The sequence below is a fragment of the Mycoplasma sp. ATU-Cv-508 genome (genome assembly GCF_004011945.1).
GTDB lineage: Bacteria > Bacillota_I > Bacilli_A > Mycoplasmatales > Metamycoplasmataceae > RYZV01.
On record NZ_RYZU01000001.1, the window covers coordinates 57672 to 115342 of the forward strand.

Sequence of the window (57671 nt, forward strand, 5' to 3'; positions counted from 1 at the left end):
GTGCATTCAAGTTTTTGAAACCGCGAATCTCAACTCCGCTCTTGAGCTGTTCAACGGCTTGATCATTAACATGCTCTACGCTGACAGTCAGAGCGCCTTGTAAATCATCATAATCGTCAACTTTGAACAGGTACTGGTCATTAAAAATATCTTGGACACCAATTTGACTGGGAGAATAAGTTTCGCCAACGTTAAAATTTAAAGTGTCAAACTCTTTCAACGATGTGTAGTAAAAATTTTTAATAACGCCGATTTTTTTATCTTGATCGTCTTTCTCTAGTTTCTTGCCTTGGTCATCTCCCCAAACATTGCTGCAAGCAATGATACCGGCCACAGGCAAAGAAAATAGGCCACTTGAAGCGGTCAACAAAACTAATTTTCTTCCAGATTTTTTCATAAAGACATTATACCAATAATCGCGTATAAATTAGTCATCTAACTAGTTGAAAATAAGACCCGTGATTCGATCAATTCATAGTTTAGTTTGAGTTGCTGGTTTCTCAATTATTTCCAGCGTGCGATTGATGCTTTTGCTGGCTGTCATCTACAAAATTCTATGAGAATTGGCGGCAAATTATGCTCAGTTTTCAGACTAAAAAGCAGACCATAATTGCTGCCTGCTTGCGCTTTTACTAATCAGAGTTTAACACGGGTTAATTGTCCCACTTGCCTTATAGTCTGATCCAAGGCGCCTATGTCATCAAACGATTAGTTTCACGATCGTAAGTTTACTAAAGACCAATTATCTTCCTTGCCTACAAGTTCACGCCTAACATTGAAGTGCTTAGATCTGAATTTTACGCTGGTATTTTCAAAACAAAAAACCGGTTCCAGACCGGTTTTTAAAACCAAAATAAACTTAAAGTGTTTGGAGACTTATGGGATTAAATTTGTTTCGTGGTTATCCACTTTGGTGTTTTAACTTAAATTGACTTTTGCTAAAGCAGGTGGTAACACTGTTAAAAGACTGCTTTGAGCGGCGGAAAAGCGATTAAATTTCTAAGTGTTCAACTGTAAGAATTAATTTTTGATTCTGAGATTACTTATGACCAATTTTGTAAAACACTTCCCAAATTTTCCCAGTTACAATCAGCGGCTTGGCCATTTTATTTCGAATAGGTACGTAATCAAATCTAGATCAAAACGCACCAGGACCGGGAATCAAAGCTTTGTTATAGATTAAAATCGGACGATACTTGACACTAGCATTGTGACCACCTTCGTCCGGAAAGTCGGTTCAATAACTGCGTTCGACAAATTCAAAAAACACCATAACGCCCATCGCTTTTAGATTTTTTATAAATTCCAAATTCCATGTCTGATTGGTTTTGAATCCCAAAATACCTGATAAGGTGTTTCCGTGCTTTGTTTCTCGCTGATTAGGTTTGTCTGAATCGTAAGTAAAAGCCGAGGTTTTTAAAGCGGTTTGCCCCCATTGATGGGCCCATTGTGAACGAAGTTGGTCTGAATAATGATAATTATCAAAAACTTCTAATTTGTTGGTTTCGCCACTTGACAACAATTTAACCTCCACTCTTTTCCCGTCGAAATCTTGACGAGGTAAGGTCTTGCTCATCTTACTTATTAGGCCATTTAGAAGATGATCTCCGTCATCAACATACTTTTTAAGTAGTTGACCGAAGTTATTAGGTAACTCAATCTTGACTTCTGTTGGCAGAACATGAAGGTATTTTTCGGTCGACGGGTAAAGTTGTTGGTTATCAATATAAGGAGATACTAGTGGAATGTCACCACCAGGTGAGTTAGGCACCATTTGGACACCGACTTTGAACCTCATCACTGTTTTGCTATCTTCTGAACTCGGGTCGCCAGTTCTCTCAATTGTGGTGAACTGAAAGTACAAAAGCGCGTTACCCAGTAGTTCGCGAGCTGGGGGATTAAAATTTCACAATTGATTTTGGTCAAACGGAACCTTGTTCCACGGTAAAAATTACCACCCTGGTTAATTAATTCTAACCACCTGGCTACATCAACTCTGCTTTCGTAGTCAAAAGAAATTGAGTAACTTTCAACTTCTCCGCTTTGCTGATTGATTTTTTTATCACCAAACTTATTCAAAAAATGATGGTTTTTGGGTTTATTGTGAGCTCAGTTGAAATCAAACTCTGGCAAAGACTCGTGCCCATACATGTTCGCTAACGCGCCGCGTAGGTGAGAAGTGTCAAGAGAAAGATTTCCCCGATGTTTTCAAGTGAGTTGATGATTTAAACCTTGAAGCAAACGAACAACTTCCCGAAGAACCTGATCCTTTGTGTTAAAGCCGACAACAGTTTTTGCAAAAACCCTTCCCAGCAAATATTCGTTCCCCGGTATATACGTTTTTCCACCGTGCGGTTGAATTTTTCATAGCGCTTACCTTTTAAACCTACCACAAACTGAAATTCATGGCGATGTTCGTTGTCGTCATCTAACTTATCTCTTAAGTAGGTACTGTAGCCTCCCATAAAATCAATATCCAAAACTGAAAGTTGGTATTTATCGTTAATGGTTTGATCCTGGAATACATCTGCAAGACCAGAAAGTCTCATGAACGATTCAAGCTTATTGTTAGATTCTCTGACGGTTTTAAGCAGAGACATTTTAAGTCCGCGAGAATTTGTTTTTAGATCGTCGCCAATTTTCTTACTTCACTCAAGAACATGTTCTTGGAAAAATGTTTCAAAAGATTTAAATCCTCCGATCAAAATCGTTTGTGGACCAGGGATTTTTTGGTCAATAAAATGGAGAATAGGTCGAATTCGAATGCTTCCGTGAAAATCAACACTTTCTGGTCGTTCAACAATTTCAAATGTAACGCTGTAATCGCGATCAAGTTGCTTAATTTGATCTTTGAGCGATGCGGTTTTCGTGCTTAAATGCAGTTTCTCAAGAGTAAGTTCAGTGCCCAGAGAATAATTTTCGTTGTCGCCAATAAATAAATCGTTCAGCGTAGTTTGATCGTACACACGAAGATCTTGAACTTCTAGTAAGATAAACCGGCAATTTTGTCGTTGTGATGGAAACCATCAAAAACCTTGTCAATTACAATGGGTAAATCTTGGTGAGCTTTTTTCGTTTAGCATTGTTCCAAAATCCTTCTACAATTACTTCTTTGCTCCTTAGATAGTCAGACCTTGGACTTAAAACATCTGCTCGAACTGTGAGAGTTCCCAGGGCATCGCTTTTTCCTAGGACGGTTGCTTTAAATATCAAAGGTTCAACCTCAAAATTAGAAATATCTACCCAAGTTCTTCAAACTGATAAGAACGGAAAAGTTTGAACTTAGAGACTAGTGTTCTCGCTAGATCAGAAGAAAGTCGTTCTGGTAATTGATTTGATTTTACGTCAATCAAGTGATCAATTTCCGTCTTAAAACCTTCCAAAGTAAACGTTAGAGTTTGAATAGCCCCGCCGCGTGATAAAGTCAATCTAACAACAACGCGTTTAAGTTTTTTATCTAAAGATTCCAATTCCCAGTTAAGTTTGATATCGCTTGGTATGTTTTGGCGGCATAACAATTTTTCAACCCAAAGCGTCATCTTCGATCAGTTCAGCCGTAATTTTTTCAAAATCAATGTCAAAGTAACGCGACTTGGGATCAATTTTAATTTTTATGTTGCGAACGTCGTCTGCCTTGTTAAGTTCAAGAATTTGCTTGACCATTTCCGCGATTGTTTGGATATCTAAATCACTCTTTTTTAGAAATCCTTTCAGCGTTAGTGTTTCCTTTTTGACTACTCCCTGTTTGCTTAATTCTAAGGTGATTGTCAATTTACCGTTTTCAATGTCAACTGCTTCAACCAAAATTTTAACTATTGCTTTGCGTAAATTTAGATCTAGTAAATCTAACGAAGAAAGCGTCAAGAAACTGCCTTCTTTGCCAAAGTGATCGGCAACCTTGTCGTTGACTTTAAGCGTTTGTAAACGTTGCTTAATCAAAGCCAACAACTCATTCAATTGATCGCTAACTTTTTTAAATCCTGCAATCGTAAAACTTCGACTCGCTTTGACCCCTTCTCTAGTCAACTCAACTCTAATTACTACTTGTCCCGTCAGGTCATCAATTTTTTCTACAATGCATTTCATTTCCGTGTTTTTAACAAAGCTATCTGGTAAATTTATCAATCCCAATTTTTGGTAATCAATCTCTTGTTTTAGCGCAGCTATTTCGGAAGGTATAATGTCGCTCTTGCTGGTTTGAGTTCAATTTTTGCCAATTCAGTCAAAAACCAAGTTTAGTTGACTTTCCACGACACCAACTCTTTTATAACCTTTAATCACAAGCATTTTTTCCGTTTGAATGTTGGAGTTAGTGATGGTGATTTTAACGCTAATCTCCCCTTGTTGATCGTCAAATCGTTCAATTCTTATTGCGAGTTCAAAAATTTCTCCAAACGTCTGCGGTAGTTGCTTAAGACCAAGATGCTTAGCGTCTACTTCTTGGTAAAGAACACCCACCTTAGTTGGTAATTTGTCGCTCAGAGAGGTGTTTGATCAATTATTATCAATTCATTCACTCAGTTCTTGAACTTGTTTTTTGACCTCTTTAATTTGGTCTTCGGTCGTCTTGAACCCAGACACGGTAATTTCCGAACTTATTGACTCAGACTCTTTTCTAACTTCAACTTTGACTTTGACGGTTCCCCTTCGATCACTAAGACCTAAAATAGTCAAAATAATTTCGGCACCTTGTTTTTGCTGCTTTGTTAAGTCATCAAGCCCTAAGTCATCAAAGCTAACTATCTGGTCTTCCTGACCAATTTGACTAGGTAACTTGCCACTCTTTCTTGTTAACGATCCTCTGCTTTGAATTAAGTCAATCACTTGTGCGAGTTGATCTAAGATTTTCCGGTAACCTCTGATGGCAATTTCGCTTTCATGAGAGACACCCCGGTGCGAAAGCGTTACTTTAATCTTCACCTCACCTTTGGCATCGTCTGCACTAACAAAAACAATTTCAAAATTAATGCCTTGGTCGCTTATTTCTTTGAAATCACCAATCCCTAGAGCTTTAAAATCAATTTTTTGCCCTGGTCTTCCGATGGAACTCGGCATTTTATCTCTGTGGGCACTCAAACCACGATTATCTTCAATTCACTTTATTTTTGCGGTGAGAATGTTAAGAACTTCATCGTTAGTTTTATATCCCTTAATTTTCCATTTGATTTCCCGTTTGTGGGTGGCTTGTTTAGTATCTTTTCTAATTGTTAAAGAAATCTCAAGTGTTCCGTCATTGTCGTTTGCCTGGTCGATAACCATCTCAATTTCGTACTCACCAAACAAGTTTTTCGGTAAATCGTGTAAACCTAACTCTTTAAAACTAACCAAAGTTTTCCCGGCAGCGATTTCACTCGGAAGTTTATCTCTTAAACTCGTGCGTCCGCGGTTAATCACAATCCATTCAAGAAGTTCGCCCATTTCTTGATCGTGAGTTTTGTAACCGGTGATCACAAAATTCTTGGAGCGTGATTGATCTTCTTTGGAAGCGGTAACTTTTACTTCAAGATTACCTTCAAAATCGTCGGTGTTGACAATTTCAAAACTGATTGAAGCTCCGTTTCTTTTCTCTTCGGGAATACTTTGTACACCTAGTCTATTCAAAGTGACCGGCGCGTTTTCTGAACCTATTTGACTTGGTCGCTCACTATTGTTAGAAGTGGAAACAAGATTTTGAGAGATTCATTCCACCAAAGACTTAAGTTCTTCGGCGATCTTTTCTTGTTGCTCCTTAATAACTTGGGCGATTTTCTTGTACCCTCTCACCACGAGCCTGTCGTTAAGTGATTGGTTATTTTTACTCAAACTAACCTCTAACCCAATTTCTCCGTTTTGATCGCTAACTCAATTGATTCTCAGTTGAATCGCTATACCCGTTTGGGTCTCTTCATCAATCTCCTGCAAACCAAGTTTTTCAAAATTAGTTGTCTCTTGAGGCTCGCCAACTTGCGATGGCAACTTTTGATCAAAAACGGTTCGATCGCGATTTCGTCTAATGTAATTAAGCAGGTCTTGCAACTCTTGGTTTGTTTGACGACGTAATTCGTCGCTAATTTGTTTGTTTGTCGCGTAACCTTGAATGAGTAAGTTTGCTTCCAACTGAGCTTTACCAACACTAATGGTGATTAGCAATGCCAGCGTTCCTCTCTGGTCGTCAGCAACCCTAAATCTATCGTCATTTTAACGCCGTTTTGGTACTTTTCAGGCAGAGCATCCAAACCAAGCGTAGACAAGTTTTGGTGTTGGCCTGAATAAAACTTCTTCTTAACTTCTGAAGGCAAGGTTTGTTTTAACCTAGTTATTTTTCTCCATTCGTTTTCTAGGTAGTTTTTGACTGCTTGGGCTTTAGCATGCGATAAATCGTACTTAGTACCTTCGGTCGTTAAAAAACCGCTGATCAAGATTCTCTTAGTTCTAATTAAAGAATTGCCGTCGCTAGAAGTTTTAAACTCTATAATTAGTTCAATTTGACCTTCATCGTCGCTAGTCTTGTCTCCGCGTTTGAAACCAACTTTAATGTCCTCGCTTAATTCGGGGAAAGGTCCAATTCCGAGTTGATCTCAAAAATCGGCGTCGTTGATTCTTTGCATTACCCTTGAAGGCAATACGTCATCGTAAGAGGTATTAGTGTCTCTTAACTTTTTCAGTGCTTTGTTAATTTGATCAAGTCGCTCTTTTAAAACTGGATCCTCTAATGCCAAGTTGGTGACGGTAAACTGTCTTTCTAACGTGTGGCCCGCGATACTAATTTCCAAGTTAATGACTACTTCTCCGACTGCATCGTTATGAGAAACGATATCAATCAGGTGTCGAGCCTTACGAAATTTAAAGTGCTTGTCAATTCCCAAGGTTTCAACGCTTAAAGTTTTTAAAAACTCTAGGTCGCTTGGTTTTGGTTTTTTTAATAAATCACTAGTTAATGTACTGCGATCGGGCAAGTCTTTAACCACTGTTTCTAAAAACTCATCAGCACTCAGCGACTTAAAACCGCGCACTTGAACGTCGTTACGGAGCACAGTTGAACTTTTAACGTGCTCTACGCTAACTACTAGTGTTCCCTTTAGATCATCGTAATCGTTGACTTCAAACTCAAATTCATCGCTAAAAATTTCATCAATTCCTAATGCACTAGCTTGGTAACGTTTTCCAATTTCAAAGTTTAGGGTGTTAATGTTTCCCAGCGCTGTTGTGTAAGAGTCTTTCGGATTAACGATTTTTTTCTTATCGTCCTTATCTGGATTTTTCTCATCCTCTTTTTCTCAGGCGCTTCCACAGGCCATCAAAGAGGCGACGGGTAAAGTAACTAAACCTAAGTTTGTAGCAAGCAAAAATATTTTTTTCATTTTCAATTCCTTTTCTGAACCATTATACCATTTTGAAATCGTTAAATTTACCGTTGGAAACTCATCAACCTAACTGAAAGCATTTGATTGATAACTTCTTTTCAAAGTCTCCTCACGAATGATAAACTGACGATTTAACTCCATCAGTTTCAAATAAAAATCCCCAACTGACCGTTGGGGAAATTAGTTGGAAAAGTTCCGGGCAGTTTCACACGCAACTTGAGGAATTGCTATTTAGCTTCAATTCCAGATTTTTAGGAGTGCCATTGCTACACAATTTCGTCCATAAATTGCAAAGTTTTCGCATTTTCTAGCGGATTTTTTCAAATAATGACTAAATAGGTGGAGTCAGTTTGTAGTACAGCACTCAAATGTATCTACTTCTGATTAAATTTGGTTTTTGAGTTGAATTGACATACAAGAGAGTTTCGGGTTGTAAATTCGTCCAAAGGTAAGTGTTGTAAACAAGCCAAGGTCGGAAATAAATGGCAGCGTTATATTTTTTGTCGTTGTAACCTATCTTATGGTTAAACGTGGTTTCGTAGATTTTCTCAAACACGATCGTTATCCCAAGTTCATCTAAGTACTTTTTAAATTCAATCGTGTGCTGTTTAAATTTACCCGGAATGCGGGTGTAGCGTTGGGAAACAAAAATGTCTTCTATGCGGTAGCCATTCAACCCACCCGGATTGTAAAAGCCTGCAGAAAAGCCTGTAAAATACGGCAAGAGAAAACCACAGAACGGTTAGCCTGGTTATCAAATAATTGCTCTTTAGCTTTAAGGTTAGCATCTAAGGGCGTGGATGTGTCATGCACTGGATCGGAAGAGCCAAAAACTGGTAACTTAACTTCCATTACGTAATGTCCATCGAAACTTCTAAGAATTTTGGTCCCTAAATCGCTTTGCATCTTTGGCGTAAAAAGTTTAGTTTCTAAGTTTTTCCTTTGATTCACAACATCTATCATGAAACCATGCATGTCATCTTGAACACGAAATTTAAAAATGCCGTTGATCGGTTGAAGTCTTAAACTCTCGTTCACGAGCGCACTGGCATTAGTCAAAGGATTATCAGTTCAGCGAGCCGGTGAATCACCTTTTACGGGTGAAATTGTCCGGTAAATAACTGCGGCTTCAAAAATCATGTAGTAAGGGTAGCCATTTTTTGAACTATCAATTCTAATGAATTTGAAATAAGGCTCAGCCTGGTCAAAGAGCGTTCTTAAATTAGGACCGACGTTCTCAAAAGTATCTTTTCAAAGCGCGGGAATTTTTTTCAACTAACGTAGTATCTTTGACTGTCAATTGCCTTGAGTCATTTTTTGCACGTCAGAAGGTTTTTCGTAATTAATTGGCACCTTCAAGTCAAATCTTCTGTCAAATTCCGGGAACTTCTCAGCCTGGACAATAACTTTTCTAATTTTTTCTTCTTGGCTTTGTGAATCGGATTGTTTGTTAAATCAGATGGAAACTCAGGTAAGGAGTCGGATCCGTAAATCTGTTGCAAAATTCCTCGAAAGTGGCTCTTGTCAACGTCTACTTGCAAGTCAGACGTAAAGTATTCCTGTGAATTAATTCATTGTTCAAAAGCTCCAGCGATGCTCTCCTTTGAATCAAATCCGGTCAACGTTCTGACAAAACTTCTCTTGTATCGGTAAAAATCATTTGCGTAGACTTTTGGTTGAAATCGTCGTACTCTCTTCCCTTGAGACCGATCACAAACACAAATTCACCCTCGGTTGGGTATGAATCTAAGAAAAATCAACTTTCTTCCACGTGAGCATTGGTGTAAAGAGTCGCTTTGATCTCCAGAGTATATTCGTCATCAAACGTAAAAGTTGGGAATTTTTTGGCTAGACCGGTAATTTCCATAAACGACTTGGCTTTCGTGCTATCAAAGGTAAGGTCCCGGAGAACCGAGTCTATCCCCGTGTACTTAATTAGCGAACCGATTAGACCTTGCGAATCAGTCGCTATTTGGGCTGGAATTTGTTTTCTTCACTTGATAACATGTTCAAAGAAGTAATCTTCAAAACTTGGGAAGCCGCTGATAACAATTGTACGATCTGCAATGACCTGCTGATCTACCAAGCGGATAAGGGAGCGACTAGGATGCTGCCGTGAAAATTGGTTCCATTGGGAATTTCTACCAATTCAAAAAAGAGTTGACAATCAGGATCTAGTTTGGTTAAAATCTGTTCCAAAAATGACGTCTTGTTGACTAATTCTAATTTGTGTAAAGAAAGCTCTTCAGCTAGAGGGCGGACGGAGTACTCACCACTGATTCACCAATTTGATTTACCGGTTTTGTCGTAACTTAGTAATTCGCTTATTTGATCTTCAGAAAGACTGCTGAGCCTTACATCGTAGTAAAAGTCTTGAAAAATTAGGTTAATCGTAGTCAACATTTTTTCTTTAGCAGCGGCGCGCTTAGAGTCGTTTCAATAGTTTTCAATCGTGATTTTCTTTTCTTGACTGTGAGAACCACTTTTGACGGCAAGCATGACAGTTACTACGCCGCTAGTGTCATCAACTTCCAAAACGTTCCAACTAACGGCCGCGTTATTTAATCTTGCATCGTCAATACGATCAATTCCAAGTTGGTCATAACTGTATTTTGTGCCTACTTCAAAATCAGTGACTAACTTTTTGGTGAAAGCGGTTGTCATTTTGCTGGGCAATTTTGCGACTATATCCGCAACATCTTTTTGGTCAAGACTCTCAAAACCATTAAACTTGAAGACAAATGTGTGACTTACTTGACCATAACTAACTAGCAAACTAAACACTATTGATTCACGGTCGGTTAACTCTTTAATCAGCACTCATTGCAACTTTACGCCGTAAAGACGCGGGGGCAAAGTAACTCCAAACTCGGAAGATCTGTGTTCAATGTCTTCGGCGGTTATTTTTCAAGGATCACGCCCATGGTAGTATGAACCTGGTTCGATCTTAAACGTGTGACTATCGCTGTTGTCACCCATGCCGTTTTTTCACGGATAAATTTAAGAGTTTTGGCGACCTTGTTTTGGTCGTGCTCTTGTCTTGTCATGAAACCGCCCATGACATAATTACGTCTCAAGTGTAAGCTTTTTATTTGAATGTGGATGTTAATTTTTATCCATCCCTCTTTATCGTTATAGTCAACCTTGTACATATCAAGCTCAGCGTGATGAAGTTCTTCGTCAGTTGGTTTTTTGAGATTAAAAGTGTCAAATAAAATTAACGATCCTACTCTAGACAAATCACTTGGTAACACATGGGCTATATTTGCTTGAGATAAACGATTGACCACTACCTCGTAAACTTCTTCTAAAATCCTTCCATTCTCTGGATCAACACTTTTAAAACCAAAAACGGTTAACTCCCGGGTTAGTTTTGTTTTGCCTCTCTCAATTTTTAGGTCAACTTTTATGGTTCCTAGAAGGTCATTAAACTCTTTAACCGTTAAATCGTAGTAAGTCCAGTTCAAATGCTAGATGCTAATCCAAGCTCTTGGAAAGTAACTTTGTTGCCAACGTTTTTAAGTTCGGAGGGCAACTTGTCGCTAAAACTAGTTGGTGCTAAGTTAGCAAACTTTGTAGCGAAAATTTTTTCTAGGTACATCGAGTTAGTTTGGTAGCCCTTGATAGTGATCAGTGTATCTTCATTCCCGTGGGCTGTCAAATCTTTTACGAGCAACTTAATGGTGCCTAAATCGTCATCGGTCTCAACAATTGAAAATTCAAACTTAATGTTTTTTCTAGGTTGAACGGGCAAAGGTTGTAAACCGAGTTTTTCCAAAGTTAATTTGCCATCTAGCTCTGTCAAACTTGAAGGCAATCGGTCGTTCAAACTTGTTCGCAAACCATCAATTTGTTTGACAAGTTTGTTAAACTCGGGAGTAATTTCTAAATTTTTGTTTAAATTGTCGCCACTATCACGGTAAAAACCCTCAACCAAAACGTTTGTTTCTAACTTTGTCTTTCCAACTTTGATCTCTGCTAGCAGAGTTAGTGTACCCTTCTGATCGTCAGCGACTTTTGCGGTAAAGTGGATCTGCGCATTTGCAAACAGTCAACTCGGTAAAGCAGGTAGTCCTAAATTAGTTAAGCGACCTTGACTTGCTACAAACGCTTTTTTAGCAGCCGAAGCAGGCAGTTTGTCGTGCTTTGTTTTCCAAACAAAACTTTCTCGCAGGTAGTTTTTAATTTTTTGAGCGCGGGTTTGATCTGTGCGGTCTTTGACTTTTTCAGAATTTAAAAACCCGCGGATCATAACAGTTTTGCTTTTTTGAAACACCTGGTTATCAAACTCAAAAAACATTTTGGTTTTTAACTCAATTTGGCCGGTTAAATCGCTCGTGTTAACTCCCTTTTCAAAAGCAATTTGGATTCCCTCAGGCAACTTGTCAATCTCAGGAAATTTACCAACTCCTAGTTGGTCGTAAAAGTCGTGATCCCCGATCCTTTGCATGAGCGTCGAAGGCAACTTGTTAGAATGAGTAGTTTCTGCATCTTTAAATTTCTCCAGTACCTTCATAATTGCATCTAAGCGCTTGACCACCTTCGGGTCAACGTTTGACTTAAGACCCACTACTTTAAGCGGTAAATCTAGCTGCTCTCCGCCCAAGGTAACACTTAAGATAATCTCTAACTGGCCCGCAGATTCTTCGTAACGGAGGATTTTAATTTTGTGCTCGGCTTGACGAAAGTCAAAATAGTCGTCAATTCCTAAGTCTTTGGCGGCAAGAGATTTAATGTCGGTCAAAAAACTGGCGTCTAATTTTTGTTCTAAAGAAGTTGTCAGTTCCATCTGCGGAGGTAAACAGCCGCGTAATCTTGCAAAAAAATCAGACGGCCGGATTTTTTGAAACCCGGAAATTGTTAACCCCGTTTTTAAAATTTGACTACTTCCATCAACTTTTTTCAAACGAAGATCCGCTTGCAATTGACCAGTTAAATCATTGGTAACTTTAACTTCAAACTGGTGCTGCTCACTAAAATTTTGCGCAAGACCCATTTGAGCAGGCGAATACAAGTGACCCTTTTTAAAATCCAAAACCGCTGTGTCATTTAAAACTGTCAAATAAGATTTTTTAACTCCGGATGACTTATGCGGAGTTTGGTGGCGGTTTTGTTCTGACGATCCAAACCCAAGGGTGCAACTAACTAAAGAGGTGGCCGACAAAACGCCTAGGCCTAAAAATGTGCTGAGTAAGGTAAACTTTCTCACATTGTTCCTTTCAGATGTAAACTAAGATTTATCTAATTAACCAAGATGATTTAATCAACTGCAAAGTTTTGCCACCAAGATTCAACCAATGCCGAAGGTCGTGTTTCAAGTAAGTGGTAGTCACTCTTCCAAGAAAACTAGTCTATCGCGGTAGGTTAATAAGATTTTTTAGATCAAACGCTCATCGCTTGATAACGCACTTAACCTACTTAGGAGGGGCTAGCAATTTGTAGTGAAATTCTCAAATGGTTTCACTTCTGATAAAAATTGGATTTTGAGCTGAGTTGACGTAGGTAACAGGTTTCTTTTCCCAACTTTTCCATAGATGGGCATTGTAAATAAGTCAAGGTCGGAAATGACTGATGGCGTTATATTTTTCGGATCTATAACTTACTGAGGTATCAAACCCGCTCGTGTAGATTTTCTCAAACATAATCGTTACACCAAGTTCATCCAGGTATTTTTTAAACTCAATTGGGTAATTTGTAAATCTATCCGGTAAGCGAGAGTAACGTTTGGCAACAAAAATATCTTCTATGCGGTAACCAGCCAACTGACCCGGGTTATTTTTGCCTTTAAAATATGGCCAAAGGAACAAGCCGCGGGAAAGGTTAGCTTGACGATCGAATAGCCACTCTTTAGCTCTTGAATTAACCACTGAAGTTGGTTGTAGATCAACCGGTATTGTGTCAACTGTCCCGAAAGTTGGCAATTTAACTTCAATTTTGTGACGGCGATCACCTCAACTTTCAAAAATTTTGACTCCTAAATCACTTTTGGTCTTTGGAGTGAAAAGTTTGGCTTCTAAATTGCTCTTTTGCTCACCACATCCCACATGAAATTTCTCATGTTACTTTGTGATTGAAATTTAAAAATGCCGTTGATCGGTTGAAGCAGACTATCTTGTATGAGCGTACCGGCGTAGGTCGGCGGATTATCGATTCAGCGATCCGGTAAATCGCCTTTTATGGGTGAAATTGTTCGGAAACGAATTGCGACTTTAAAAATCATGTAATCACTAAAATCACCTTTTTCAATTTTGATGAATTTAAAGTAAGGTTCGGCTTGGTCAAGAAGCACCCTTAGGTTGCGACCCTTTCCTCAAAAGTATATCTTCAGGCTGCGGGTATTTTCTTTCAACTAACGTAGTGTTTTTGTCTGCTAATTGCCTTGAGTCATTTTTCTACATCGGAAGGTTTTTCGTAATCAATTGCCACCATTTGATCAAGCTCTTGGTGCTCTTTGGTGGCCTGGGACAACAATTTTGCTAAACGTCTTCTCTTGACGCCGTGGATAGGATTATTTGATAAATCAGCTGGAAACTCAGGCAAAGTCTCTGAACCGTAAATTTGTTGCAAAATTCCTCGAAAGTGGGTTTTGTCAATGTCTTGTACCCAATCTGACCCAAAATGTCTTGGCCAATTGATTCATTCTTTAAAAGCCCCAGCGATGTTATCTTTTGACTCAAAACCGGTCAACGTTTTGCTAAAACTTCTCTTCTCCTGATTCAGTTTGTTAGCGTAAACTTTCTGGTTAAAATCGTCGTACTCTCGTCCCTTAAGACCGATCACAAACACAAATTCACCCTCGGTTGGGTATGTAGGTAGGTACATGAAATCTTCTCTAATAAGAAAATCGGCGTAAATAACTGCTTTCACCTCCAGGGTATATTTGCCATCAAACGTAAAAATTGGTAATTTTTTGCCTAGGCCGGTAATTTCCATGAACGACTTGACTTTCATGCTATCAGCTTTGAGACTCCAGATCCTATCTTCTATGTCCACATACTTAACTAGTGAACCGATTAGGCCTTGCGAATCGGTTGCGATTTTAGCCGGGATTTGCTGTTTTCAATTGAGAACTTGAGTCTGGAAGTAACCTTCAAAATTTTGGAAACCGCTAATAATAATTGAGTGCTGTTCCCTAACTTCCTGGTCTACCAGGTGGATGACGGGTCTAACTCTGATGCTGCCGTGAAAATCAATTCCGCTGGGGATTTCCACCAATTCAAAAAAGATCTGACAATCAGGATCAATTTTTTTCTAAAGCTTGTTTTAGAGCCGGCATCTTAGTCGCCAGTTCTAATTCCTGCCAGGAAATTTTTGCCCCACAGCGTACTTTGGATGGTCACCGTTAATTCACCAATTTGATCGATTCGTTTTATCGTAGCTTAGTAATCCGCTTGTTTGCTGAGCAGAAAGACCACTTATCTCTTTATCATGGTAAAACTCTTGGAAAATCTCGTCAATTTGACCCGAAATTTTGTCTCTAGCAACTCGACGTCTAATGTCATCTCAATAGTTTTCAATTGTAATCTTCTTTTCTTTGCTGTAGTTTCCGCTGACAATCTTAAACAAGACGATGACTTTGCCCTTGCGGTCGTCTGTTTCTAAGACTGTCAAGCTAATGTCAGAGTAATCAATTCTTCGGTCATCAAAGGCATCAATTCCCAATTGATAGTTTCTGTATCTTTGACCGACTACATAGTCAGTAACTCTTTTTTTCGCCAAAAATGTAATCATTTGGCTCGGCAATTTTGCCACAATATCGTTAACGGTTTCAATGGTTAATTTTTCAAAACCATGGATGTGGAAAGTTAACGTATGTCTTGCTTTGCGGAAACTAACTAACAATTGGAACACCAACGTATTGCGAGTAGTTAGCGAACTAACTACTGACCAATGCAAATCTACGCCGTAAAGATTAGAGGGAATTTCGATGCCAAAACCTCTGTAGTCGCGAGCGATGTCTTCAGCGGTAATTTTTGAAGTGTCCCAACCGTGGTAATGAGTAAAGGGTCGAATTTTAAGCGTGAAATTGTCGGTGGTTAAGTCCCCGCCGTTTCTTTCACGAATTTTTTGCACAACTTCGGTTACTTTTTCCTCGTCAAACTGCTGCGCGGTCACGAATCCGCTCATTAGGTAATCTCTTCGTAAGTAAAAGCCATCCTTCTCAATCTCTATGTGCCACTTGATTAAACCTTTTTCGTCGTCAAGTTCTGTCGCATGCAAGTCGTACTTAGTTCCTTTGAGTTGTTCCTTAGATAGGTCGGACAAACCCAGTCACGCCAAAGACACCGTTTCGTATGAAGTAATAAGACTAGTTGGCATTAAATCTCTTCTGACCCTGTCTAAGCGCTCAGTGATTAATTTGTAAACATCTTCTAGGGTGCTAGCAATTGCTGGATCAATGCTTCTAAAACCAAGAATTGTTAATGGACCTCTAGCACTGGCCTTCCCACGGGCGATTTCTAGGTTGACCGTGACACTTCCTGCCACATCGTTTGCTTGATTAACCGTTAAATTTAACCTAGGTGCTTGACTTTCGTCCCACCCAGGTAGAGTGATTCCCAAATCTTCAAAAGTAGTCTGCTCGTTGACATTTACGATTTCCGAAGGCAATTTTTTCGGTAAAAATGGTCCGCGGTAATTGATGGGATAATTTGGTGACAATTTTTACTAAGTACGATGAATTGGTTTCAAACCCTCGCAAATTGATGACAAGTGATTCTCTTTCGCCGCTTTGTCAAGTGCTAACAAGAAGTTTTACTAGTCCTAGATCGTCATCGGTCTCGACAATTGACAATTCAAAATTAGCGTCTTGTCTGCGTTTGCTGCTCAAGGGTTGGAATCCAAGCTTTGCAAAAGTCAACTTGCCCTTTAGTCCTCTAAGACGAGAGGGCAACGTATCCTTGAGACTTGTCTTTGCGTTACTAATTTGATCTAAAAATTCCTTGAGATCACGAGGGATTTTTGAATCCTTTACCAAGCGATTTGGGCCATCAAAGTAAAACCCCTCAACCAAAACGCTTGTCTCTAACCTCACTTTACCGACTTTAATCTCAACTAAAAGTGTTAGTGTACCTCTTAGGTCATCAGCAGCTTGAGCGGTGAAACTAATTTGCGCCTGATCAAATAATCAACTCGGCAAAGCCGGCAACCCTAAGTTAGTTAGCCCTCCTCCACTCGCCACAAAAGCCTTTTTAGCGGCTGAAGCCGGAAGTTTGTCGTACTTGGTTTTTCAGACGGTTTTTTTGACAAGGTGGTCTTTAATTTTTTGAGCGTGAGTTTGATGCTGATGGTTTTGATGTTCGTGGTTTTCATGTCGATCTGAAGTTAAAAACCCGCTAATCATAACCGTTTTACTTCTTGCGTACTCAAAGTTTTTGTGTTTGAAAAGCATCGTAATTTTTAACTCAATTTGGCCGGTTAAATCACTAGTATTAAGACCTTTTTCAAAGGTGATTTTCGTATCTTCGGATAACTGGTCAAACTTAGGCAAGGGTCCAACACCCAAGTGATCATAAAAGTCAACATCCCCGATTCTTTGCATGAGCACGGAAGGCAGCTTATTAGACCGGGTAGTTTCTGAATCTTCAAATTGGCTAAGCGCCTTAAGAACTTGGTTTAGACGCGCACTAACTTCAGGGTCAACATCAGACTTAAAACCAACTACATCAAACTGTAAATAAGTCGTCTCTCCGCCCAGAGAAACGGTGAGAACAACTGCCAATTTCCCCGCAGCTTGGTCATAACTGAGCACCTCCGCTTTGTGCTGGGCTTGACGAAAATCAAAGTGGTGATCGATGCCCAAATCTTTCGCTGTTAGAGAATTAACATTTTCAAAGAAATTCGTTTCTAACTTAGTTTTTAAAGAGGTTTCTATCTCTTTTTCTGAAGCCACTGCGCTGCGTAATTTGGCAAAAAACTCAGTCGGTTTAACTTTTTTAAACCCCGAAATTATCAGTTCCTTTTCTAAAATTTGACTACTACCATCAGACTTTTTGACACGAAGATTTGTTTGTAGTTGACCAGCCAAATCATCGGCAGTTACAACTTCAAACTGGTGCTCCTTAGTAAAATGGTTTCAAGACCGACTTGCGCGGGTGAATAAAAACGCCCTTCTTTAAAATTCAGAACTGGCTTGTTAGTAAAAATAGTCGAGTAGGATTGTTGGCGCGCAGCAGATTTATGTGTTTTGTTTTTGCGCTCCTTAACTGGTTCAGATTCAAATATGCAACTCGCTAGAGAAGCTACGGGCAAAAGACCTAGGCCAAGGTAGGCACTAGTTAAAGCAAATTTTTTCATTTTCTTCCTTTCAGATGTACACTAGTTTAATTCTACTCCTGCTCTAAACGGGTTTAGCAAAGCGTTAAGGTAAAATAACGCTCACCTAGTTGTTGGCGCTTGCTTCACAAAATTTTTTAAAAGTTTAGTTTTCGAGCCCTAATAACTTTCCCATGTTGCCAAAACTCGTCAATTTTAAATTTTTCCAAAAAAACTCGCCCAACTTTAAAGTTGGGCGAGTCAACAAGTCTTGGCGTTTAATTTCTAACTAGTTTGTAGAGAAGTTCCCAAGTTACATCGCTTTTAACAAGAATTGGTCGGTTGGCGGAGTTGATGTAAGTATCTGGTATGTGCCGGTAAGCGAGTCAAGAGTGGGCGTTATAAAGTAGTCAAGGGCGCACCTTAATAACCGCATTGTAGTCGTGATGGTTGTAGTCAAGTTCGTGAGTAAATCAATGGTAGGCGGTTTTTTCAAACACAATTGTGATGCCAAGTTCACCAAGGTATTTCGTGAAGTTGATTTCGTGTTCTTTGTATTTGGTTGGATAATGAGAATAACGCTTGGAAACTAGAAGATTTTCTAAGGCGTGAGAAACTAAAAAGCCTGGAGCTCCTTCGCCGTGCTGGAAGCTAGGTCAAACTAGGTGACCTAGTTGGCGAAGAGCTTGCTCATCTCAAAGCAGTTTCTTCGCTCTCAAGTCTCTTTCCCATTTTGGTTCGTTGTCAAAATTTCTGATTTTCCCGTCTTCGTAAGTGGCTCCAAAAACCGGCAATTTAACTTCAATTCTGTAATTCTTTTCAGTGGTGTTGTGTTTCAATACTTTTACACCTAAATCGTTTTCCAATTTTTGGTTAAACAATTTGCTTTTGACAGCATCTAACTTAACTACGTTTTGCATAAACTCTCTCAAGTTGCTTGGCACACGCAAGTGGAAGTAATGGGATTTGACTTTGGTAAGCAGACTGTTAAAACTAGTTTGATTTCAAGAGTTGAAAGGTAAAGGATTCTGGTCTCATGTGGAAGGCAAGTCACCTTTTTTGGGCGAAATTGTTCGATAATTTACACCCGTCTCAAAAACCATGATAGTTTTTCCTTCTCCATCATCAATCACTTGTCTAAACTTAAAATAAGGGATAACTTGATCAACTAATGGTCGCAAACTAGCATCAAAAGCTTTGTCTCAGGCGATTGGTATTTTGCTATAAATTTTAGAATCACGGTTAAGTTGCTTGTCAATAGCGGCCAATCACTTCTTGACGCTGGCAGCATCATAATAGTCAACCTTAACCATTTTTTTTCTGTGATCGTTATGTTGTTTTTCTGCCTTATCAAGCAAATACTTCAGCATTTTTGCCTTATCCTCGTAAATTGACGATGAAGCAAAATTGTACGCAAACTCAGGAAGTGCACTTCCGCCGTAAATTCCTTTTAAAACACCCATAAAGTGGGTATTATCAATATCGTTTGTTGATACATCAAATGGATTGTCGCGGTTATACTTTCTGACCCATGACTCATATGCCTTATTCACGCTATCAATCGAGTCAAAGCCGGTCAGCGTTTTGACAAAACTTCTCTTATTTTGATGCAGTTTGTTATCGTAAACTCTTTGGTTGAAATAATCGTAATTCTGTCCCTTAAGACCGATCACAAACACAAACTCACCCTCGGACGGCTGTACATTAAAGTATTGTTTTGTAACAATTGAGTCCGTGTAGAAAACTGCCTTCACTTCCAGGGTATATTTGCCATCAAACGTAAAAACTGGTAATTTTTTGTCTAGACCGGTAATTTCCATGAATGACTTGGCTCTAATGTTATCGCCCTTGAGTCCAAAAATCTTATATTGTATATCCGCGTATTCAACTAGCGACGCAATTAGACCTTGCGATTCGGTTGCGATTTTAGCGGGAATTTTTCCCTTTCAATTGTTAACTTGAGCATGGAAATAATCTTCAAAACTTCGTAATCCGCCGATCACAATTGCTCTTGAAAAAATTTCTAAGTCAACGTACCGCACGACTGCCCGCACCCTGATGCTGCCTTGAAAATTGGCGCTTTCAGGGCGCTCGACAATTTCAAACGAAAACTTATAGTTGGGATCCATTCGACGGATTTGTTCCGCAAGCAATTGGTGTTTCTTAACAAGTTTTAATTCGTCTAATGAAAACTCCTTACCTTGGGACCAACGTGGGTTGTCACCGATGAACAGACTACCGTGATTGACTTTATCGTAAACAAGCAGTTCGTTAACTTGTTGCTCCGAAAGGTCACCAATCTTTTTATCTCGGTAAAAATCTTTGAAAACATTGTAGAAGTTTGCCACTTTTATCCGAGTTTTTTCGCGCTTAGCTTCGTTCCAGTAACCCTCAATGAAAATTGTCTTGCTCTTTTTAAAATCGGTGGAATCGGTTCAAAGTGTCGCTTTTATTTCAAGTGTGCCTTTTTGGTCGTCTAACTTGAGAACGACTAATTTGAATTTAAGTATCTCGTCTAACACATCAGGGAAGTTAACTCCCAATTGAGCAAAAGTGTATTGTTGGTTGACCTTAAAATCACGAACGGATTTTTCGCTTAATTTAGTTGTCAAGCGGAATGGCAACTCTTGCAACTTAGTTTCAATCAACTTTTCAATGTACGGTTTAAAACCTTCAATCCTGAAAATAACTCTCTGCGTGATTTCACCTCGCGACACTTCCAAAGTCACGATTACCTTTTTGTTAGCCTCTTTGGTTAGAAGTTCTAGAGATCACTCTACTTCAAAATCATTTGAGATTATAGGCAGGAGGATTTTCCAAGCAAGCGGATTTTTCTTGATTTCATCAATGGTAATTTTTGAAACATCACGGTCGTAAACTTCGGAATTGCGGTCAACTTTGATAATGATCTCTTTGGCAGAAGAATCAAAACCGTTTTGTTTTTTAATCTGCTCAACTAACCTATTAACTGCTTCGCGGTCCAAAGTTGACTTCTTGAGAAAACCGTCAAGCACTAAAGTGCTGGTTTTCTTTTCGCCCAGCTTGATAAGTTCTAGGCTAACCACTAGTTCACCGGCGTTGTCATCGGTTTTTTCCACCAGCATTTTGATTTTAATTCCTTTTCTCTCGCTGGAATCTAACTCTGGCAAGCCAAACTTAAGGAAGCTTAGCGATGCGCCTTTTTGACCCATTTGACTAGGCAGTAAGTTTAATCTAACTTTTTTCAGACGTTGCTTAATTAACTCCAGTAGTTCACTCAATTGTTGAGATACTTTTTTAAATCCGCCGATCACCAAACTTTTGGACACCTCAACGCCATTTTTGCTCAACACAAATTTGACGCTTACTTCTCCGGTCACATCGTTTGTCTTTTCCACGGTTATCCGCAAATTGACTTCTTGACTTAAATGCTTTGGCAGCGGACTAAGACCTAAATCTTTAAGAGTTGTGTGTGTCGCAAGCTTAAAATCACTCGGCATGGTGTTAGTTAAACTCGTTGAGAGGTGATTTTTTTCAATTCAAGCTAGCAGGTTGTTTAATTCTCCAGCAACTGAAACATTCGTTTTAAAACCTTTAACGCGTCACTTTGTTTCCAACTTGAAACTAGATTTGACAAGACTAATTTTGATTTCAATTTCTCCGAGTTTGTTATGGATTTTGCCAATCCTTATACCCACATTAAAACCGTCCCTAATTTTGTCCGGAATTTGGGGTAGTCCTAAGACACTAAAGTTAACTTCTTGGTTTATTTGACCAATCTGGCTCGGTAATTTATCGCTTTTAGAGGTCTTTTGTCAGTTTGTTTCAATCCATTTAACCAAACGATCAGCCTGGTCTTTTAACTCTCTGTTGTAATCGGTAGTTGTTTTAAATCCGCTAACATCAAAATCGGTGATTTTAGTTTGACCTAACTTGGCGATAACAACTTTGACCTTGGTAATCCCTTGATTATCGTTAACTCTTAAAATGGTTAAAGTTATTTCAACATCGTCTGTTTGCTCAAAAGGTAAAGCGTCAATACCAAGTTCTTGGAAACTTATGCTCTCGTCTTCCCGGCCAATCTCGCTTGGGAACTTGTCACGGAAATTAGTGGTCCAAACTTGGTTTTTAATTGAGTTTATGATCGCGTCTAGTTCATCGTTAACCGTTTTGAAGCCTTTAATTTCAACTTCTTCGCTCAGTTCAACCCCTTCGCGCTTAAGTTTCAATAAAACTTTCAACTTGCCGTTTACGTCGTCAGTTGCTAGCAAGGTAAACTCGGTTTCGGGGCACCCGTCTTGGCAAAATTCGGTGTTTTCAAACGATTTTATCCCCAGCATCTCCGGTGTAAGTTGCTGGTTTAAGTATCCGATCTCGCTCGGCAATTTGTCTTTATGAATTGTGTCAGCCAGATTTTTCTCAAACCATTTAAGTCTAGCTTGAAGGTCATTGAGAACTTCCGAACTGGTTTTGAAACCAAACACCGTGTGTTCAAACTTTTCAACTAGTTTGGCCTTGCGAATAGATACAAGCAAATCAACCGAACCTTTGGTCTGGTTAACTGCAATTACCTCAACAGTTAGTTCGTATTCCCCAAAACGTTCTTCTGGCAACTTACCAAACCCGAGATCTTCAAACTGGATTCTTTTTCTCCCCTTAATTACAGAAGTTGGTAAGTCATTTTCAAGACTTGTCCGGTGGTAATGGCCTTTGATCCAAATGAATAAGTCTTTAATCTCATCACGGTGGGTTTTGTACCCAATGATGGAGTAATTTCTCCGCTGCCTTACTCCCTGTTTGGAAACCGTTAACTCAACCCTAATCTCTCCATCAAAATCATCAACTTCTACGATTTTAAAACCAACTGAGGCACCTTTTTTTTCTTGGGAACTAAGTTCGTTTAAACCAAGTTTAGTTAGATTAGTCGTCTCACCCACGGACCCGACTTTGCTTGGCCGCAAATCTTTTTTAGTCAATGTTTGGTGGCGGTTACTGCTAATTCAATTAATTAAAGCGTTAAGTTCAGCGTTAATTTGATATTCGCGTTCTTTTTCAAACTCAATTTTTTTCTTGTAACCTCTAACGACGATTCTGCCAACTAATTTTTGACCATTTTTGGAAAGTTCAACTTCAACTTCCAATTCGCCGTATTCGTCGTCCACTTTAACGATAGTTAAATTAACCAAAATGTCTGACTTAATTTGACGCGGTAATTCGTTTAAACCAATCTTTTCAAAGTCAACCGCTTGTTTTCTAGTCCCAACGTCGCTTGGTAACTTATGACCAAACCTTGTTTCATGTTTACTTTTTTCCAAGTAATTTAGCAAATTCCGGAGTTCTTGCTCGATTTGCTGACGCTCTTGGTCTTTAACTTGTTCCAGCGTTAGAAAACCTTTGATTAGTAAGTGCGTCTCCACGGCAGGAGCGTTTCCAGCTTTGATCGTGGCAACTAAAATGAGTGTTCCGGCCTGATCATCAGCGGTCCCTAACGTAAAACTAACCTCGACTCCATCCAAAATTTCCTCGGAAAGATCGGTTAAACCAAGCAGAGTGATACTTGGATTTTTCGCGTTGATAAATTTCTTTTTAACGTCCGAAGGAAGTGATTTTTCGAGCGTGGTATTTTTATCAAAATCGTTTTCTAAGTAATTTTTGATCGTTTGAACTTTAAGTTTGTCCTCGTCTTGTTGGACTTCGTCTAAACTTAAAAATCCGCTGATTAGAATTGTTTTGCTCCGTTCGACAGAATTATTTTCGTGTTCAGCCTTGAGTGTAATAACCAATTCTAACTGACCTTTGGCATCACTGGTATTTCTTTTGTTGACTTTAAAACCAACCTTAATCTTCTGCTCGTCAAAATCAGGAAAAGCGCCGATGCCGAGTTGATCCCAAAAACCAGCATCTTCCACCCTTTGGGCAATTTGGGAAGGCAATTGACTGCTGTTAGTAGTTGTGTATTTCTCACCCAATTTTTCCATTATTTGGCGGATTCTTCCTAGACGACTTTTCAAAACCGAGTCTTCCATAGCCAAATCGGTCACTATCAAATTTTCAACGGTTCTATCTTGGTTAGCGATAGCAATTTTTAAATCAATCACCAACTCGCCCACTACGTCATCGCTCTTGACGGGGCTTATAAAGTGCTCAGCTTTACGAAACTTAAAGTACTCTCCGATTCCTAGAGAATCCACGTTTAAAAGTCCTAGGTTTTCTAATTCGCTTGGTTTAGGTTTGTCAATTAAGTCGCTAACTAGCATTTTATCCGACGGTAGCCCTTGGACAATCTTGTCCAAAAATTCCCGGGCGTTATAACTTTTAAAACCTTTAATTTCGACATTTTCACGGAGTAATTTGGCTGGAAAATCCTGGGTATGCTCCACATTAACGATGAGAGTACCCGTTAAATCATTGTAGTCTTTGACTTCAAACTGGAAATTTTTGTCAAAATAACTGCCAAGGCCTAGCTGGGCAGCGTCATATCTTTCGCCTATTTCATAACCCAAAGTATCGGAATCTTTCAAAGCGGTCGTGTAAGAATCTTTTGGGTTGACAATGTCTTTTTTGTCCTGATCGTCTTTTTCAAGGTTTTTTTCGTCATCAAAATCTCCAAAACTTCCGCAAGCTATTAGAGATGCGATGGGTAAAGAAATTAACCCCAGAGAGGTGGTAAACAAAACTAATTTTTTCATTTCAATTCCTTTTCTAGACAATTATAACATTTACGCTAATTTTTTCACCTGGGTAAAACGTTTCCAAATTGCGTTAAATTAGTCTATTAAAACTGGTAAAAACTCGTATCTACCAATAATTTTCCTTTGGTTTGATGTTAACTTTTTCGGTGAGCGGGCTCAGACTTAACAAAGTTAGTTGTTGTTAAAAAGTGGTTTTAAAAATAACCGGATAAACCTATGCTTGGTTTACCCGGTTTTGATTACTGCGAAGTGATTTTTTATGGTTCTAAAAACTGCAACTGGAGAGTTTTTTAATAACTGTTTGCTCGTTAACTAAACGCGAACTGTTTTTGAATCTAATTAAAGTTTAAGCAGTTAAATAACCGTAAATGGGTTTAACAATCCGCGACTGTGAGTTTTATTGCTGTGGTCCACAACCACAATATCTATTCAAATTCCTCCGACATTATCGTCAACTTTCCACAATTTTAAACTGATGCCAAAGCCGTCCAATAGATCCTTAGGAATGTCATTTAGTCCCAGCAGTTTTAAACTCTTGTGAGGGGCCTTTTCAAAGTCTTTTGCAACTTGGGAAGGAAGTAGGTGTTTTAGTCGAGTGCCTTTTCGAAGTTCGTTTTCTATGTGATCTAAGATAGCTTGGACTTTGCTTCTATTGCCAACCTTAATGTTATAACCTCCAACCACAATTTGCCCGGTCAGTGATTGCCCGTTTTTAAAGAGTTCAACCTCTAGTTCTAATTCCCCTCTTTGATCGTGAGCTTTAACGATTTTGAATTTGGCTCCAACGTCGGTTGGGATTAGTTCTGGGAAATCTTTCAAACCGATTTTGTCGTAGTCAGCCGACTCTCCCTCGGATCCAATTTGACTCGGCAATTTATCTGCCAGTCAAGTGTCGTAGCGTTTTCCTTCCAGGGAAATGAGCAAATGTTCTAACTCCGCTCTGATTTGTTGGCGGTCTTTTTCATGAACGTGGTTAGGCTGTAAAAATCCTCGTATGTACACAGTAAAGGTAAATCGACGATTTTTGGAGTAATCTGTGATCTTACCGTGTAATGTAATCCATTGGTAGTTCTCAAAAACATTTCCCAATCTGAATGTGACATCAAGTCCGTTGGTCAAATTCTTAGGAACGTCATTTATGCCCAGCAGTTTGAAACTCTTATTTGCCGCTGAGTTGAACCTCTTGGCAACGTGGGAAGCAAGCAGATGTTTTAATCAGGTGCGCTTTTCAAGTTCGTTTTCCACGTAATCTACGACAGCTTGAGTTTGGTCTCTATCGCCAACCTCAGCGTTATATCCTCCAACCACAATTTTTTCCGTTCAGCGATTGACCGTTTTTATAAAGCTGAACCTCTAGTTCTAATTCCCCTTTGAGGTTGTCAGTTTTAGCGATCGTAAGCGTGGTTACAATGTTTGACGAAACTAAATCGGAGGGGTTTTCTAAACCGATTTTTGCAAAATCAAATGAGTCTCCTTTGGACCCGATCTCGCTCGGCAATTTTTCTTGCAGTCAACTATCGTGACGTCTTCCTTCCAGAGAGGCGAGTGCTTTTTCTAACTCTGCCCGAGCGTGCTGGCGGTCTTTTTCCTCAATTTCACTAAGTTTTGCGTATCCTCGGATGTATAGAAGTGCACTGTGACTCGCGTTATTAGCCTGATCGGTGATCTTAAGTCTGAACGTTACAATTCCGTGGTTATCGTCAGCATTTCTTACTTCGTATTTGACATCAAGCTCGTCTATTAGTTGCTTAGGAATGTCATTAATACCTAGTAGTCCTAAACTTTTGTTTGAAGCTAAGTTAAAACTTTTAGCAACGTGGGAAGGAAGTAGATGCGTGAATCGAGTGCCTTTATCAAACTCGTTCTCTATGTGCTCTAAAACGGCTTGAGCTCTGCTCTTGTCTCCAACGTTAACGTTGTATCCTGCAACCACAATTTTTCCAGTCAGCGATTGACCGTTTTTGTAAAGTTCAATTTCTAACTCTAACTCCCCGTTTTGGTCATCGGTTTTAACAATTGTTAACCTTGTTAAAATGTCAGACGAAATTAAATCTGGGAAAGGCTGTAAACCGATTCTTGAAAAACTGACTCCATCTCTTATAGATCCAATTTGACTCGGCAGTTTGTTTTCAAACCGTGTTTCGTGACGATTTTTTTTCAGAGAAGCTAACGAGTTTGCTAACTCTGCCTGGATGTTTTGGCGGTCTTTTTCCTGAATTTGATTCGGTTTTAAGTAACCGCTGGCACTTCGATTAAGACTGTATCCGATGTGAGCGGCACGGTCAATGATATTAATTCCAAGTCTGATTGTTCCGTCAGCATCGTCAATTTCTTTTAAAGAGTATTTGAAATCAATGTGCTCCAGCAGATGGTTAGGAATGTCATTTAGGCCCAGTAGTTTTAAACTCTTTTTAGGCGCTAAGTCAAACTTTCTTCCAACGTGGGAAGCAAGCAAGTGTTTTAATCGAGTGCCTTTAGCTAATTCGCTATCTAAGTAATTCATAACAGCTAGCACTCGAGGGTTTTCTTTAATAAACGGACTTCGTTTGACAGCTGTCTCCGTTTCCGGTTGGACTGCATCATAACTTCGGTCAACTCCAAGACTCAAAGCGTCAACTTCGTTTGACTGGATCGGGTAAGCGCGGATTGCTTGAGACTGCTCGTGCTCGCGACTAGCGGTTTTTTTCAAGTTTTTGCTTTACCTCGAATTGAGAACTTCCGCAAGCGACAATCGTAGCCGTCGGCAAAGAAATAAATCCTAAGGTAGTAGCAAGTAAAAATACTTTCTTCATTTCAACTCCTTTTTTGCACCGTGATTATAGCATTGCAAGGTAATTTGCCCTCTGCCCTACAAGCTCGTCGTGAGCCCGTTTAATTAAACAAAACATCACTTCAGAAAGTTGCTGGTCAAGGTCTAGCGCTATTTTTAATGATGTTTAAGTGGGCAGAATTTTTAGGCCCTGAGAGTTTTTAGCTAATCAATCAGTTAGGTCCTGCAACCTAGATAGCGCCCGTAGTTTTACCGCTCTACTTAATAGTCCTTTTGGCAGAGCGAGCAATCTAACTAAAACGCGGGGCTGCTTCTAAAACCTTGTCTATTTTAACGGTGGAATAGCCAGCAACTTTGAAGGAGAAAGTTTTTTCAACGCCAGCGATTTTAAGTTCTAGTACAATCTCTAATTCACCAACTCCGTCATCGTAATCTAAGATAAAAACGCGGTGGAAAACGTTACGAAATTGAAAATAGTGGTCAATCCCTAAATCGCTAACGGACCAAAACTTCGTCCTAGTGAAGATGCTGGCCTTAACTTGATCAAGACTAGTTCATAACAGTGCATCGCTCGGAAGATGTTGAACGACTTTTTTCAAAATTTGCTCAGGATCTTCCGTTTTAAAACCTGATATTTGGACAAAGTTGAGAAACTTTTTAACCACGCTTGAACCTTGGACGGCTTCAATTCTAGCGACAACTCTGCCCGAAACGTCATCGCAAAATGTGATGACAAAACCAAAATCTGCGCCGAGAATTTTTTCGCTACCAAACCTTTCGGATAATGAAAGCGCTAAATCGTCATTAAAAAATTTGTCAATTCCCAGTTGAGAAGCGCTGTAACGCTCGCCTTCTCGAAATGATAGCGTGCTAACATCGCTCAGCGACGTCTTAATAAAAATTCTTTCGGCTGCTTCTCCATCATCTCGATTGCCCACAACACCAGAGGCTCCGCAAGCCACCGTGGAAGCAATCGGCAAACTAACTAAGGATAAATTTGTGATAATTCAGGGCAATTTTCTCATTTTCATCTCCTGCCAGGGTGATTTTACCACAATTACTGCTACCATGACCAGTCTATTGAGATCAAAATACTCCATTTTTAACTATTTAACGTCAATTTGGCTTCCGGTTTGCGTTGGTAGCGATAACTTTATGAAAAATCAGCCGTTGAATTTTTTTTGATTTGGGTGGTTATTTTCAGGTCAAAGACCTGAGAACCGTCAGGATGGCTGGAAAGACCTGGTAAAAAATAACTGTCACCGACGTGAAAATGAGCCGGCGGTCGGTAAGTATTTTGAAAAACTTGCCGAAAACTTTCCCAGGCTAATTTTTTAGCTCAAGAAGTTAACTGACTGCTTTGAATGGCTTTGAAAACTAATTTAACTACCAGTTGATGCTCAGCGTGTAAACCGTCGGCGCTAGGAACTGAGACGATCAAATTGACTAATTTTGAATCTTGGTTAGACGAACTTTTTTCTGCAACTGAGCAAGCCGTTGCCAAAGCGGGCAAGAAAACTAACCCGCTCGGCAAAACAACTTTGGGCCTAAAAACTGCCGCGATTTTCTTCCACATTTGCATCAAAAACCTCTGGTGGTAAAACTTCGGTATTTGCGTTAATTTTACAATAAATGTAATTATTCGTAAGACTAAAACAAAATTGGTTTTAACTTCTCAACTAAAAAATCAACGGGACTTAACTAAGTTAAGCGGGAAGTGTTAATGATGCCCATCGCCAAAGTTTTTTGACCTCCGCCACGACCGCCGTACTTGGTAATTAACTCCGAGAAAACTCGCTGGCAGTCAAAAGTTTGCGAAGCAAGCGCGACTTTAGTGTTGCTTCCAACCGCACTGCCAACTATGATTAAAGCTTCGGGGTGCTCGCTGCGCAGACGGATTGCAAGCGATCTTAAATCAAACTGGTGATCAAAATCTAACTTGATAAAAGCTATCATACCTTGGTAAGTGGTAGTTTTCCAAACTACGTTAACCTTGGCCTGGCTGCGACGAGTTTTTTTAATTAATCGTTTGTAATCATTAGTTAGTTTTTTGAATTAACTCGGAAGTTATGGTTATGTCTTTTTCCAACGAAAAATTGGGTTGGTAAGTTGGCTCAAGCGTTTTTATTTTTGCGAGCAGTTGCTCGGCTTGGCTATGCATTTTAGCTCGCTCTTCCCGCTGGTAATTTTCAATGCTTTGGTGAGAAGTAATCGCTTCGATCCGGTAAACTCCCGAGCCTTTGGACTCGAGGCGAATAATTTTAAACCGCTCTATTTTTGCCGTGCTGCTAACGTGGTGCCGCCACAAAGTTCTTTGGAAATGCCAAAATCAACCACTCTTACGATTGAATCGTACTCTTCATGGTCAAGCGCCAAGCGCCCATAGCTAGCGCCTCTTCCTTAGTGGTTTCTAAGTAACGCCGCGGTCAATCTTGTTCAATGTAATCGTTAACTAACTGTTCAACGGCCTTAATTTGCTCGGGCGTTGGGCGGTTTGGATGGGGAAAGTCTAGTCTGAGACGCTGAAAATTATTTTCAGACCCAAGTTGGACGCTAGCGCCCAAAATTTCTACCAAAGCCTTGCCAAGCAAGTGGGTAGCTGAGTGGTTTTGAGCCGCTTTTTGACGAATAACCGGATCTACTTGCAAACGAACTTTTTCGGCTTTAATTGGCTGGTTTAAAACGTGAATGTGGTTTTTGTGCTTGTCTTTAAAAACGCTCTCTACCAAAACTCCTCCCAGCGTTCCCTGGTCGTGCTCTTGTCCTCCGCTCGTCGCGTAAAAAGGCGTCTCAAGCGTGGCTACCAACCATTTGTCGTCGGCCTGAGTTTGAAAAACCACTTGTGAATCGGCCTCTAAATGATCGTAACCCACAAAACGTGAAATTTTTTGAGTTGGTAAACTGGCTTGGTAACGAGCCGGGTTAAAACCCATTCTTGCTTTGCCACGCGATTTTTGCTGATGGGCCTGGGCTAATTGCTCAACTTGACCAAGGTCAACTTGAGCGCCGTGTTCATGGGCAATCTCCTCGGTCAACTCAAGCGGATAACCGTAAGTTTCAAAGAGTTTGAAAGCGAGCTGGGAATCGACTCTGTTTTGACGGGCCAGGTGGTTTAACAAAAGCGTTTGCCCGTCGGCCATCGTGCGGGCAAAAAAGCCTCTCTTCCCTAGCAATGATCTCAGCCACTTTGGCCACGCTCACCAGGTAGACCGGCAACGTTTTAGCCACGAGCCCAACTAATTTGTTCAAAAAATGCTCGGACTTAATCGCCAGTTTGGAGCCGGCGTGGTAAGCGCGACGAATTAAGCGTCTAATCACATAACCGCGCGCTGTGCGACTCGGAATCACCCCGTCTTCAATTGCCATCACGATCGCACGAATGTGGTCGGCAATAATCCGGTAAGCTTGGGTAATTTTGCGTTTGGCAGCGACTTTGGACCTTGGCTCGTAAGGATGGGGGCTAAGTTTTTCAACGGCGGCAATGATTGGCAAAAATAGGTCGGTTTCAAAATCAGTCGGTGCTCCCTGAAAAATAGCCGCTAGACGTTCTAAGCCCGCGCCGGTGTCGATCATCTTTTGACTCAGTTCTTGGTAGTTACCTTGACCATCGTTTTCAAACTCGGAAAAAACGATGTTTCATATTTCTAAGTAACGATCGTTTTCAATGTCTTCGCTCAAAAGTTTGGTGCCCTGTTTTTGGGGATCAAACATAGCTCCGCGGTCGTAAAAAATTTCCGTGTCAGGGCCGCAGGGACCTTGACCCAAATCCCAAAAGTTAGTCGCGCGACTGCCAGCCACCAAGTGGTCAGCCGAAATGCCTAGTTCGCGTCAAATTCGGTAAGTGGTTAAGTCTTCGCTATGGTAAGTAATGTAAATCCGCTGTTTAGGTAGTTTTAACTGTTTGAAAATAAACTGGTAAGCCAAAACGAGCGCTTCTTTTTTAAAGTAGCCGCCGATTGAAAAATTGCCGAGCATTTCAAAAAAGGTGTGGTGGCGAGCCGTTTTGCCCACGTTTTCAATGTCGTTAGTTCGAATGCATTTTTGAACTTTAACAAGGTTAGGTGATGGCGGATTGACTTGGCCAGTAAAATAAGGTTTAAGCGTAGCCACGCCCGAATTAATTAGCAGCAAAGAGTGGTCGCGGTGAGGGATTAGGGAACTAGAGGGCAAAACTAAGTGTTCGTGAGCAGCGAAAAAATCGGTTCACATTTGGCGGATTCGGTTAGCTGAGAGTTTTTGCATACTTTATAAATGTACCACTGCATTCTAAACTTGGCTGCCTAAAAAACGCTAATTAATAAGTCCTTAGGCAACTTAACAACTTAGAGCAAGTAGTTTTTAAGACCTTTCTGATCAAAAACTTGGTCAATTTCGCCAGCCCCTAAGCAAAGCGAATCGGCGTATAAAACGCATTGCTGACCAGGCGTCACAGCCCAGTGTCCGGTTGGGTAATCAACGCGCAAGCGGTCTTTTTCCCAAGTCAGCGAAACATCAACGCTTGAACTGCGATAGCGAAATTTAGCCTGGGCTTCCTGAGGACGGTAATCATCAACTAGTCAGTTAACTTTTTTGAGCGTGACGGCTTGGGAAAGTAAAAACTGAGAGTCGCTAAGCGGCGCGACGTAAAGAATGTTTCGGGTCACGTTTTTACCAACTACGTAGTAGCGCTCAGACTGACCACCCAAATTTAGGCCCTCGCGTTGACCGATGGTGTAAAACGCGACGCCTTGGTGTTGACCAATTTTTTTAAGAGTGGTTAAATCTACGATATCTCCGGACTTTTTGGGTAAATAATTCTCAAGAAAAAGCGTGAACTTTCGGTTACCGACAAAACAAATTCCCGTCGAATCTTTTTTGCTCGCGACTTCTAAACCAACTTGGCGAGCAATTTCACGTACCTTTTCCTTAGTGTAATCAGCCAGCGGGAAAAGTACATGAGAAAGCTGCTCGGCCTTGGTTTGAGCGAGAAAATAAGTCTGGTCTTTAGTTTGATCGAGTGGCTGGTGCAGTTGACCAGCCTGGTTACGGGCGTAATGCCCCGTGGCCAGAAACTGCTGATCGGGTCAGTTTTGGCGAATTCACTGCCAAAGTGCACCGAATTTAATTAAGCGGTTGCACCAAACATCTGGGTTAGGGGTGTAACCTTGCCGGTACCCTTGGATCAAATTTTGAAAAACTTCGTTTCAATACTTATCAACAAAATCAACTCGCGTTAATTCGATGCCCAGTTTTTGGGCGACTTTCAGCGCGTCTTGGTAATCGTTTTCCTGGGGACAATTTTGACTAGGAACTTTTAGAGCACTAACTTGGACTTGGTTAGCTAAATCATCCCAGTTGCGCATAAAAACGGCCCTGACCTCATGACCTTGCCTAAGCAATAGTCACGCGGCCACGGCTGAGTCTACTCCGCCCGAGAGGGCAATAACTACTTTTGCCATAACAGAAAAATTATACCGCTCTGGAAGCGGCAAAGCCGCGTTCAAGTTGCCACAAAAAATGCTTCATTTTGATCCCGCCGCGGTAAGATCCAACTTGGGTCAAGTTGGCGTGGGTAACCCGGTGGCAAGGCACAAGCAGTAAAAACGGGTTGTTGGATAAAGCGTTTCCGACTGCTCGGGCCGCTCGCGGCTGGCCAACTTTAGCGGCTAAAGCTTGGTAAGTAAGTAACTCGCCGCGGTGAGTTTTAACTAACTGGGCGTAAACACGTCGGGCGAAGGGAGAAACATTTTGCCAAGCGACTTTTTGCGCGTCCATTTTCGTTTTTCGGCCTTGGAAGTACTCATCCAGTCAATCACCAAAGTACTTAGTCTGCTGGCAGCAGCGGACTAGTCGGACCGGCTTTTTGAGGCGACTGAGAAGTTTTTTAAGTCTTAAATTTTCAATTGGATCTTGACCTGGAGCGATTACATCCAACAGACAAAGTTGACCGTTTTGCGTGACGATTAAAAAACGCCGGTCGGCAAAATTACGGATGTCAAAAAATAACTTGTTCATTAACTAAGATTTTAACGCTCTAAGCGCGCTGGGTGACAATTTCTAAGGTGACTTGCCCTTGATCGCCTTGAACTTCAAAAAGAACAACCGTTTGACCCACGTGGAAATGGTGGTTTTGGTTAAGTCAGTTGGTTAATTTTTCAAGGGCGCTTTTTTTAACCGGATCCGATAAAGCAGAGCTTTTTTCAATCGCTGTCTTTAAATCTTCTTCCAGACTAGTTTGGCTGAGCGGGTGAATTCCGTCGACTTGAGTGCGAACTTTGGCAGTCAAACTTAAATCAACGTGCGGCGCACAACTCACGACTTGGGTTGGTAGTCAAAAACCGCCCAAAGTTAAAATCACACCCCAAGAAAGTTTTTTCACTCCAACAGTTTAACTTATTCACGCAACATTTTTACAAAAATTGTAGTTTGAACGTTGGATATTTTTAAATTGTCAATTAAACTGAAAACTTAAATTTTTAAGTCAGTCTCAGAAAACTAAACTTTTTTCTCTTTGTCTTCTTGGTTAGCTATTTTGGAAATTCCGGGAGAAACTGGGTCAACTGTCTTTTGGTAAAACTGATCGTAATAAACCAGTCCAGCTACAATCGGGAAAACGGCGGTTGAAGTAGCGATAACTAGCAATGTTTTAGTAAACTTTTTCATGTTTTCCCCCTCGTTATTCTAATTATTATAGCATAAAACAACTAATATCCAATAAATAAATCACCTAACACCGGAGAAGTCCCAATAAAAAACTGCCCTCTCGGCAGCGCGAAGAACCTTCAAAACTGAATAGCTTCAAAATCAATCTTTTTCTAAACTTAGCGTTAAATTATTCAATTATTAGTACTGGTCAGCTCAATATGTCACCATACTTAAACACCCAGCCTATCAACCTCGTAGTCCACAAGGAATTTCAAGGAGTGCTCATCTTGAAAGAGGCTTCCCGCTTAGATGCCTTCAGCGGTTATCCTTTCCGTACTTAGCTACCCAGCTATGCCCCTGGCGGGACAACTGGAACACTAGTGGTACGTCCGTTCCGGTCCTCTCGTACTAGGAACAGCTTTTCTCAACACTCCAACGCCCACAGCAGATAGGGACCGAACTGTCTCACGACGTTCTGAACCCAGCTCGCGTACCGCTTTAATTGGCGAACAGCCAAACCCTTGGAACCGACTCCAGCTCCAGGATGCGATGAGCCGACATCGAGGTGCCAAACCTCCCCGTCGATGTGATCTCTTGGGGGAGATTAGCCTGTTATCCCCGGAGTAACTTTTATCCGTTGAGCGACGACCCTTCCACACGGAATCGCCGGATCACTAAGTCCTGCTTTCGCACCTGCTCGACATGTGTGTCTCGCAGTCAAGCACCCTTTTACCTTTACGCTCTACATATGGTTTCCGACCATACTGAGGGTACCTTTGAACGCCTCCGTTACCTTTTAGGAGGCGACCGCCCCAGTCAAACTACCCACCACGCACTGTCTCCCTTTTGGATAACAAAAGTGGGTTAGAATCCCAATTAAACAAGGGTGGTATTTCAAGGATGACTCCACGTTAACTAGCGTCAACGCTTCAAAGTCTCCCACCTATCCTACACATGTTTAACCAGAATCCAATACGAAGTTGTAGTAAAGCTTCACGGGGTCTTTTCGTCTTGCTGCGGGAAAACGGCGTTCTCACCGTTACCATAATTTCACCGAGTCCATTGTTGAGACAGTTGAGAGATCGTTACGCCTTTCGTGCAGGTCACCAATTAAGTGACAAGGAATTTCGCTACCTTAGAACCGTTATAGTTACAGCTGCCGTTCACCCGGGCTTCATATCAATGCTTCGTCGTATTTTAATTTTTGACTAACAAATCAACTTAACCTTCGGGCACTGGGCAGGCGTCACCCCCTATACATCGTCTTACGACTTAGCAGAGAGCTGTGTTTTTGGTAAACAGTCGCCCCTCACATTTCCTGTGGCTCACCGAAGTGAGCGCCCCTTCTTGCGAACTTACGGGGTAATTTTGCAGAGTTCCTTAACAATGGTTATCTCGCTCGCCTTAGAATACTCATCTTGGGGACGTGTGTCCGTTCTCGGTACGGGCTCACACGCGATTAAGTTAGAAGTTTTTCTTGGAAGTTTGGAATCGCTTAATTCGGTACTTGCCTAGACTTTCCCTATGCATCGTAACTCACGGTTATGCCGTGCGGATTTGCCTACACGACCCACTAATTACTTGCCCTAGAATCCGTTAACTAGTAAAGTTATCCTGCTTCGTCACTCCATCACTCACGCGGAGGTACAAGAATATCAACTTGTTGTCCATCGACTACGCCTTTCGGCCTCGCCTTAGGTCCCGACTAACCCTGGGTGGACGAACCTGCCCCAGGAAACCTTCCCCAATAGGCGTCAAGGATTCTCACCTTGAATCGTTACTCATACCGGCATTCTCACTTCTAACTGCTCCATCAGTCCTCACGGTCTGACTTCAGCGCGGTTAGAACGCTCCCCTAACGTACCCGTAGGTACCCGTAGCTTCGGTATTGTGCTTAGTCCCGTTACATTTTGGGCACAAAATTTCTTGACTAGTGAGCAATTACGCACTCTTTAAATGATGGCTGCTTCTAAGCCAACATCCTAGTTGTTTGAGAAACTTCACCACCTTTTTCACTTAGCACAATTTGGGGACCTTAGCTGACGATCTGGGTTGTTTCCCTCGCGACTACGGGACTTATCTTCCATAGTCCGACTGCATGGCAATCCGCTACGGCATTCGGAGTTTGATTATGGTCAGTACCTCTAGGTGAGGCCATCCCACATTCAGTGCTCTACCTCCGTAACTTAACACCACACGCTAGCCCTCAAGCTATTTCGGGGAGAACCAGCTATATCGAGGTTCGATTGGAATTTCACCACTAACCACAGGTCATCCAAGCACTTTTCAGCGTACTCTGGTTCGGTCCTCCACATGGAGTTACCCATGCTTCAACCTGCCCATGGTTAGATCACCTCGTTTCGGGTCTATGCCAACATACTAATCGCCCTATTCAGACTCGATTTCTCTACGGCTCCGCTTTTTACCACTTAACCTCGCATGCTAACATAACTCGCCGGTCCATCCTGCAAGATGTACGCCATCACACATTAACGTGCTCTGACTACTTGTAGGCTTTTTGGTTTCAGAATCTATTTCACTCCCCCTCCGGGGTTCTTTTCACCTTTCCCTCACGGTACTAGTTCGCTATCGGTGTCTAATGAGTATTTAGTCTTACCGGGTGGTCCCGGCTGGTTCAGACAAGGTTCCACGTGCCCCGCCCTACTCAGGGTACGACTAGGAGGTTGATGAATTTCGGTTACGGGGCTTTCACCCTCTCTGGCAGAGCTTTCCAACTCCTTCTCCTATCCATCAACTTTTTGACTCCGTGCTAGTCGCCCTACAACCCCGCCAAAATGACGGTTTGGACTATTCCGCTTTCGCTCGCCACTACTTACGGAATCACTTTTGTTTTCTTCTCCTCTAGCTACTAAGATGTTTCAATTCGCTAGGTATCGCTTTGTTCACCTATGGATTCAGTGAACAATCCTCAGAGATTAATCTGAGTGGGTTGCCCCATTCGGAAATTCCCGTTTCATAGCCTATGTCCGGCTCTACGAGACTTATCGCAGGTTATCACGTCCTTCATCGCCTATTAGACCCAAGGCATCCACCAAAAGCCCTTGTTTAATTTAAAGCCTATTGTTTAGTATTGCCGCGAATCAAGCTTGCGCTTGACTCTCGGCGAGATGATTTTATGTTTATCTTAGACGAAAAACTTTAGTTTTTGTGTTGTCTAAAGATTTACTTTGCTATTCAGTTTTCAAAGAACTTTAACTAATTTGAGATAACTAATTTTTAAATGAGAAAAGTTCGCTGTTTAGCGGTTTTCTTCAAGATGATTGACGCTAAACCAGAACTAAGATTAGTAATCTCGTTTTCCATTATACATGATTAAATCCGGGTAAATTGAGAAAATTAGCATTATTTTTTAGAAAATTGCCGCCGGATCAAGTTTTATGGTCGCGAGTTAAATACTGCCCCTAATTTTAGCCAGAATTAAACCCGGAAGTTCAACGACTTTTAGCTCGAAAAAACTCCAATAAAAAATGCCTCCCTTGCAGGAGGCGCCTTTAAAAGAACTTTCAAAACTGAATATAAACGTTTCCATGACACTCTAGTTAGATTTGTTTGTGAGATCAATTGCTAACTAAAGATTTGTGAATGTGTGTGATCTTGACGATCAAGATCGATTTGTACTCCGTAGAAAGGAGGTGATCCATCCCCACGTTCTCGTAGGGATACCTTGTTACGACTTCACCCAGTCATCAGTCCTACCTTAGGCGGCGATCTCCGAAGTTAATCTACCGACTTTGGGTATTACCAACTCCCATGGTGTGACGGGCGGTGTGTACAAGACCCGAGAACGTATTCACCGTAGTATGTCTGACCTACGATTACTAGCGATTCCGACTTCATGAAGTCGAGTTGCAGACTTCAATCCGAACTGAGACAAGTTTTCCAGTTTTGCTCCACGTCACCGTATTGCTTCTCTTTGTACTTGCCATTGTAGCACGTGTGTCGCCCCACTCGTAAGAGGCATGATGACCTGACGTCGTCCTCGCCTTCCTCCGGGTTACCCCGGCGGTCTCCCTAGAGTGCTCAACTAAATGTTAGTAACTAAGGATGAGGGTTGCGCTCGTTACAGGACTTAACCTAACATCTCACGACACGAGCTGACGACAGCCATGCACCACCTGTCACTTGGTTAACCTCCGCTATATCTCTATAGCATTGCCAAGGATGTCAAGAGTGGGTAAGGTTCTTCGCGTAGCTTCGAATTAAACCACATGCTCCACCGCTTGTGCGGGTCCCCGTCAATTCCTTTAAGTTTCACTCTTGCGAGCATACTACTCAGGCGGCTCGTTTAACGTGTTAACTGCGCTAGTGACTCTGCCACCAACTAACGAGCATCGTTTACGGCGTGGACTACTAGGGTATCTAATCCTATTTGCTCCCCACGCTTTCGTCCCTCAGTGTCTGTACATGACCAGTTAGTTGCCTTCGCCATTGGTGTTCTTCCATATATCTACGCATTCCACCGCTTCACATGGAGTTCCACTAACCTCTTCATGACTCTAGTATGCTAGTATCCAAAGCGGACTAAAGTTGAGCTTTAGGCTTTAACTCTAGACTTAACATACCACCTACGAACGCTTTACGCCCAATAAATCCGGATAACGCTTGCACCCTATGTATTACCGCGACTGCTGGCACATAGTTTGCCGGTGCTTTCTGGTGAGGTACCGTCAAACCGGAAGCATTTCCTCTTCCGGCTGTTCTTCCCTCACAACAGCAGTTTACAATCCTAAGACCTTCATCCTGCACGCTGTGTCGCTCCATCAAGCTTTCGCTCATTGTGGAAAATTCCCTGCTGCTGCCTTCCGTAGAAGTCTAGGCCGTATCTCAATCCTAGTGTGGCGGATCAGCTTCTCAACCCCGCTATACATCATCGGCTTGGTAGGCTTTTACCCTACCAACTACCTAATGTAGCGCACCCCATCTCTAGGCGGAGCAAACGCTCCTTTGATTAAAGTCTCATGCGAGACAATAACATATCCGGTATTAGCCGGAGTTTCCTCCAGTTATCCCAATCCTAAAGGTAGGTTAGGTACGTGTTACTCACCCATTTGCCGCTAAGTACAAGTACTTCGCACGACATGCATGCATTAGGCACACAGCCAGCGTTCATCCTGAGCCAGGATCAAACTCTCGTTAAAAATTGACGATCATGGTGTTTATATCCAGTTTTCAAAGAACTAAAAAAGTATTTGCGAACCGCTTGGACTTCTAAAAACTAAAGAAGACTAACCTTGGTTTCCGCTCACGCGGAACTAACTAATAATTCCAATCAGTTCAAGTGAGATTATACAAGAAAAATAAGTTTCAAAACCTATTTTTCGCTTAAAAAAACGCTAATTTGGCCTCAACAAAGGGTTAAATTTGAAAATAGTCGCGCGGATCGCGTAAATCGTACTTACCTCGCGGTGCAAAGTTGTGCGAACCAGTACCAGCTGGAATTTTATGCCCAACAATTACGTTTTCCTTTAGACCCTCTAAGTAGTCAACTTTATTAGCAATCGCGGCGTGGACTAAAACCGATGGCGTTTCCTGGTAAGAAGCCGCCGCTAAGAACGATTCAGAGAGAAGCGGGATTTTTTTAGCTCCGTTAATAACTACCTCTCCAAAAGCAGGTTTTTTGCCTTGACTAATTAACTGAGCGTTAACTTGCGGTAGGCGTGACTATCAACTAGTGAACCGACAAAAAAGTCTGAATCACCTTGTTCACTAATTAAAATCTTCATCAAAAACTGACGAACAATGATTTCAATGTATTTATCGGCAATCGCAATACCTTGCATGCGGTAAAGTTTTTGAATTTCTTTGAGAATGTAGTTTTGAACCGCTTTAGTACCGGCAATTTCCAATAGTTCGGTCAAAATGATCGGACCTTCAACTAGTTTTTGACCTGGACGCACAACTTGTTTACGTTTAACGCGAAGTCGACGGTTAGCGCTAACAAACTGGTATTGGTAAGTTTGGGGAGTTTCAAGTTCGGTTGTTTGAACTTCAATGACCGAAACGCCCGAGTCTTTGTCGTGGTTATGAATGCTAGTCACGACGCCGTGGGTCTTAGAAATAATCGCCTTATCTTCCCACACGTCTTTGGTTGTGTCAATTAGCTGCATCAAGCGCGAGAACCCGCCCGTAATGTCTTGCACGCCAGCCACACCACCGGTGTGGAAAGTTTGCATCGTAAGTTGGGTTCCAGGTTCTCCGATTGACTGAGCTGCTACGACTCCAACTGGTTCACCAATCTCAACCACCCGGTCAGTTGCTAAATCTTTTCCGTAGCATTTTTGGCAAACTCCGTTGCGAGTTTGGCAACCAAATATGGAACGAATCTCGACTTCTTTGTGTTTAGCCTTGACAATTTCTTCGGCAATTTTAGCGTCAATTAACTGCTGAGCATCAATGATTAAATTGCCTTAGCATCGTGAATCGGCTTATTAGTGAAGCGGCCAACCACACGTTCAGCTAAAGAAACTATTACCGATTGGGTTTGCGTTTCAACTAGGTCTTTTACAACCGCGCCAATGTCAGAGCCGCAATCAACTTCGCGAACAACGATGTTTTGGGCTACATCAACTAGACGCCGGGTGAGGTAACCAGAGTTTGAAGTATTAAGAGCCGTATCAGTTAGTCCTTTACGGGCACCGTGGGTAGAAGAGTAAAACTCGTAAGCTGTTAGACCCTCTAGGAAAGAAGACTTAACCGGAACTTCGATCGTTGAGCGAACAACGACTTGGTTTTTAACGTATCCCCGGCGCATCTTTTTACTGTTGGACATTAGTCCCCTTAGACCAGCAAACTGGACAAAGTTGGACATGTTTCCACGCGCTCCCGATTTCATAATCATAAAAATTGGGTTGGTTGGGTGTTGATCCATGATGTTAGTCAAATCTTTTTGAATGTCGTCTTTAATTTGCGACCATTTTTCAATCGCCAACTTATAACGCTCGTCGTTAGTAATCACGCCCTGGTTGTACATTTTTCAAAGCGAGTTCACGTACTGGTCGCCCTCTTTAATTTTTACGTCCTTAATTGGTGACTGCATAATGTCTGAAGCGGCCATCGTCACGCCTGAAACAGTTGAGTATTTAAAACCTAACTCTTTCAAGTTGTCAAGAATTTTAGCAACCCCGTTAGTGTAATCAAACCAAACTTTTTCCAGCAGTTCAACTTTTTCATCTAGTTCAAAAATTCGTTCGACTCCCTGGTTTTGCAAAGTAATGCGGCGGTTAACTTCTTCAAAACGTTGGCGCAAAATCAAAGACAAAGTTTGAGCGTGAACGTGGTTAAGTTGGCGACCACTATAATCTTTTAACTCGGCAAAAAGCATCACGGTGTCGTAGTAGTTACCCACGTTAACTTGCTTAATCACCTGAGATAAGTCTTCCTTACTAATCGCTGAAACGTACTTGTCAAAAACGTAGCGAACAATTTTGGCAATATCCTTTTTAGCGAGCGGTACTTGCGTTGGCAGCTCTTGAATGTACTTACGTAAGTCGGTGCCATAACGTACCACGTAAGGGTTAGTGCGCTGATAAATGTCAAAAATGCTGTTATCAAAAATAAAATCAAAACTAGCCGGGAACGCTTGGTTAAAAATGAATTTACCAACCGAAGCCACCAAGTAAGACTTTTCGTCGTAGTGGTTAAAAAGCGACTGCTTTTGTACTTCGACAAGCGGCAGAGCCACTCGAGCAGATAAATCCACGTGGCCTTGGTCGTAAGCTTTAATCATCTCGTCGTAAGATCGGTAAAAGTTTCCTTCTCCGCGTGCTCCGGCTTTTTCCTGAGTCAAGTAGTAAAGGCCGAGCACCATGTCCTGGGACGGATTAATAATTGGCTCACCATCTTTAGGGCCAAGAATGTTTTTGTTAGCCAGCATCAGTTCGCGCGCTTCGCGAACCGCTTCGGGTGCAATTGTAACGTGAACCGCCATCTGGTCACCGTCAAAGTCGGCGTTAAAAGCAGTGGTTACGAGCGGGTGCAGCATAATCGCTTTACCCCGAACTAAAACCGGTTCAAAAGCTTGGATTGATAAACGGTGAAGCGTTGGCGCCCTGTTAAGTAAAACAACTTTGCCTTTAATAGCCTGCTCAACAAAAGGTCAAATGCGGTTGTCTTGCTCTTCAACTAGTTTTTTTGCGCCCTTAATTGAACTCGCTAGCGAGTGGTTAACTAGCCGCTGGATAATTCAAGGTTCAAAAAGTTTGGCTGCCATTTGACGAGGAATACCAACTTGGTGCATTTTTAGTTCGGGACCGACCACAATTACCGAACGACCAGAGTAGTCCACCCGTTTACCAAGTAGGTTTTGACGAAAGCGACCTTTTTTACCCGACAATGAATCAGAAAGCGATTTGAGCGGACGGTTGTCTTTTGACATAACCGGTGAAGGTTTTTTCCGACTGTTATCAATTAGAGCGTCAATCGCTTCCTGCAACATGCGCAGTTCGTTTTGAATAATTAAAATCGGCGCGTCATTTTCCTGTCACTTTTTAAGTCGGTTGTTTCGAATGATAATTCGGCGGTACAAATCGTTAATGTCTGAAGTAGAGTGACGGCCTCCATCAATTTGAATTAAAGGTCGTAAGTCGGCGGGAATAATCGGTAAGTTGTAAATGATCATTGATGTCAAATCTTGACCCGATTTATAAAACTTGTTCAAAACATCTAGACGTTTGTAAAGTTTTGATCGTTGCTGAACGAGTCCTGAGTACCAACTTTCGTTTTCCTTGATTTCGCGGGAAATCCGGGTAATTTGGGACTTGACTCGACGAATTGAGTTTTTAAGGTCAAAGTTTTTTAGCAGGTACTCAATCGCTTTGGCACCGGTACTAATTTTAGCCTTGGAATACTCGTGAATAATTTCGTTGAGTTCGTAAAAGTCAACTCCGTAATCTTGACCAAGTTTAGAACTAGCGGTTTGTTCAAGATCCTCAATGGAATCACTAATCTCTTGGTAAGCATCGCTGCCGACTTCGTAACGTTCACGCAACTCGAGCAAAGCATTGCGGTAAATGACTGCCGCTTGGTTAATTTCAATGATTTTATTTTTGGGCAAAGCTTTAATTCCGTCAGACTCAAGCACGATGTGGGAGCGGAAGTAAATGATGTTCTCAATTTGACGACGTGAGTGGTACTTTTCGGAATCTTCCGTTTTAAGTCCTAAAACTTTGGCAATGATTGAGTGGTGAATTGTAAAAAACCACAAGTGAACAACTGGCGAAGCGAGTTCAATGTGACCCATGCGACTGCGACGGGCTGATTTAGGTAAAATTTGCGGTTGGTAAATTCGACATTCATCGGTCTTTTCGCAAATTTGACCTTCGTTAGAACGTTTGTATTTCGTTCCACAAATCGGACATTTGTAATCGGTAATCGGCCCGAAAATGACCTCGTCAAAAAGACCGTTTTTCTCCGGTTTGAAAGATTTATAGTTGATCGTTTTCTGGTTTGGTCACTTCCCGTAAGATCAGTGTTTCACATCCTCGGGTTTGGCCAGCGATAAAGAAATGCTCAAAATGTCGTTTTCATGAACTTTTTGGTATTGTCTAGTTTGAATAATTGTTTCGTTTCTCATCGCTACTCTTCCTTCTTAACTTCGACGCCTAATTTGAGACACAGCCCGCGGAGCTCATAAGCGAGCACCGAGAATGATTCAGGGGTGCCCGGATTAGGTAAAGGCATACCGTTAGTTAACGCGTTATAAATCTTATTACGACCATCAATGTTGTCCGATTTGTAAGTTAGTAATTCTTGTAAAACGTTTGAAGCTCCGTAAGACTCAACCGCCCAAGCTTCCATTTCACCAAAGCGCTGTCCACCATTTTGAGACTTTCCACCAAGTGGTTGCTGAGTGATTAATGAGTAAGGTCCGACCGAACGAGCGTGCATCTTATCATCAACCATGTGGGCTAACTTAAGCATGTACATGACACCAACAGAAACTTTCTGGGCAAATTTAGCGCCTAAAATCGGATCGTAAAGATCAAATTTACCGTCAAGAGGCAAATTAGCTTCTGCCAGAGCCTCGTGTACATCGCGGTACTTAATTCCGTCAAAAACAGGCGAAACAAACTTAACTCCCAGCGCCTTAGCCGCCATGCCAAGGTGGAGTTCTAAAACTTGACCAATGTTCATCCGGGAAGGAACCCCTTGCGGGTTAAGCATAATGTCAACCGGTGTTCCGTCGCTTAAGTAAGGCATGTCCTCAACTGGTAAAATCCGTGAGATAACCCCTTTATTACCGTGCCGACCAGCCATCTTATCGCCCACTTTAATTTTGCGTTTTTGCGCGATAAAGACTTTGACGATCATTGAAATGCCGTCTTGCAGTTTATCGCCGTTTTCACGCGAAAGAACTTGCACATCAATGACAGTTCCGCCGTGACCGTGCTTTACCTTTAAAGATGTATCTTTAATGTTTTTGGCACGCTGAGAAAAAATCGCAGCGATTAGTTTTTCTTCCGGGGTCGGGTTATCTTCGCTTTTAGGCGAAATTCGTCCGACCAAAACATCGCCGGCTTGAACTTCTGAACCAACTCTGATAATGCCCGAGTCATCCAAATTTCGTTTAGCAAAGTTGGAAACATTAGGTAAGTCGCGGCTGAGCTCATCATCGCCTGACTTTGCTTTTCGAAACTGAATGGTTTGCTCTTCAATGTGAATCGATGTGTAAACGTCATCGCGGACAAGTCGTTCGGAGATAATAATCGCGTCCTCATAGTTGTAGCCGTTCCAAGTTGTGAAAGCAACCACCACGTTTTTTCCCAGCGCTAATTCGCCTTGGTCAAACGAAGAAGCATCGGTCAAAACTTGACCTTTACTAATTTTTTGACCTTCTTGCACAATTGGTCGTTGTGAAATTAATGTTCCTTGGTTAGAACGTTCAAACGTTCTTAAGTAGTAAGTTCGCACGTTCTTTTTGCCTTTGATTTTAATGACTTGCGAATCCACGTAGTTAACTTGCCCGTCTTCCTCAGCAATTTTGTTGTAAGCCGAATAGCGCGCAATGTCGGCTTCGGCTCCCGTCGCGATTAGCGGTGCCTCTGACTCTAAAAGCGGAACTGCTTGACGTTGCATGTTAGCTCCCATCAAAGCCCGGTTGGCGTCATCGTTTTCTAGAAAAGGAATGCAAGACGAAGAAATTGATGTCATTTGACGCGAAGAAACGTCCACGTAATTAACTTCCTTACGCGGAACAATGATGTAATCGCCGTCTTTTCGCACCACGATGTTAGCTTCCACAATCTGATCATCTTCGTCAACCGCGACCGAAGATTGAGCGAAAGTTTTACCTTTTTCGTCGCTAGCCGATAAGTAAATTGCATCGCGGATAATCTTGCCGTTTTCCACCGGGAAGTAAGGCGTTTCAATGAAACCGTACTGGTTAATGCGAGGGTAAGTGGCAAAGTTAAGAATTAGACCGATGTTAGGTCCTTCGGGAGATTCAATCGGACAAATTCGTCCGTAGTGTGTCGCGTGAACGTCGCGCACTTCAATAATCGCCGTTTCACGGTTTAGTCCACCTGGGCCGAGCGAAGTAATCCGACGTTTGTTAGCGATTTCGGCCAGCGGATTAACTTGGTCCATGAATTGGGAAAGCTGCGATGAGTTAAAGAAAGTTTTAAATTGGTTGTAAACAATTTTGTTATTGGTGATGTTTTTGGCTGTGATCTTATCAGGCTCGTTCGCCGACATTCTTTCTTTTGCACTTCTCTCTAACTTTGTCAAAGCGATTTGAAATTGGTTCTGAAGAAGTTCACCAATCGTGACCACCCGTTTATTGACAAGTGAGTCGGGGTCATCCTCGGTTCCAACGCCTTCAAGTAAGTTAAAGTAGTAACCGATTGCCGCGACAATGTCAGAAATAAGCAGGTGTTCTTCTTGCGAATTAGGGTCGTTCGCGATAATTTTAAGCGGATTTTTATTTTGCTCCATCCAAGATTCATTCGGGTAAACTTGCACCACGATAATTTGGTTCCGCTTAAGCAAATTAGGGTAAAAGTCAACTTGCTTGCCGTAAACATCGGTTGAAATTTCCGGAATATCAACCGTTGGCAAAACGCCTTCGTCAAACTGACTTTGAATTTCTTTGGCCAGTTTAAAGTCAATCGGAGTACCGGTTTTATAAAGCACTTTACCTGAGACTGTGGCTAAATCCTGGGCTAAAATGGTTCCTTCCAGGCGGTCAACCAAGTTGAGTTTCTTGTTAATTAAATAGCGCCCGGTTTTGAGCAAGTCGTAACGACGTTTGTTAAAGAGAAAGTTTACAAACAAGTTGCGACGGGATTCATTGGTGATCCGGTCGCCCTTTTTCAAAATTCCGTGCACATAATCAAGAGCGTCAATTTCGGTCTCCTTTTTATCTTTGCGGAGCGTTTCGGCTAAAACGGGTGTGGAACCAAAAAGCGACGGTAACTGGTCAAAAAATTCTTTTCAATTTTCTTTCTTATCTTTGCGACGGTCTTTTTTGTCGTACTTGTCAAACATTTTAACCAGTTCCGGACTAGTTCCGTAAAGTTCGGCAATCGCGGTTTTAGTCATTCCAAAGGCACGTAAGAAAGTTGAAAGCGAAACGTTGTTTTTGTCAATTGATACTTTGATATCGGACTTACTTTTAGTCACTTTGTGAAAAACTCGGATCCACATCCCGAGTTTAGGAATAATCTCCAACTTGTTAAAAAGGTCTTTGTCAGAGCCCTTACGAGCATCCATTTCAAAGTAAGCTCCCGGCGAACGAATTAGTTGTGAAACGACCACTTTGATTGAGCCGTTAACGACGAAGTTGCCGCCTTGAGTCATCATCGGCACTTCTCCGAACAAAACTTCTTGGGTTTTAACTTCGCCCGTTTCGTTGTCTTTACGACGCAAGGTCGCATAAACTTTGACGTTGAGCGTAGTTCCCTTTTGGCGAGCCATTTTAATCGCTTGGAATTCATCCTTGTACTTATCAAGACGGAGCGAACCGTCAACGTATTCAATTGTTAATTTCCCGTTGGTAGAGTCAATAGGGTAAATGTTTCGAAATGTTTCTTCTAGGCCTTTAGTTAAGAACCAGTGGAATGAATCTTTCTGAATCCGAACTAAATCCTCGACTGGATAGTGGTAGTTGTTGCGTGAATAATCACGTCGCTCAGTGATAGGACCAAATTTTCTCAGTTGATAAGAACGACTAACGGCGGTTTTTACGGGCATAGACTTCACTCTCTCCTCGGCGCAAGGTGGAACATAAGCGTTTAAATAAAGCCTTATTAGTATATCACAAATGTTAAATTAAAATATCGGCCAAATACTAAGAAAATTTTTTAAACTTTATCGGTAGCTTGGGCCATTTTTGACGGACCAAAAATTCAACTAACTAATCTTTAAAAATCGCTTAGTTTTACTAAATTTTCAACTTTGTTTTTGGACAAACTTGGGAATTTATAACGGTACGAAAAAGTAAAATGTAGACGTGGTACTTATGCGAATACTCAGAATTTACGTCACGGAATGGAACAAAGAGGAGCAAATTCAGCGTTACATTCGAGAGAAGAAAAATAGCAAGATTGAATTTGGTCAAGATTCGACTAAGTTCTACTCTAATTTTAACAGCAACCCTGAAAATGTTCGGTTTGAGACTGCTGTCATAGAATTTAATTGATTTCTGGTTGATTCTTTTGTGAAACATGCTGTTGAAAGTTCAAAAAAAGTTAGATACCTTAACCAAGAAGATAACGATAAAATGACGGGTGTAGAAAAAAATAGCGGTTCTGTGGCGGGTGCTATCCATAGCATCATTATGAAATGGCACTATAATCAAGAAAATTGAGATATCTTTGATTTTGTCACAGACCTATTTGTGAGAATCTTGATGGGTCATTTTTTTCACAACGGCAACAAAAGAGTCAGCATTGTTTTTTTGAGTACCGTCCTTTGGAATTTAGGTTATTATCTCAAATGAACCAGCGATGAAAAATACATTTACGAGCGCACTTATGAAAACGACCTGAAGGGTTTTATTCAGGAACTTGAATCTAAAGAAAACGCAGACAAAAATTGAAAAATAGTAATTGGAAAAATTAAGACCTGAATATACAGAAACATAGTCATTGCTCTTAATTTCAGAGTGCCAAGCTATATAATTGCATAGAAGACCTAAAAACAAAAAGGTTGGTTGTGAGGGAGAAAACATGAAAGTAAAATACAATTGGTCAAAAGAACAACCGCCGCGCGACACAGAACAAATCCGTGCTGCGGTTGACAGAATAACTGACCCCGTTAAAGAAAAAGATTTTTTGCGGGTTCTAGAGAGTCTAAAGGACGATTAAAAAAGACCAGAAAAACCCCGACCAAGTGAGTCGGGGTTTTTCTTTTATTAAGGTCCTAACTGAGCGCACCCGCGTTAGATATAATTCAGACGATATGCGGAAAGTCGGACTCGACATTGGCAGCAAAACTTGCGGAGTAGCTGTGAGTGACATTTTTAACTTGACCGCCCAAGGGGTAGCCAACTTAATTTACCCCGAAAAAGACTGGCTTAATCTAGTCAACCAAATTGAGCAAGTTACTTCCGAGTACCAATTTGACACTTTTGTGATTGGATACCCGCGTTTCCCCTCGGGTGACAAACCGACTAATGCCCGCCGAATTGACCAAATTTTGCCTCTCTTAAAAAAGCGATTTAAAAAAGTTAAATTTGTTTTGATGGACGAACACCGCACGACCAAAAAAGCGGCGCAAATCATGCAGCAAGCGGGTCTTTCACAACAAAAACAAAAAATGCTCAAAGACCAAATTGCGGCCCAAATTATTCTCGATGATTACTTAACAAGTAGTCTTTAAAAGTTTAAATTTTGCTTAGCTCATACATTTGCTGAACCATGGTAAACAAAGTGTCGGCAATCGGTTGGGTGAAGTGACGAGCTAGGTCATAGTCGGGATCATAGTCTAGTTCGTATATGTCTCTTGCAACCACGTCTTCCTCGCCGTCTTCATCTTCAAAATAACCTTCTTCTAAAATGTAGTCTTGGTAAACTTGAAACGGCAACGAGTAATTAACGTAATCAAAGTTGAGTAAGATCGGGTATTCGCGCGGTATTTCCTCTAAATCCACATCTTCTAAAACGCTGAGCTCGCCATTTCCAAAGAAGTATCCCCGGGCAACCTCGTAAGCTTGTTCGAGATACTCTCCGGTCAAATAGGTCGGCAAAATTAAGCCGTCAATGAGAAAAATCGGATTCTCGGGTTTAACGATTCGAACAAAGTTATCGTCTTGCATCAGCGGAAAATTATCATCAGCCCAGTAAGCATCAAGTGCGTCACCGTTGTAAAGAAGCGCCACATCCCAATCTTTACGCGGATCAATTAGATCCATTAAAACTTGGGTTCCGTCGGTGTCAAACTTAACGTTGTTAGAATTGAGTTTTTGGCCAAAACCATCACTTCTTTCAATCGTGTCTTTAAAACCTTGGATGTGACTTTCGTACGTGTCAAAAGTCGGCAAAGAATTAAACCCGCCTGGGCTAACTTCCGATCCAATCATCAAATTGTCGCGCACGTAATCGTTAACAACGATTTTTTGGTAACCCCGATCAGCAAGTGTTTTTAAAATGCCCCGGTACGATCGGTTAGGAAAAAGCGTGGCTTGTTGCTCGGGGTCGTCAAGCATCTCGCGTTCTTGCTCGCTTCAGTTGCCTTGACGCGAATCAAAAACGACCACTTTTTCCTGCACAAAATAAGGGACGCTGTACTCCCACAAGTAATCTTCTTGACCATCGCCAGTTAAATCGCCCAGCGGACTGTAAACTTGGTCAAAAGCGCGGAAAACAAGCGGGGTGTAAATCTCTTCTAGTTTTTGCCTTAAATCTTGCTTACTTTCGTACTCCCAACCCCAAAGTCTTTTAAAGTCAATTTTTTGCACCATGTTTTTCCGGGCAAACTGCTTAATTTGGTAGTCAGAACTCATCCCGACTAAAACCCGTTTTTCTTGCAAAGCCGCTTCTAATTCATCAAGATCACCAAAGTTAGCATAACCGTATTTTTTGCTCAGTTCACTTTCTAAGTCCGGATCAATAAACTGCTGGTAATTTCAAACGAGCGGATGACTTTGACCGCAACTGAGCGCCGTTAGTGTTAAGGGGCTGAGTAAAGGTAAAATGGCAATTTTTTTTAGTCAAACTGATTTAACGAATTTTTTCATGTTTCTTAACTCTTCCCTTTCAAAGCGCAAAGCCCGCCGAACCGCTGACAGTTAAAACGAGCAAAATGGTTCCAAGCATTAAAGTTCAATTTTTGATGTTACTGCTGTAAAGGCGCGTTCCAATCGTTTCTACCTTAGCCACCATGCGTACCAAAATAAAGTCGTCAAAAGAAAGCGTTAAACTAATCACAAAAGTCGCGACAATAATGGGCAACATGTGACGAAAATAAGTTTTAAACCAAGTTCGAATCGGTCCATAACCTAAGTCGTAAGAAGCTTCCAAAAGCGATTTATCAAATTTGACTGAACGCGGATACATCACGATTAGTCCGTAGGGCAAAATAACTACAATGTGCGAAACGATTGCCCGCAGCATCCCGCCCTCACTAATCCCCAGCGTTCCAAACAAGAACGAGAACGTAACCGCTAGAGCAATCGCGCTCACAATGTCGGGTTAATGAGCGGAATGTTAGCCGTTCCGTCCACAGCTAGTTTGAAAATTTTGTTGCGCTGGCGTCAAAGCGCGTAAGTTGTTAGAAGACTGAGCACAACCACTCCGCCCGCGCTAGTTAGACCAATAAGCAAAGAGTTTAAAAACGCTAGGCCTATTTCTTGGGTGAAAAGTTCGTCAAATCCGCGCAGCGAAAAACCGTTTCAGTTAAAAGTTAAGTCTCCGCGGTGCGGTGGCACGTTAAACGAGAAAATCGCAGCCATGACGAGCGGAACGTAAACTAGAATCAAAATTAAAACCACGTAAAAACGTTTGGCAAACGTTCCCAGTTTAGACATTGATACCTCCCCGAAGTTTTCGTCAAAAAGTCGGACCAAGGTAAATAAGTCCGTAAATACTCATCATGACCACGATTGTGATTAGCGCAATCGTTGAGCCAAGCGCGCCATCAGGCGCCTTGGTTCGGATCCGCGCGTTATCCATGAAATTGCCGATCAGTTTGTAAGATTCACGCATCGGAATTAGTTTTTCCGAAACGATGATGGAAGTTGCCGCCAACATAAAAACTAGGGCAAATCCAGCCGCTAAAGCGCGCAAGGTGTAAGGTATCACCACTCGTCAAATCGTTAAAAAACGGTTAACACCCAAATCCTCGGAAGCCTCAATTAAAGAGCGGGGCATTGATAGCAAAACCGAGTAAAGAGGAATAATCATGAAAGGTAAGTTCAGGTAGGTCAGACCTAAAATTAACACGCCCAAGTTGTTAAGACTTGATTCGTCAAAAATGGCTAACAAAAGACCTTTGAGTGCTAAAACTTTGACAATCGTAAAAACAAACAGCGGCGAAACTAGAAAACTGAGAGCAAAGATTCGAAACATTTTGCTAGTGCTGCGAGCGCTAAAGTAGGCGTAAGCAAAACCGATTAATAAGCAAAAGGTAGCGCTAGCTAGACCAACTAAAATTGAGCGACCCATGACGACCCAAGTGGTCGGCATTTTCACCAACTGCCAGTTGTCAAACTCTTCGCTGACCGGAGCAAAAGCCTTAATGACCAAGAAAACCATCGGCATTAAAATAAACAAAATAGCGATCGAAAAGTAAGGTAAAAGTAAAGTTAAACGTTTGTTAAACACGCTTTTTAACCTCCCTTTTCATGAGGTGGACTTCCTCCCACTCCCAGTTAATTCCAACCTTAGTTCCGACGGCAAATTTGTGTGTTGACTGAATTAGTAAATCAGGTCCTTTGGGATTAATTTTGACTATGTATTCCCACATTGTCCCCTGGTAGTTAACCCGCTTAATTTCACCTTGTAGGTGTCCTTTGACGCGCGGGCCAATTTCAATGTCTTCCGGACGAATGACAATATCAACCGTTTCGTTAGTTTTAAAACCGGTTGTTAGAGCGCGAAAACTTTTGCCAAGCATGCGCACTTTCCCTCGCCTAAAACTTTACCAACGAATAAATTGGAGTATCCGACAAAACTGGCTACCCAAGCGTTAATCGGCTCATCGTAAATATCTTGAGCCGTTCCGAACTGAACTACCCGGCCCTGGTTAATAACAGCCACTTTATCAGACAAAGATAAAGCTTCCTCTTGGTCGTGAGTCACAAAAATAAACGTCATTCCCAGTTTACGTTGGATGTCTTTTAACTCAAGTTGCATCTTCTCGCGAACACGCATGTCAAGCGCGGAAAGAGGTTCGTCAAGCAGCAAAACTTCGGGTTTAACCACCAGCGCACGCGCTAGTGAAACGCGCTGTTTCATGCCGCCCGAAAGTTGATCGATCGTCTTTTTTTCGTTGCCAGTTAAACCAATCATGTCAATCACTTGAGCAACTTCTTGGTTAATTTCTTGGCGCGTCATTTTACGCGTCAAGTAGCGTTTAGCGTACTGGTTGGTTTTAAGCTGGACGTAGTTTTCCCAGTAAGAGTAATGAAAGTCAGAGTTGTCGAGTCACTTTTGGGCTTTTCGATGTTTGTGCGAGTTTGGTTTGTGAGTCGCCATCATAGTTTCGTACTCGTCTTGCTCGCGGTCTAATTTAGCCAATTTATCTTCAACCGTTTTACGCCACTTATTTTGCAAAGCGACTAACTGTTGATGGTACTTAGCTGGCACATTTTCCCGTGGTACTCGGTAAATCTTTAAGCCATACTTAATGTTGTTTTCCACGTTTAAATGCGGAAAAAGAGCGTAATCTTGAAAAATTGTTTTTGTCGGGCGTTTGTACGCCGGTAAGTCTTTCATGTCGCGACCGTTGTAGCGGATTTCACCGCGCGTTGGTCATTCAAAGCCGCCAATCAAGCGAAGTGCGGTTGTTTTTCCCGATCCTGATGGACCGAGCAAAGTGACAAACTCGCCCGATTAATTGTCAAATTAAAATCTTGTAAAACAATTTTGTCGTCAAATTGTTGAACAAGATTAACTAACTCAATGATCGGTTTGGTCTGTTGATGCGAACGCGTTGTGTTCATCGGATATTTCTCAACCCCCTTTGGACGTATGATGATTTTTTACGCATGTAGCATTATAAGTTTTTTTCACCCGTAAACCATCAATTAAATAACTTAGTTATTTGAACCAAAATCCGACTGGACTTAACTGAAATCTTAAAAACAAAAAAACCGCTCAAACAGAGCGGTTTTGGCTAAATTAGTAAGATTAGTCTACCGTTACTTCGGCACCAGCTTCAGTTAACTTTTTCTTAAGTTCTTCGGCTTCCTCAGGCTTGATGTTTTCCTTGATTGGTTTTGGCGCTGCGTCAACTAAATTTTTAGCGTCCATCAAACCTAAACCAGTGATTTCTTTGACAACTTTAATGACGGCGATTTTGTTTGGTCCAACTGCTTTAAGAGTCACGGTTACTTCGCTCTTAACTTCTTCAGCTGGCGCTTGACTAGCCGCCGCGGCGCTGACAACTGCCGTTGGGTCAACACCAAAAGTTTCTTTCATAGCCTCGACAAGTTCCATCACTTCTTTAATGGTCATTGACTGCAGACTTTCAATAAATGTTTCCTTAGTTAGTTTGCTCATCTTTTTTCTCCTCTCCCGTATCGGTTTTTTGCTCAGCGTACTGGTTAAGTGCAATCGCTAAGTAACGAATTGGTCCCATCAGCGACATGGCCAGCATCGTCAATCCTTCCTCGTAAGAAGGCAGTTCGGCGATTTGGTTAATTCCGTGCTGGTCAAGCACCTCGCCCTCGTAAGTACCCGCCACAAGCGCTAGGGCTGGGTGGTCCTTAGCGAAGTTGGCGAGAATTTTGGCCGGTGCATTTTGATCTTGCTCAGTAAAGACGAACAAGTTAGGACCTTGTAAAAACCGCGCTAGATCCTTGTAAGGACTGCCCTCAAGAGCCAGCTTGAAGAGACGATTTTTGTAAACCTTGGCACTAATTTGGGCTTCGCTAAGTTTTTCGCGAAGGCTTTGAAGTTCGCGCACGGTCAAGCCGTGGTACTGAGCGACCACTAAACTAGTTACTTTACCCAGGCGAGCCGCAATTTCTTCGACAACGCTCTGTTTAACTTCTTTGTTGGTCACGTCAAAATCTCCTTCTTTAGCAAGAGGCAAAACAACGAGTTGATACCAAAAAGCGTTTCACGCACTCGGTAGCTTAATTAAGTCGTGCGACCGCTACGGTCTTAATGCATTGCCAAACCATTATAAACTAAATTTTGACCCTTGCTAAAACAAACAAACTAGCCGTTTCCGCGCGCATAATCCGCGGACCAAGGTAAACACGTTCAAAGCCGCTTGCCTTGGCTAACTCAAGTTCTTTTTCGCTTCAACCACCCTCGGGACCGACTAAAAAAAGAGAGTCTTGTTCAAAACTTGTTTTGATTGGTTGGGGAAGTTTTTCATCCAAAATGTACTTGTGAGCAGCACTAATTTGCAGTGCCTCTTTGAAACTAGTCGGACTGTGAACTTGGAGCGGGTAGTTGCGAAAAGCTTGCTGACTAGCGCCGTTAGCAATTTTAACTAGTCGCTCATGACGTTCTGGTCGGTGTTGAACATAATCGCTTGTAAGTGGTCAAAGCTGACTAACACCTAACTCGGCTGCTTTTTGAACTAACCAAGCAAAGTTTTTCGGTTTTAAACTGCGGCAGCGAGTTTAACTGGTCGGGCAAACTCGTGGTTAAGAGCAATTTCCCGAATGATTAAGGCGCGCCTACCATCTAACTTTGTTTCAAAAAACTGTCCTTGTCACACGCAAATAAAAGGTCGGCTGCCGATTCTGACCACTTTAATGTGAGCGAGTGTTTGAGGATCTAAGTCAAAGTGGTTGCCGACGCGTTTTTGTACGAAAAAACGAAACACTAACTAAACTCCCGCAAAAACTTGTCGTAAGTGCGGTCGGTTAATTCGGAAGTGAGGTCGCGAATTTGTTCGCTCTGACGGCGCGGTAAAGAAGGTAGGTAAATTTTCAGATGAACAATTAAATCACCGACAAAGTGGTGCCGCATTGAAGGAACGCCTTTTTGGCTAGTTTAATCGTGGTTTTAGAGTCGTAGTCTGAACGCAATTTAATTTTCTCTTTGCCATAAGGTGTTGGCACTTCCAAAGTTTTTTCTTGCAAAATGTCAAAAGCTGAAACGGGTATTTCAAGGTGAATGTTGTAATTATCACGCTCGTAGTATTTGTGCTTAGCGATTCTGACTACTAAATAAAGGTCTCCGCTTGGACCACCGTTGTGTCCGCGCTGACCATAACCTTTAAAAATAATCGCTTGCCCGTCAGAAATGCCCGCCGGAATTTCAATCGTGGTTTCAACTCTTTCAAGTCGGTCATTAACTCATTTATCCAGTTTTTGGACCATCTTTTTACCGAAGATCGCGTCTAAAAAACTGGATTGTAATTTGACCTTGGATGTTAGCTCCGCGGCGCGGACGCCGACTACTTTGACCAAAACCGCCGCCGAAAAAGGAACTGAAGATGTCGTTAATGTCCATGCCGTCAAAACTACCAAAACCTTCAAACTCAAAACCACCAAAGCCAGCGCTTTGGTCAAATGCCGCGTGACCGTACTGGTCATAGCGAGAACGTTTTTGCGGATCGGAAAGCACTTCATAAGCTTCATTAATTTCCTTGAACTTAGCTTCGGCATCCGGTTCTTTGTTGCGGTCGGGGTGGTAGCGCATAGCCAGTTTACGAAAAGCGCGTTTAATTTCGTGTTCGGAAGCATTGCGGTCAACGCCAAGACTTTGGTAGTAATCTGGTTTGGATTGTTTTGCCATGTCAAGCCTATTTTAGCACATTAATACTACGAGTGCTAAACTTTCTTTACCAGGTTGGTAAGTCAGTTCCTATATAATTTTTATTAGCATGGCACAGACTAAAAAACCGCTCCAAATCGTTCTCGACTCGTTTACCGGCTACTCAGAAAAAAAACTGACTAGTCTTGGTTTTACTTTCGTGCCCCAACTGATTAGCATTGACGAGCATACTTACCAAGATGGGCGGGATATCACTCTTAAACAAGTGGTAGAAAAAATTAAAAACGCCAAAAAAATTCACACGTCGCAAGTGCCCCAAGGTTTGTTGGAAGAAACTTTTGCGGAGTTATCTAAAAAATTTGCCCATGTAATTTACATTCCAATTAACAGCGGAGTGTCTTCGACTTACCAAAGCGCAGTTCAAGTCTCCCAGAAATTTCCTAACGTGCACATTGCTAACGTTCGTCTAGTCGGTACGGCGCTAGTTGACACGGCCAGCAGAGCAATTGACGATTACGAGAAAAACCGCGACATTAAAAAAACGTTAACTCTAATTGAATCAATCAGTCACGCCAGTCACTGCTACTTTGCTCCCAAAAACCTAGAAGGCTTTATCCGAGGCGGCCGCCTAAAAGGGACTAAGAAGTTTATTCTTCAAAAAACCGGCCTAATCCCGCGGTTAGTTTTACGCGACGAAGGTATCAAAGTTAACGGCGTGAAACGCAGTTTAGCTAAAAACGTTTTCTCAAGCGTTGAGAAAATTATCCACGCGATTGGTCAAGCCCAAGTCCACGATTACTACTGGGAAATTGTCCACACTTTCGACCAAGACACAATTAAAATTGCCCGCCAAGCTTTAGAAGCAATCGGAGTTATCAAACCGATCGAAACACCCGTACCCGCTATCGTGGCTGCTCACACGGGTATTGGGCAATTGGAATTAACGTTTGACCAAAACCTACCAACGGTAGGCGCGGTTAACATGGGGAAAAACTCTTGGAGAGCGTAAACAATTAGACTGTAAAGCGGAACAATAATGGGCGTTTTAAGAATTCGTGGCACTAAGTAAAAGTCGTACTTAGCAAATAGTTCGTGCGGACTATAACCAACGCGCTGAACTAAGTAACGAATTTGTGCGATTGGCCCTCAGAGTCAAACGTAAATTACCACGACCAAAGTCACAACCACGACGACCGAAATCGCTTCTTGAAGTCGCTGATGGCGACTTTTTAAGTACTTAAGTAGCATCAAACCGAAAGCAAAAGCTAAAAAAGCGCAAACGCTTCACATCAAAACATAGACGCCCAGAGAATTGAACAAAAAAGCTTGATCGCCATTTTTGCTTTGGCTAACAAAACCTCGGTAGAGAGCCATCGTAATTAAAACTAAAATTAACGTGCTCATAACGCTAAAAACTACTCCGGCCAGTCACCAGCGCTGGTGTTGGGTGTTGAGGCATCTTTTTAGAAAACCAACTAGTAAAACCATGGTCGGATAAATTAGAGCGTACTCAAGCATTCAGCGACCTAAACCACCACCGACTAAAAGACAAAGGTGGTCGGCAATTAAAGCAATTTTGACTGCTAGAAGCGGTCTAAAAATCAGGCCAATCGTAATCACCCAAGCGTATACAATTCCAAAACGCATGAAGCGTAAATTAACTGAAATGAATTTGTAACTAAAAACTCAAAGCGCCACGAAAACCGCTGCCAACGCCAACTCGTAAGTCGAAGTGCGTAGGTTTTGTTTTAGTCAAGTTCATAGTTTGTGCGAAGTAGTCATCAAACTGATTTTAGAACATTTAAGTTAAAAAACTCTAACCGCAAGGGTTAGAGTGAATTGAAAATTAGAAAGACAAATCTTAGGAAATAATTGAAGTAATTGATCCCGCTCCGACGGTACGTCCGCCTTCACGGATTGAGAACTTAGTTCCTTCTTCAATCGCAACTGGCGAAATCAGATTAACAGTTAGTTCTACGTTGTCCCCTGGCATCACCATCTCAGTACCTTGGGGTAGTTCAATTCCGCCCGTTACGTCGGTGGTACGGAAGTAAAACTGCGGCTTGTAGTTTTTGAAAAACGGTGTGTGACGTCCGCCTTCCTCTTTTTTCAAAGCGTAAACTTGCGCTTTAAAAGTTGACCGCGGAACAAT

At 41.7% G+C, this 57671-nt stretch carries 50 protein-coding genes, 2 rRNA genes and 2 pseudogenes (3 of these 54 running past the window's edge); 4 read left to right on the forward strand and 50 right to left on the reverse strand.

Features of this window, described 5'->3' with window-relative positions; genetic code table 4:
• Positions 1–6, reverse strand: the 5' portion of a protein-coding gene (locus CSH31_RS00340) for a lipoprotein 17-related variable surface protein (protein ID WP_161565601.1). 597 nt of this gene lie to the left of the window's left edge; only the first 6 of its 603 coding nucleotides appear in the window; its start codon is at positions 4–6; its stop codon lies beyond the left edge, outside the window.
• Positions 1–397 carry the 5' portion of a hypothetical protein gene (locus CSH31_RS00345; RefSeq protein ID WP_148668986.1) on the reverse strand. The gene continues 44 nt to the left of window position 1, outside the view, so only the first 397 of its 441 coding nucleotides appear in the window; it begins with the start codon at positions 395–397; its stop codon lies beyond the left edge, outside the window. Before CSH31_RS00345 ends, CSH31_RS00340 begins: the two co-directional genes overlap by 50 nt.
• Positions 398–1039: 642 nt before the next feature.
• On the reverse strand, positions 1040–1774 hold the full coding sequence (locus tag CSH31_RS00350) for a hypothetical protein (protein WP_161565602.1): 735 nt from the start codon (positions 1772–1774) through the stop codon (positions 1040–1042).
• A 451-nt stretch (positions 1775–2225) separates the two neighbouring features.
• Positions 2226–2966 carry a hypothetical protein gene (locus tag CSH31_RS00355; RefSeq protein ID WP_128008409.1) on the reverse strand — a complete coding sequence of 247 codons (741 nt, stop codon included), beginning with the start codon at positions 2964–2966 and terminating at the stop codon, positions 2226–2228.
• Positions 2967–3239: 273 nt separating this feature from the next.
• Positions 3240–3470 (reverse strand): hypothetical protein, encoded by a 231-nt coding sequence (locus CSH31_RS00360; protein ID WP_128008410.1) that lies wholly within the window; start codon positions 3468–3470, stop codon positions 3240–3242.
• 7 nt (positions 3471–3477) lie between these two features.
• Entirely contained in the window at positions 3478–6129 is a 2652-nt protein-coding gene (locus CSH31_RS00365; RefSeq protein WP_128008411.1) for a lipoprotein 17-related variable surface protein, read from the reverse strand.
• Positions 6123–7340 (reverse strand): lipoprotein 17-related variable surface protein, encoded by a 1218-nt coding sequence (locus CSH31_RS00370; RefSeq protein ID WP_128008412.1) that lies wholly within the window; start codon positions 7338–7340, stop codon positions 6123–6125. Before CSH31_RS00370 ends, CSH31_RS00365 begins: the two co-directional genes overlap by 7 nt.
• A 334-nt stretch (positions 7341–7674) precedes the next feature.
• The gene (locus CSH31_RS00375) at positions 7675–8019 is read right to left on the reverse strand and encodes a hypothetical protein (RefSeq protein WP_128008413.1); all 345 of its coding nucleotides are present in this window, start codon (positions 8017–8019) and stop codon (positions 7675–7677) included.
• Entirely contained in the window at positions 8001–8618 is a 618-nt protein-coding gene (locus CSH31_RS00380) for a hypothetical protein (protein WP_128008414.1), read from the reverse strand. Before CSH31_RS00380 ends, CSH31_RS00375 begins: the two co-directional genes overlap by 19 nt.
• 256 nt (positions 8619–8874) lie before the next feature.
• The gene (locus CSH31_RS00385; protein WP_128008415.1) at positions 8875–9429 is read right to left on the reverse strand and encodes a hypothetical protein; all 555 of its coding nucleotides are present in this window, start codon (positions 9427–9429) and stop codon (positions 8875–8877) included.
• Positions 9423–10322 (reverse strand): hypothetical protein, encoded by a 900-nt coding sequence (locus CSH31_RS00390; protein WP_161565603.1) that lies wholly within the window; start codon positions 10320–10322, stop codon positions 9423–9425. The genes CSH31_RS00385 and CSH31_RS00390 overlap by 7 nt, the downstream gene beginning before the upstream one ends.
• On the reverse strand, positions 10244–10810 hold the full coding sequence (locus CSH31_RS00395) for a lipoprotein 17-related variable surface protein (RefSeq protein WP_128008417.1): 567 nt from the start codon (positions 10808–10810) through the stop codon (positions 10244–10246). Before CSH31_RS00395 ends, CSH31_RS00390 begins: the two co-directional genes overlap by 79 nt.
• A complete protein-coding gene (locus tag CSH31_RS00400) occupies positions 10786–12552 on the reverse strand; it encodes a lipoprotein 17-related variable surface protein (RefSeq protein ID WP_128008418.1) in 1767 nt (588 codons plus the stop codon). The genes CSH31_RS00395 and CSH31_RS00400 overlap by 25 nt, the downstream gene beginning before the upstream one ends.
• A 205-nt stretch (positions 12553–12757) precedes the next feature.
• Positions 12758–13387, reverse strand: a complete 630-nt coding sequence (locus CSH31_RS00405) for a hypothetical protein (RefSeq protein ID WP_128008419.1) — start codon at positions 13385–13387, stop codon at positions 12758–12760.
• Positions 13357–13632, reverse strand: a complete 276-nt coding sequence (locus CSH31_RS00410) for a hypothetical protein (RefSeq protein WP_128008420.1) — start codon at positions 13630–13632, stop codon at positions 13357–13359. Before CSH31_RS00410 ends, CSH31_RS00405 begins: the two co-directional genes overlap by 31 nt.
• Before the next feature lie 2 nt (positions 13633–13634).
• On the reverse strand, positions 13635–14555 hold the full coding sequence (locus CSH31_RS00415) for a hypothetical protein (RefSeq protein ID WP_128008421.1): 921 nt from the start codon (positions 14553–14555) through the stop codon (positions 13635–13637).
• 78 nt (positions 14556–14633) lie between these two features.
• A complete protein-coding gene (locus tag CSH31_RS00420; RefSeq protein WP_128008422.1) occupies positions 14634–15953 on the reverse strand; it encodes a lipoprotein 17-related variable surface protein in 1320 nt (439 codons plus the stop codon).
• The gene (locus CSH31_RS00425; RefSeq protein ID WP_128008423.1) at positions 15862–17370 is read right to left on the reverse strand and encodes a lipoprotein 17-related variable surface protein; all 1509 of its coding nucleotides are present in this window, start codon (positions 17368–17370) and stop codon (positions 15862–15864) included. The genes CSH31_RS00420 and CSH31_RS00425 overlap by 92 nt, the downstream gene beginning before the upstream one ends.
• 11 nt (positions 17371–17381) lie before the next feature.
• Complete coding sequence (locus CSH31_RS04220; RefSeq protein WP_148668988.1) at positions 17382–17639, reverse strand: hypothetical protein; 258 nt, start codon at positions 17637–17639, stop codon at positions 17382–17384.
• Positions 17640–17875: 236 nt separating this feature from the next.
• Positions 17876–24265, reverse strand: coding sequence for a lipoprotein 17-related variable surface protein (locus CSH31_RS00430; RefSeq protein ID WP_148668989.1), 6390 nt, complete (start codon positions 24263–24265; stop codon positions 17876–17878).
• Positions 24266–24622: 357 nt separating this feature from the next.
• Positions 24623–25576: a lipoprotein 17-related variable surface protein gene (locus CSH31_RS00435; RefSeq protein ID WP_161565605.1), complete on the reverse strand. Its 954-nt coding sequence runs from the start codon at positions 25574–25576 to the stop codon at positions 24623–24625.
• Complete coding sequence (locus tag CSH31_RS00440; RefSeq protein ID WP_128008426.1) at positions 25560–26957, reverse strand: lipoprotein 17-related variable surface protein; 1398 nt, start codon at positions 26955–26957, stop codon at positions 25560–25562. Before CSH31_RS00440 ends, CSH31_RS00435 begins: the two co-directional genes overlap by 17 nt.
• A gap of 371 nt (positions 26958–27328) precedes the next feature.
• Positions 27329–28054, reverse strand: a complete 726-nt coding sequence (locus CSH31_RS00445) for a hypothetical protein (protein ID WP_161565606.1) — start codon at positions 28052–28054, stop codon at positions 27329–27331.
• Between the two features lie 137 nt (positions 28055–28191).
• A complete protein-coding gene (locus CSH31_RS00450) occupies positions 28192–28614 on the reverse strand; it encodes a hypothetical protein (RefSeq protein WP_128008428.1) in 423 nt (140 codons plus the stop codon).
• A gap of 125 nt (positions 28615–28739) precedes the next feature.
• On the reverse strand, positions 28740–29063 hold the full coding sequence (locus tag CSH31_RS00455; RefSeq protein WP_161565742.1) for a DHHA1 domain-containing protein: 324 nt from the start codon (positions 29061–29063) through the stop codon (positions 28740–28742).
• Between the two features lie 13 nt (positions 29064–29076).
• Positions 29077–29346, reverse strand: coding sequence for a hypothetical protein (locus CSH31_RS00460; RefSeq protein ID WP_128008430.1), 270 nt, complete (start codon positions 29344–29346; stop codon positions 29077–29079).
• Positions 29347–29377: 31 nt separating this feature from the next.
• Positions 29378–30178 (reverse strand): alanine--tRNA ligase-related protein, encoded by an 801-nt coding sequence (locus CSH31_RS00465; protein WP_128008431.1) that lies wholly within the window; start codon positions 30176–30178, stop codon positions 29378–29380.
• 22 nt (positions 30179–30200) lie between these two features.
• Positions 30201–31280, reverse strand: a pseudogene (locus tag CSH31_RS00470) (alanine--tRNA ligase-related protein); the annotation flags it as partial.
• 80 nt (positions 31281–31360) lie between these two features.
• Positions 31361–32476 (reverse strand): tRNA 2-thiouridine(34) synthase MnmA, encoded by a 1116-nt coding sequence (gene mnmA / locus CSH31_RS00475; RefSeq protein WP_128008433.1) that lies wholly within the window; start codon positions 32474–32476, stop codon positions 31361–31363.
• Between the two features lie 10 nt (positions 32477–32486).
• Complete coding sequence (locus tag CSH31_RS00480) at positions 32487–33032, reverse strand: MGMT family protein (RefSeq protein ID WP_128008434.1); 546 nt, start codon at positions 33030–33032, stop codon at positions 32487–32489.
• A gap of 19 nt (positions 33033–33051) precedes the next feature.
• Positions 33052–33396: a hypothetical protein gene (locus tag CSH31_RS00485; RefSeq protein ID WP_128008435.1), complete on the reverse strand. Its 345-nt coding sequence runs from the start codon at positions 33394–33396 to the stop codon at positions 33052–33054.
• Positions 33397–33512: 116 nt separating this feature from the next.
• Positions 33513–33680, reverse strand: a complete 168-nt coding sequence (locus CSH31_RS04275) for a hypothetical protein (protein WP_161565512.1) — start codon at positions 33678–33680, stop codon at positions 33513–33515.
• 160 nt (positions 33681–33840) lie between these two features.
• Positions 33841–36739, reverse strand: a 23S ribosomal RNA gene (locus CSH31_RS00490).
• A gap of 569 nt (positions 36740–37308) precedes the next feature.
• Positions 37309–38821 (reverse strand): 16S ribosomal RNA (locus CSH31_RS00495).
• Together the 16S and 23S rRNA genes form the textbook arrangement of a ribosomal RNA operon.
• A gap of 217 nt (positions 38822–39038) precedes the next feature.
• Positions 39039–43254, reverse strand: a pseudogene (rpoC, locus tag CSH31_RS00500) (DNA-directed RNA polymerase subunit beta').
• Between the two features lie 2 nt (positions 43255–43256).
• The gene (locus CSH31_RS00505; protein ID WP_128008436.1) at positions 43257–46871 is read right to left on the reverse strand and encodes a DNA-directed RNA polymerase subunit beta; all 3615 of its coding nucleotides are present in this window, start codon (positions 46869–46871) and stop codon (positions 43257–43259) included.
• A 268-nt stretch (positions 46872–47139) separates the two neighbouring features.
• On the opposite strand from CSH31_RS00505, the gene CSH31_RS00510 reads away from it, so the two are divergent.
• The 3 genes from CSH31_RS00510 to ruvX are packed head-to-tail and all read left to right on the forward strand — an operon-like array spanning position 47140 to position 48500.
• Positions 47140–47808 carry a type II toxin-antitoxin system death-on-curing family toxin gene (locus CSH31_RS00510; protein ID WP_127942577.1) on the forward strand — a complete coding sequence of 223 codons (669 nt, stop codon included), beginning with the start codon at positions 47140–47142 and terminating at the stop codon, positions 47806–47808.
• 40 nt (positions 47809–47848) lie between these two features.
• A complete protein-coding gene (locus CSH31_RS04280; protein WP_161565609.1) occupies positions 47849–47986 on the forward strand; it encodes a hypothetical protein in 138 nt (45 codons plus the stop codon).
• 25 nt (positions 47987–48011) lie between these two features.
• A complete protein-coding gene (gene ruvX / locus CSH31_RS00515; protein WP_128008437.1) occupies positions 48012–48500 on the forward strand; it encodes a Holliday junction resolvase RuvX in 489 nt (162 codons plus the stop codon).
• A gap of 4 nt (positions 48501–48504) precedes the next feature.
• On the opposite strand, the gene CSH31_RS00520 is transcribed toward ruvX, so the two are convergent.
• From CSH31_RS00520 to CSH31_RS04520, 13 genes are all read right to left on the reverse strand, one after another.
• Positions 48505–49857, reverse strand: a complete 1353-nt coding sequence (locus CSH31_RS00520) for a hypothetical protein (protein ID WP_128008438.1) — start codon at positions 49855–49857, stop codon at positions 48505–48507.
• Positions 49841–50302 carry an ABC transporter permease subunit gene (locus CSH31_RS00525; protein ID WP_161565610.1) on the reverse strand — a complete coding sequence of 154 codons (462 nt, stop codon included), beginning with the start codon at positions 50300–50302 and terminating at the stop codon, positions 49841–49843. Before CSH31_RS00525 ends, CSH31_RS00520 begins: the two co-directional genes overlap by 17 nt.
• Positions 50284–50646, reverse strand: a complete 363-nt coding sequence (locus CSH31_RS00530) for a hypothetical protein (protein ID WP_128008440.1) — start codon at positions 50644–50646, stop codon at positions 50284–50286. Before CSH31_RS00530 ends, CSH31_RS00525 begins: the two co-directional genes overlap by 19 nt.
• Positions 50639–51442, reverse strand: coding sequence for an ABC transporter permease subunit (locus CSH31_RS00535; RefSeq protein ID WP_127942585.1), 804 nt, complete (start codon positions 51440–51442; stop codon positions 50639–50641). Before CSH31_RS00535 ends, CSH31_RS00530 begins: the two co-directional genes overlap by 8 nt.
• The gene (locus CSH31_RS04810) at positions 51435–51734 is read right to left on the reverse strand and encodes a TOBE domain-containing protein (RefSeq protein ID WP_128008441.1); all 300 of its coding nucleotides are present in this window, start codon (positions 51732–51734) and stop codon (positions 51435–51437) included. Before CSH31_RS04810 ends, CSH31_RS00535 begins: the two co-directional genes overlap by 8 nt.
• Positions 51707–52654, reverse strand: a complete 948-nt coding sequence (locus tag CSH31_RS04445; protein ID WP_128008442.1) for an ABC transporter ATP-binding protein — start codon at positions 52652–52654, stop codon at positions 51707–51709. The genes CSH31_RS04810 and CSH31_RS04445 overlap by 28 nt, the downstream gene beginning before the upstream one ends.
• Positions 52655–52969: 315 nt before the next feature.
• The gene (gene rplL / locus CSH31_RS00550) at positions 52970–53341 is read right to left on the reverse strand and encodes a 50S ribosomal protein L7/L12 (protein WP_127942589.1); all 372 of its coding nucleotides are present in this window, start codon (positions 53339–53341) and stop codon (positions 52970–52972) included.
• Positions 53325–53876 carry a 50S ribosomal protein L10 gene (rplJ, locus tag CSH31_RS00555; RefSeq protein WP_161565611.1) on the reverse strand — a complete coding sequence of 184 codons (552 nt, stop codon included), beginning with the start codon at positions 53874–53876 and terminating at the stop codon, positions 53325–53327. The genes rplL and rplJ overlap by 17 nt, the downstream gene beginning before the upstream one ends.
• Before the next feature lie 97 nt (positions 53877–53973).
• Positions 53974–54402: an RsmE family RNA methyltransferase gene (locus CSH31_RS00560; protein WP_128008941.1), complete on the reverse strand. Its 429-nt coding sequence runs from the start codon at positions 54400–54402 to the stop codon at positions 53974–53976.
• The gene (locus tag CSH31_RS00565) at positions 54399–54623 is read right to left on the reverse strand and encodes a hypothetical protein (protein WP_128008444.1); all 225 of its coding nucleotides are present in this window, start codon (positions 54621–54623) and stop codon (positions 54399–54401) included. Before CSH31_RS00565 ends, CSH31_RS00560 begins: the two co-directional genes overlap by 4 nt.
• Entirely contained in the window at positions 54623–54769 is a 147-nt protein-coding gene (locus tag CSH31_RS04510) for a hypothetical protein (RefSeq protein ID WP_236630675.1), read from the reverse strand. Before CSH31_RS04510 ends, CSH31_RS00565 begins: the two co-directional genes overlap by 1 nt.
• Positions 54742–55122, reverse strand: coding sequence for a DnaJ C-terminal domain-containing protein (locus CSH31_RS04515; RefSeq protein ID WP_236630676.1), 381 nt, complete (start codon positions 55120–55122; stop codon positions 54742–54744). Before CSH31_RS04515 ends, CSH31_RS04510 begins: the two co-directional genes overlap by 28 nt.
• 4 nt (positions 55123–55126) lie before the next feature.
• Positions 55127–55540, reverse strand: coding sequence for a DnaJ domain-containing protein (locus tag CSH31_RS04520; RefSeq protein WP_236630677.1), 414 nt, complete (start codon positions 55538–55540; stop codon positions 55127–55129).
• 88 nt (positions 55541–55628) lie between these two features.
• Between CSH31_RS04520 and CSH31_RS00575 the strand changes: the two genes are divergently transcribed.
• A complete protein-coding gene (locus CSH31_RS00575; protein ID WP_128008445.1) occupies positions 55629–56528 on the forward strand; it encodes a DegV family protein in 900 nt (299 codons plus the stop codon).
• Between the two features lie 852 nt (positions 56529–57380).
• Here the strand turns inward: CSH31_RS00575 and tuf are convergent.
• On the reverse strand, positions 57381–57671 hold the final stretch of the coding sequence (tuf, locus tag CSH31_RS00580; protein ID WP_127942601.1) for an elongation factor Tu. The gene runs 897 nt beyond the window's last position; only the last 291 of its 1188 coding nucleotides appear in the window; its start codon lies beyond the right edge, outside the window — the gene reads right to left on this strand; the stop codon is at positions 57381–57383.